The 53,762-nt window shown below is 68.9% G+C and carries 62 protein-coding genes and 4 tRNA genes (2 of these 66 running past the window's edge); 36 read left to right on the top strand and 30 right to left on the bottom strand.

The genetic code is table 11. The annotated features are described in order from the left end of the window. Positions 1-906: the start of a tetratricopeptide repeat protein gene (locus HS048_RS02610; RefSeq protein WP_196466043.1), read on the bottom strand. It extends 2,622 nt beyond the left edge of the window; 906 of the gene's 3,528 nt are visible here — the first part of the coding sequence; it begins with the start codon at positions 904-906; its stop codon lies beyond the left edge, outside the window. Between the two features lie 373 nt (positions 907-1,279). On the opposite strand from HS048_RS02610, the gene HS048_RS02605 reads away from it, so the two are divergent. Beyond that, positions 1,280-2,290, top strand: coding sequence for a GlxA family transcriptional regulator (locus HS048_RS02605; RefSeq protein ID WP_196466042.1), 1,011 nt, complete (start codon positions 1,280-1,282; stop codon positions 2,288-2,290). Here HS048_RS02605 and HS048_RS02600 read toward each other — a convergent pair. Then, positions 2,253-3,167, bottom strand: coding sequence for an alpha/beta fold hydrolase (locus HS048_RS02600; RefSeq protein WP_196466041.1), 915 nt, complete (start codon positions 3,165-3,167; stop codon positions 2,253-2,255). The genes HS048_RS02605 and HS048_RS02600 overlap by 38 nt on opposite strands. 226 nt (positions 3,168-3,393) lie before the next feature. On the opposite strand from HS048_RS02600, the gene HS048_RS02595 reads away from it, so the two are divergent. From HS048_RS02595 to HS048_RS02550, 10 genes are all read left to right on the top strand, one after another. Continuing rightward, positions 3,394-4,545 (top strand): sensor histidine kinase, encoded by a 1,152-nt coding sequence (locus HS048_RS02595; protein WP_068902703.1) that lies wholly within the window; start codon positions 3,394-3,396, stop codon positions 4,543-4,545. Next, positions 4,542-5,201, top strand: a complete 660-nt coding sequence (locus HS048_RS02590; RefSeq protein ID WP_068902705.1) for a response regulator transcription factor — start codon at positions 4,542-4,544, stop codon at positions 5,199-5,201. Before HS048_RS02595 ends, HS048_RS02590 begins: the two co-directional genes overlap by 4 nt. A gap of 159 nt (positions 5,202-5,360) precedes the next feature. Next, the gene (locus HS048_RS02585; RefSeq protein WP_196466040.1) at positions 5,361-5,825 is read left to right on the top strand and encodes a MarR family winged helix-turn-helix transcriptional regulator; all 465 of its coding nucleotides are present in this window, start codon (positions 5,361-5,363) and stop codon (positions 5,823-5,825) included. Positions 5,826-6,069: 244 nt separating this feature from the next. Beyond that, on the top strand, positions 6,070-6,975 hold the full coding sequence (locus HS048_RS02580; RefSeq protein WP_068902709.1) for an LLM class flavin-dependent oxidoreductase: 906 nt from the start codon (positions 6,070-6,072) through the stop codon (positions 6,973-6,975). 72 nt (positions 6,976-7,047) lie between these two features. Then, entirely contained in the window at positions 7,048-8,136 is a 1,089-nt protein-coding gene (locus tag HS048_RS02575; RefSeq protein ID WP_196466039.1) for a sensor histidine kinase, read from the top strand. A 45-nt stretch (positions 8,137-8,181) separates the two neighbouring features. Beyond that, on the top strand, positions 8,182-8,853 hold the full coding sequence (locus HS048_RS02570) for a response regulator transcription factor (RefSeq protein ID WP_196466038.1): 672 nt from the start codon (positions 8,182-8,184) through the stop codon (positions 8,851-8,853). 78 nt (positions 8,854-8,931) lie between these two features. Continuing rightward, entirely contained in the window at positions 8,932-9,648 is a 717-nt protein-coding gene (locus HS048_RS02565; RefSeq protein ID WP_196466037.1) for an ABC transporter ATP-binding protein, read from the top strand. Further along, positions 9,642-10,448 carry an ABC transporter permease gene (locus HS048_RS02560; protein WP_196466036.1) on the top strand — a complete coding sequence of 269 codons (807 nt, stop codon included), beginning with the start codon at positions 9,642-9,644 and terminating at the stop codon, positions 10,446-10,448. The genes HS048_RS02565 and HS048_RS02560 overlap by 7 nt, the downstream gene beginning before the upstream one ends. After that, positions 10,445-11,212 carry a hypothetical protein gene (locus HS048_RS02555; protein WP_196466035.1) on the top strand — a complete coding sequence of 256 codons (768 nt, stop codon included), beginning with the start codon at positions 10,445-10,447 and terminating at the stop codon, positions 11,210-11,212. Before HS048_RS02560 ends, HS048_RS02555 begins: the two co-directional genes overlap by 4 nt. A 39-nt stretch (positions 11,213-11,251) precedes the next feature. Continuing rightward, positions 11,252-11,986, top strand: a complete 735-nt coding sequence (locus HS048_RS02550; protein ID WP_196466034.1) for a hypothetical protein — start codon at positions 11,252-11,254, stop codon at positions 11,984-11,986. 146 nt (positions 11,987-12,132) lie between these two features. Here the strand turns inward: HS048_RS02550 and HS048_RS02545 are convergent, their stop codons facing one another. After that, positions 12,133-13,221, bottom strand: coding sequence for a hypothetical protein (locus tag HS048_RS02545; protein WP_196466033.1), 1,089 nt, complete (start codon positions 13,219-13,221; stop codon positions 12,133-12,135). 443 nt (positions 13,222-13,664) lie between these two features. On the opposite strand from HS048_RS02545, the gene HS048_RS02540 reads away from it, so the two are divergent. Next, on the top strand, positions 13,665-14,342 hold the full coding sequence (locus HS048_RS02540; protein WP_196466032.1) for a sensor domain-containing protein: 678 nt from the start codon (positions 13,665-13,667) through the stop codon (positions 14,340-14,342). A 3-nt stretch (positions 14,343-14,345) separates the two neighbouring features. On the opposite strand, the gene HS048_RS02535 is transcribed toward HS048_RS02540, so the two are convergent. Genes HS048_RS02535 through HS048_RS02525 form a run of 3 tightly spaced genes read right to left on the bottom strand, consistent with a single transcriptional unit; the run spans position 14,346 to position 16,611 of the window. Further along, on the bottom strand, positions 14,346-15,344 hold the full coding sequence (locus HS048_RS02535) for a saccharopine dehydrogenase family protein (protein ID WP_196466031.1): 999 nt from the start codon (positions 15,342-15,344) through the stop codon (positions 14,346-14,348). Next, entirely contained in the window at positions 15,341-15,829 is a 489-nt protein-coding gene (locus tag HS048_RS02530) for an MFS transporter (protein WP_196466030.1), read from the bottom strand. Before HS048_RS02530 ends, HS048_RS02535 begins: the two co-directional genes overlap by 4 nt. Next, positions 15,823-16,611: an MFS transporter gene (locus tag HS048_RS02525; RefSeq protein WP_196466029.1), complete on the bottom strand. Its 789-nt coding sequence runs from the start codon at positions 16,609-16,611 to the stop codon at positions 15,823-15,825. The genes HS048_RS02530 and HS048_RS02525 overlap by 7 nt, the downstream gene beginning before the upstream one ends. Before the next feature lie 39 nt (positions 16,612-16,650). Here HS048_RS02525 and HS048_RS02520 point away from each other — a divergent pair, with 39 nt between their 5' ends. Beyond that, a complete protein-coding gene (locus HS048_RS02520; RefSeq protein ID WP_196466028.1) occupies positions 16,651-17,322 on the top strand; it encodes a TetR/AcrR family transcriptional regulator in 672 nt (223 codons plus the stop codon). A 102-nt stretch (positions 17,323-17,424) separates the two neighbouring features. Here the strand turns inward: HS048_RS02520 and HS048_RS02515 are convergent, their stop codons facing one another. From HS048_RS02515 to HS048_RS02500, 4 genes are all read right to left on the bottom strand, one after another. Next, the gene (locus HS048_RS02515; RefSeq protein ID WP_196466027.1) at positions 17,425-17,985 is read right to left on the bottom strand and encodes a kinase; all 561 of its coding nucleotides are present in this window, start codon (positions 17,983-17,985) and stop codon (positions 17,425-17,427) included. 425 nt (positions 17,986-18,410) lie between these two features. After that, positions 18,411-18,761 (bottom strand): hypothetical protein, encoded by a 351-nt coding sequence (locus HS048_RS02510; protein ID WP_196466026.1) that lies wholly within the window; start codon positions 18,759-18,761, stop codon positions 18,411-18,413. 421 nt (positions 18,762-19,182) lie between these two features. Then, positions 19,183-19,746: a DUF6461 domain-containing protein gene (locus HS048_RS02505; RefSeq protein WP_196466025.1), complete on the bottom strand. Its 564-nt coding sequence runs from the start codon at positions 19,744-19,746 to the stop codon at positions 19,183-19,185. 570 nt (positions 19,747-20,316) lie between these two features. Then, positions 20,317-20,559 (bottom strand): hypothetical protein, encoded by a 243-nt coding sequence (locus tag HS048_RS02500; protein ID WP_196466024.1) that lies wholly within the window; start codon positions 20,557-20,559, stop codon positions 20,317-20,319. A 60-nt stretch (positions 20,560-20,619) separates the two neighbouring features. Here HS048_RS02500 and HS048_RS36695 point away from each other — a divergent pair, with 60 nt between their 5' ends. Further along, positions 20,620-20,907, top strand: a complete 288-nt coding sequence (locus tag HS048_RS36695; RefSeq protein ID WP_230880698.1) for a hypothetical protein — start codon at positions 20,620-20,622, stop codon at positions 20,905-20,907. 627 nt (positions 20,908-21,534) lie between these two features. On the opposite strand, the gene HS048_RS36690 is transcribed toward HS048_RS36695, so the two are convergent. Then, positions 21,535-21,978: an STAS domain-containing protein gene (locus HS048_RS36690; protein ID WP_196466023.1), complete on the bottom strand. Its 444-nt coding sequence runs from the start codon at positions 21,976-21,978 to the stop codon at positions 21,535-21,537. A 202-nt stretch (positions 21,979-22,180) separates the two neighbouring features. On the opposite strand from HS048_RS36690, the gene HS048_RS02485 reads away from it, so the two are divergent. The 3 genes from HS048_RS02485 (at position 22,181) to HS048_RS02475 (ending at position 23,776) form a co-directional block, all read left to right on the top strand. Further along, entirely contained in the window at positions 22,181-22,933 is a 753-nt protein-coding gene (locus HS048_RS02485) for a GAF and ANTAR domain-containing protein (protein WP_196466022.1), read from the top strand. Between the two features lie 176 nt (positions 22,934-23,109). Then, positions 23,110-23,469, top strand: coding sequence for an STAS domain-containing protein (locus tag HS048_RS02480; RefSeq protein WP_068902747.1), 360 nt, complete (start codon positions 23,110-23,112; stop codon positions 23,467-23,469). A gap of 106 nt (positions 23,470-23,575) precedes the next feature. Beyond that, positions 23,576-23,776: a hypothetical protein gene (locus HS048_RS02475; protein ID WP_196466021.1), complete on the top strand. Its 201-nt coding sequence runs from the start codon at positions 23,576-23,578 to the stop codon at positions 23,774-23,776. Positions 23,777-23,898: 122 nt separating this feature from the next. On the opposite strand, the gene HS048_RS02470 is transcribed toward HS048_RS02475, so the two are convergent. Beyond that, on the bottom strand, positions 23,899-24,291 hold the full coding sequence (locus HS048_RS02470) for a DUF6766 family protein (RefSeq protein WP_196466020.1): 393 nt from the start codon (positions 24,289-24,291) through the stop codon (positions 23,899-23,901). 178 nt (positions 24,292-24,469) lie between these two features. Here HS048_RS02470 and HS048_RS02465 point away from each other — a divergent pair, with 178 nt between their 5' ends. Both HS048_RS02465 and HS048_RS02460 read left to right on the top strand, forming a co-directional pair. After that, on the top strand, positions 24,470-24,706 hold the full coding sequence (locus HS048_RS02465; protein ID WP_068902751.1) for a DUF2945 domain-containing protein: 237 nt from the start codon (positions 24,470-24,472) through the stop codon (positions 24,704-24,706). Further along, entirely contained in the window at positions 24,699-25,025 is a 327-nt protein-coding gene (locus HS048_RS02460) for a DUF3140 domain-containing protein (protein WP_068902753.1), read from the top strand. The genes HS048_RS02465 and HS048_RS02460 overlap by 8 nt, the downstream gene beginning before the upstream one ends. A gap of 442 nt (positions 25,026-25,467) precedes the next feature. On the opposite strand, the gene HS048_RS02455 is transcribed toward HS048_RS02460, so the two are convergent. Continuing rightward, the gene (locus HS048_RS02455; protein WP_196466019.1) at positions 25,468-25,731 is read right to left on the bottom strand and encodes a DUF2795 domain-containing protein; all 264 of its coding nucleotides are present in this window, start codon (positions 25,729-25,731) and stop codon (positions 25,468-25,470) included. Between the two features lie 305 nt (positions 25,732-26,036). On the opposite strand from HS048_RS02455, the gene HS048_RS02450 reads away from it, so the two are divergent. Both HS048_RS02450 and HS048_RS02445 read left to right on the top strand, forming a co-directional pair. Then, entirely contained in the window at positions 26,037-27,881 is a 1,845-nt protein-coding gene (locus HS048_RS02450) for a molybdopterin-dependent oxidoreductase (protein ID WP_196466018.1), read from the top strand. Between the two features lie 204 nt (positions 27,882-28,085). Then, positions 28,086-28,310 (top strand): hypothetical protein, encoded by a 225-nt coding sequence (locus tag HS048_RS02445; RefSeq protein ID WP_374058749.1) that lies wholly within the window; start codon positions 28,086-28,088, stop codon positions 28,308-28,310. Positions 28,311-28,568: 258 nt separating this feature from the next. Here the strand turns inward: HS048_RS02445 and HS048_RS02440 are convergent. Beyond that, positions 28,569-28,644 (bottom strand) — tRNA-Lys (locus HS048_RS02440). Positions 28,645-28,795: 151 nt separating this feature from the next. Between HS048_RS02440 and HS048_RS02435 the strand changes: the two genes are divergently transcribed. Further along, entirely contained in the window at positions 28,796-29,419 is a 624-nt protein-coding gene (locus HS048_RS02435; protein WP_196466016.1) for a 3'-5' exonuclease, read from the top strand. A gap of 79 nt (positions 29,420-29,498) precedes the next feature. Here the strand turns inward: HS048_RS02435 and HS048_RS02430 are convergent, their stop codons facing one another. Further along, entirely contained in the window at positions 29,499-30,656 is a 1,158-nt protein-coding gene (locus HS048_RS02430) for an acyl-CoA dehydrogenase family protein (protein ID WP_196466015.1), read from the bottom strand. Positions 30,657-30,766: 110 nt separating this feature from the next. Between HS048_RS02430 and HS048_RS02425 the strand changes: the two genes are divergently transcribed. After that, positions 30,767-31,255, top strand: coding sequence for a PspC domain-containing protein (locus HS048_RS02425; protein WP_068902766.1), 489 nt, complete (start codon positions 30,767-30,769; stop codon positions 31,253-31,255). 1 nt (position 31,256) lies between these two features. Here the strand turns inward: HS048_RS02425 and HS048_RS02420 are convergent, their stop codons facing one another. After that, positions 31,257-32,552, bottom strand: a complete 1,296-nt coding sequence (locus tag HS048_RS02420; RefSeq protein WP_196466014.1) for an MFS transporter — start codon at positions 32,550-32,552, stop codon at positions 31,257-31,259. 258 nt (positions 32,553-32,810) lie between these two features. Then, a complete protein-coding gene (locus HS048_RS02415) occupies positions 32,811-33,161 on the bottom strand; it encodes a metallopeptidase family protein (protein ID WP_196466013.1) in 351 nt (116 codons plus the stop codon). Positions 33,162-33,219: 58 nt separating this feature from the next. Here HS048_RS02415 and HS048_RS02410 point away from each other — a divergent pair, with 58 nt between their 5' ends. From HS048_RS02410 to HS048_RS02395, 4 genes are all read left to right on the top strand, one after another. Continuing rightward, complete coding sequence (locus HS048_RS02410) at positions 33,220-34,731, top strand: metallophosphoesterase (protein ID WP_196466012.1); 1,512 nt, start codon at positions 33,220-33,222, stop codon at positions 34,729-34,731. Positions 34,732-34,835: 104 nt separating this feature from the next. Beyond that, positions 34,836-34,908: transfer RNA gene (locus tag HS048_RS02405), tRNA-Glu, on the top strand. A 107-nt stretch (positions 34,909-35,015) separates the two neighbouring features. Further along, positions 35,016-35,090 (top strand) — tRNA-Asp (locus HS048_RS02400). Between the two features lie 28 nt (positions 35,091-35,118). After that, positions 35,119-35,192, top strand: a tRNA-Phe gene (locus tag HS048_RS02395). Between the two features lie 769 nt (positions 35,193-35,961). On the opposite strand, the gene HS048_RS02390 is transcribed toward HS048_RS02395, so the two are convergent. The 8 genes from HS048_RS02390 to HS048_RS02355 all read right to left on the bottom strand — a co-directional run bounded on the left by HS048_RS02390 (position 35,962) and on the right by HS048_RS02355 (position 41,663). After that, on the bottom strand, positions 35,962-37,233 hold the full coding sequence (locus HS048_RS02390) for a site-specific integrase (protein WP_196466011.1): 1,272 nt from the start codon (positions 37,231-37,233) through the stop codon (positions 35,962-35,964). Continuing rightward, a complete protein-coding gene (locus HS048_RS02385) occupies positions 37,233-37,412 on the bottom strand; it encodes a helix-turn-helix domain-containing protein (RefSeq protein ID WP_196466010.1) in 180 nt (59 codons plus the stop codon). Before HS048_RS02385 ends, HS048_RS02390 begins: the two co-directional genes overlap by 1 nt. Then, positions 37,405-38,787, bottom strand: coding sequence for a replication initiator (locus HS048_RS02380; RefSeq protein WP_230880697.1), 1,383 nt, complete (start codon positions 38,785-38,787; stop codon positions 37,405-37,407). The genes HS048_RS02385 and HS048_RS02380 overlap by 8 nt, the downstream gene beginning before the upstream one ends. A 103-nt stretch (positions 38,788-38,890) precedes the next feature. After that, complete coding sequence (locus HS048_RS02375) at positions 38,891-39,028, bottom strand: hypothetical protein (RefSeq protein ID WP_196466009.1); 138 nt, start codon at positions 39,026-39,028, stop codon at positions 38,891-38,893. Continuing rightward, positions 39,025-39,201 carry a hypothetical protein gene (locus tag HS048_RS02370; RefSeq protein WP_196466008.1) on the bottom strand — a complete coding sequence of 59 codons (177 nt, stop codon included), beginning with the start codon at positions 39,199-39,201 and terminating at the stop codon, positions 39,025-39,027. Before HS048_RS02370 ends, HS048_RS02375 begins: the two co-directional genes overlap by 4 nt. Positions 39,202-39,220: 19 nt before the next feature. Continuing rightward, entirely contained in the window at positions 39,221-39,922 is a 702-nt protein-coding gene (locus HS048_RS02365) for a DUF2637 domain-containing protein (RefSeq protein WP_196466007.1), read from the bottom strand. 32 nt (positions 39,923-39,954) lie between these two features. Next, positions 39,955-41,328, bottom strand: a complete 1,374-nt coding sequence (locus HS048_RS02360) for an FtsK/SpoIIIE domain-containing protein (RefSeq protein ID WP_196466006.1) — start codon at positions 41,326-41,328, stop codon at positions 39,955-39,957. Beyond that, entirely contained in the window at positions 41,325-41,663 is a 339-nt protein-coding gene (locus HS048_RS02355; RefSeq protein WP_189238722.1) for a hypothetical protein, read from the bottom strand. Before HS048_RS02355 ends, HS048_RS02360 begins: the two co-directional genes overlap by 4 nt. A gap of 132 nt (positions 41,664-41,795) precedes the next feature. Here HS048_RS02355 and HS048_RS02350 point away from each other — a divergent pair, with 132 nt between their 5' ends. From HS048_RS02350 to HS048_RS02340, 3 genes are all read left to right on the top strand, one after another. Next, positions 41,796-42,191 carry a winged helix-turn-helix domain-containing protein gene (locus HS048_RS02350; RefSeq protein ID WP_230880696.1) on the top strand — a complete coding sequence of 132 codons (396 nt, stop codon included), beginning with the start codon at positions 41,796-41,798 and terminating at the stop codon, positions 42,189-42,191. Positions 42,192-42,778: 587 nt separating this feature from the next. After that, positions 42,779-43,519, top strand: a complete 741-nt coding sequence (locus HS048_RS02345; protein WP_229798567.1) for an AAA family ATPase — start codon at positions 42,779-42,781, stop codon at positions 43,517-43,519. Then, entirely contained in the window at positions 43,516-44,109 is a 594-nt protein-coding gene (locus tag HS048_RS02340) for a guanylate kinase (RefSeq protein WP_196466004.1), read from the top strand. The genes HS048_RS02345 and HS048_RS02340 overlap by 4 nt, the downstream gene beginning before the upstream one ends. Here HS048_RS02340 and HS048_RS02335 read toward each other — a convergent pair. Both HS048_RS02335 and HS048_RS02330 read right to left on the bottom strand, forming a co-directional pair. Further along, complete coding sequence (locus HS048_RS02335; protein WP_196466003.1) at positions 44,045-44,599, bottom strand: hypothetical protein; 555 nt, start codon at positions 44,597-44,599, stop codon at positions 44,045-44,047. The two genes, HS048_RS02340 and HS048_RS02335, sit on opposite strands and share 65 nt — an antisense overlap. A 37-nt stretch (positions 44,600-44,636) precedes the next feature. Continuing rightward, positions 44,637-44,915 (bottom strand): hypothetical protein, encoded by a 279-nt coding sequence (locus HS048_RS02330; RefSeq protein ID WP_196466002.1) that lies wholly within the window; start codon positions 44,913-44,915, stop codon positions 44,637-44,639. 217 nt (positions 44,916-45,132) lie between these two features. Here HS048_RS02330 and HS048_RS02325 point away from each other — a divergent pair, with 217 nt between their 5' ends. From HS048_RS02325 to HS048_RS02315, 3 genes are all read left to right on the top strand, one after another. Beyond that, positions 45,133-45,399 (top strand): winged helix-turn-helix domain-containing protein, encoded by a 267-nt coding sequence (locus tag HS048_RS02325; RefSeq protein WP_196466001.1) that lies wholly within the window; start codon positions 45,133-45,135, stop codon positions 45,397-45,399. A gap of 311 nt (positions 45,400-45,710) precedes the next feature. After that, complete coding sequence (locus HS048_RS02320) at positions 45,711-46,325, top strand: DUF4352 domain-containing protein (protein ID WP_196466000.1); 615 nt, start codon at positions 45,711-45,713, stop codon at positions 46,323-46,325. A 511-nt stretch (positions 46,326-46,836) separates the two neighbouring features. Beyond that, positions 46,837-47,823, top strand: a complete 987-nt coding sequence (locus HS048_RS02315) for a hypothetical protein (protein WP_196465999.1) — start codon at positions 46,837-46,839, stop codon at positions 47,821-47,823. A gap of 261 nt (positions 47,824-48,084) precedes the next feature. Here HS048_RS02315 and HS048_RS02310 read toward each other — a convergent pair whose 3' ends face one another. Both HS048_RS02310 and HS048_RS02305 read right to left on the bottom strand, forming a co-directional pair. Next, on the bottom strand, positions 48,085-49,239 hold the full coding sequence (locus HS048_RS02310; RefSeq protein WP_196465998.1) for a DUF6119 family protein: 1,155 nt from the start codon (positions 49,237-49,239) through the stop codon (positions 48,085-48,087). A gap of 787 nt (positions 49,240-50,026) precedes the next feature. Continuing rightward, on the bottom strand, positions 50,027-51,208 hold the full coding sequence (locus HS048_RS02305; RefSeq protein ID WP_255529562.1) for a DUF4062 domain-containing protein: 1,182 nt from the start codon (positions 51,206-51,208) through the stop codon (positions 50,027-50,029). Positions 51,209-51,238: 30 nt separating this feature from the next. Between HS048_RS02305 and HS048_RS02300 the strand changes: the two genes are divergently transcribed. The 3 genes from HS048_RS02300 (at position 51,239) to HS048_RS02290 (ending at position 53,147) form a co-directional block, all read left to right on the top strand. Beyond that, positions 51,239-51,691 carry a hypothetical protein gene (locus HS048_RS02300; protein WP_196465996.1) on the top strand — a complete coding sequence of 151 codons (453 nt, stop codon included), beginning with the start codon at positions 51,239-51,241 and terminating at the stop codon, positions 51,689-51,691. Positions 51,692-51,940: 249 nt separating this feature from the next. After that, entirely contained in the window at positions 51,941-52,591 is a 651-nt protein-coding gene (locus HS048_RS02295) for an HAD family hydrolase (protein ID WP_196465995.1), read from the top strand. A 184-nt stretch (positions 52,592-52,775) separates the two neighbouring features. Beyond that, positions 52,776-53,147, top strand: coding sequence for a hypothetical protein (locus tag HS048_RS02290; protein ID WP_196465994.1), 372 nt, complete (start codon positions 52,776-52,778; stop codon positions 53,145-53,147). A gap of 146 nt (positions 53,148-53,293) precedes the next feature. Here HS048_RS02290 and HS048_RS02285 read toward each other — a convergent pair whose 3' ends face one another. Beyond that, positions 53,294-53,762, bottom strand: the 3' portion of a protein-coding gene (locus tag HS048_RS02285; protein ID WP_196465993.1) for a hypothetical protein. 434 nt of this gene lie beyond the right edge of the window; 469 of the gene's 903 nt are visible here — the last part of the coding sequence; its start codon lies beyond the right edge, outside the window — the gene reads right to left on this strand; the stop codon is at positions 53,294-53,296.

The raw sequence follows: 53,762 nt of genomic DNA, 5'->3' as shown, positions 1-53,762 counted from the left end.
CAGCGCCAGCACGATCCGCGCGTTCAGTCCCTCGTGCAGCGGTTCGGCGGGGAGGACCTCGCGGAGCCGCTCCAGCGCGGCCTGATGGTGCCCGTGCCCCAGGGCCAGATCGGCGTGGTCCAGGGCCGCGGCGAGGCGTTGCTGGGACACGGCGACGGCGACCGGGTGGTGGAGCGCGTGCGGGGCGAGGTCGGCCAGCGGCTGCCCCCGCCACAGCGACAGCGCCTCCTCGTAGGCTCGTTCGGCGTCCTCGGTCTCGCCCGCGTCGCGGTGGGCCGCCGCCCGCGCCACCAGGTCGGTGAAGTCCAGCAGATCGCTCTGACCGCTCGCCAGGGCGAGGCGGTAGCCCGCGCCGGTGCGGCTGATCAGCTCCTCGCCCGCGCCGGCGCCGCCGAGGAACCTCCGCAGGCGTGACACATGGGTGTGCACCAGATCCGGGTAGGTGGCGGGGATCTCCTCCCCCCAGAGGAAGTCGACGATCTCCGTATGGGTGACGACGCGATCGGCCTGGAGCGCGAGCAGGCCCAGGAGGCGGCGCTGCATCGGGGGCCTCAGGTCGGCGGCGCGCCCGAGCACGCGGACGGTCAGCGGTCCCAGGAGTTCGATCCGCAGCACCGGGTCCCCGGGGTGCGGCGGCAGGCTCTCGGCGGCCTCCTGGATCGGGCCGGGCCCGGGGGCCTCCCGGAGCGGGCCGGGCCCGGGGGCCTCCTGGAGCAGGTCGAGCTCGGCGGCGGACAGGCCGGCCGCCTCGATCAGCCTGCGCACGGAGCGGGCGTGCGGTCGCCGGACCGCGCCCTGTTCGATGTCGCGCAGCGTCCGGACGCCGACGCCGGCACGGCCGGCGAGCTCCCGCTGGGTGACGCCGGCTCTCCTCCGGTACGCGAGCAGCAGCTCACCCAACGTCATGGTGCCTCCCCTGACACATGATCCCCGTCGATTCGACAAGCTACTGCGTCACCGCCGGTGAGGTCTTCCGGTTTCTGCCGGTAGTGGCGAGTTCTGCCGGTACACCCCCGATTGAGCGGCATCAGCGCAGGTGACGCCGTCCGGACGACGTCCAGCCTCCGGCCATCCGGCCCTCGTACGCTCGGCGCATCGAAAGGCTGTGGCCCACGGCATCAGTCCACGGCAGCAGCGGAGACTCCGCTCCATTCGGAAGGAACGACCCGTGACCGCAACCGCGCGAAGAGGGCGGTCTGGCTCAGGCCGATGCCGGCTGGAGAAAGGCCGTCACGCACCGAACCACCCGTCCGTCCATCCGGTCACCCCTTTCCGGTCCGTGGCCGCCTTCGCCACCGACGGGGTGAGCTCGTTCGGGGTGAGCGCGGTGAGCAACGTGTTCGCCGACCGCTCCCACCTGGGACTGCCCTCCTTCGGCCTCACCGTCTGCGCCGGCGGACGCGGTGCCCTCCGCACCGATCTCGGTCACCTCATGGAGGTGGGGCACGGGCCCGAGGCCATGAGCACCGCCGATCTGGTCATCATGCTGCCCACCGACGGCAGACCGCTCACCCTGCGCGAACCGGTCGCCGACGCGATCCGTGACGCCCACAGGCGGGGGGCGATCATCGCCGCCTACGGCACGGGATCGTTCCTGCTGGCCGGGACCGGTCTGCTCGACGGCCGCCGCGCCACCACCGACTGGCGCCTGGTGGCCGACCTGGCCGGGCGGCACCCCCGGATCACGGTGGAACCGGAGGTCCTGTACGTCGACGAGGGACGCCTGGTGACCGGTGCCGGAGCGGCGGCGGGCATCGACATGTGCCTGCACCTCCTGCGTCGCGAGCACGGCACGGCCGTCGCGAACGCCGTCGCGAGGGAGGCGATGGTCGCGCCGCGCCGGGAGAGCGGAGAGGTGCACTACGTCCCCGCCGTCCCCGCCCCGCCGGACGCCCGGGCCGCGGGCGGGCCCCGGGCCGACGACGCGCGCATGGACGACGTCCTGCGCTGGTCACGGACCCGGCTCCATCAGGCCATGTCGGTGGACGACCTGGCCAGACACGCGCTGATGAGCCCGCGCACCTTCGCCCGCCGCTTCCGGGAGGTCACCGGGACCACGCCCCACGCCTGGCTGCGCGACCAGCGGCTCGACCGGGCCGAAGAACTGCTGGAGACCACCGACCTGCCGATCCAGGAGATCGCGGACCGCGTGGGCTTCCGCTCCGACGGCGTCCTGCGCGATCACTTCGTCAAACGGCACGGTGTCCCTCCCCGCGACTACCGGCGGGTCTTCGGCAGGCGCCGGGAACCGGTCACTCGTCACGCGCCTGACGGGCGGCTTCCGCGGTGACGCGCTCGATGGCCCGGACGGCGACATCGGGCTGGTCGAGGTAGATGTGGTGCCCGCTGGCGGCGGCCGTGCTCAGCCTGCTGCCGGGGGACAGCGCGAGCCACCTGCGCTGGCCCGCGGACCATGCCTTCTCCAGGCGCGGCCCGTACTCGGGGACGGCCGCGAGGTACTGCTCGCCGTGCTGGATCACCTCCACCGGGATGTTCCCGGCGGAACGGACCTCGCCGTCGGTGATGACGAGCTTCTCCGGGTTCTCGCCCCGGAAGAACGCGAGGTTCTGCGCGCGCAGCTCGGCCGCCGGGCCCTTGGCGGACTCGGGGATCGCCTTCGTGATGTCGGCGGCCATCGTGGACGGGGTGGCGTCCATCAGGACCAGCCCTCCGACCCTGTCCCGGTGGTCGGGGGCGTACCTGGCGGCGATCAGCCCGCCCAGCGAGTGGCCGGCCAGGACGACCGGGCCGTCACCGGCGACGCGGTCGAGCACCCCGGTCAGGATCTTCCCGGTGCCGTCGAAGTCCTGCGGGCCGTCCGGCCGGTCGCTGGCGCCCGCGCCGAGCCGGTCGTAGGAGCAGACCCGGTTCCGCTTCGCCAGCGTCTCCTGGAGGGCGGCCAGCTTGTCCAGCCCGTCGCCCGCCCCGTGCATCAGGACGATGACCGGCCCGCCTTCCGCCGGGTCGCCGGAACAGGACACGTTCACCGACCGGCCCGCGAGGTCGATCTTCTCGGTCCCGGAGACCGGGGCCGCATCGGCCGTCCGCGTGGCGGAGGCGAAGGGGTCCCAGTTCTCCACCGCGTCGCCGTTGCAGCCGGCGGCTCCCGCGCCGAGCACGGTGCAGCACAGCGCGGCCGCGACGGATGTCCTGATCCTGCGAAGCATGAGGTCCTGTCCTCCAGTGAGGGAGCCGGCACCGAGGCGGTGCGCACGGCGGCACAGCGGGAGAGCGGACGGAAACGTCCGCGGCCGCGTCGTAAAGCTACGCATCCGGCGGTCCGGGGTCGTCCCCGTACGGTGGACATTCACCGGTAGCTCGCACGGGGGACAGGCGCGTTCCGCGGGCGAGGGCCGTTCCGGCGTGGCGCGGTGCGGCCGCTACGCTCGCCCGATGATCGACCTGGGGCGGGTCACGGACCGGTGGCGGCGGTGCGGCGTCGTGGTCCGGGATCTGCCGTTCGGACTGCTGCTGGTCGCCGTGTCGCTCCTGCCGGCGCTGCACGGCAAGGGGACGCAGGTAGGCGACCTGCCGATCCGCTCCTTCGACGCGCTGGCGCTCGTGGCGATCGCCCTGGAGTCCCTTCCGCTCGCCGTACGCCGGAGGTGGCCGGCCGTCTGCCTCGTCCTGGTGTCGCTCGGCTTCGTCCTCGACCAGCTCCGCGCCTACCACGTGCTGGCGAGCAACGCGATGCCCATCGCGCTGATCAGCGCGGCCGCCCACCTGGAGCGCCACCGGCGCGTCACCGCGGTCCTCCTCTCCGCGGCGTACGTGCTGCTCGCCCTCGCGCTCGACCGGCTCGGCGCGGGTGAGAAGGTGGAGGGGTACGTGGTGTTCTACCTGGCCCTGGCCCTCGCGTGGGGCATCGGCGTCCGGTTGCGCTCCGCCCGCGCCGCCGAGGCCGAACGCCGCCGCCACGTCGCCGAGGCCACCCGCGCCGCCGAACGCACCCGGATCGCCCGCGAGCTCCACGACGTCGTGACCCACCACGTGACGGCGATGGTCGTGCAGGCCGAGGCCGCCCGCTACCTGACCGCCGCCCCCGACCGCCTCGACGCGACGCTGAGCGCCGTCACCGACACCGGCCGGCGGGCCATCACCGACCTGCGGCACATGCTCGACCTGCTCAAAGCCGATCACGACACCGACATCGGCGTACCGGCCGCCGGCGGGCTCCGCACGCTCGTGGAGCAGACCCGCCGGGCCGGGCAGCCGGTGGAGTTCACCGAGGAGGGCGGTCCGGCCGAATCGGCGGGCAGCGCCGAGTTCGTGGCCTATAGGGTCGTCCAGGAAGCCCTGACGAACGCCCTCAAACACGCCCACGGCAGCCCCACCGCGGTCCGGGTGCGCTACGGCGAGAAGGAGATCAGCGTGGAGGTCAGCACCGACGGACCCGGCTCCGGGACCGCTTCTCCCGGCGGGGGCGGACGGGGCCTGGCCGGGCTCCGCGAGCGGGTCGAAGCCGTCGGCGGCCGGTTCAGCGCCGACCGGCAGGCGGGCGGCTTCCTCGTACGGGCCCGCATCCCCGCGGGGAGCCGGTCGTGACGGCGCCGGTCCGGGTCCTGGTCTGCGACGACCAGGAGCTGATCCGCACCGGTTTCGCGACGATCATCGATGCGCAGCCGGACCTGGAGGTGGTGGGCGAGTGCGGCGACGGCCGTGCCGCGGTGGATCTCGCCCGCCGGTTGAGCCCCGACATCGTGGTGATGGACGTGCGGATGCCGGAGCTCGACGGCATCGAGGCGACCCGCCGGTTGGCCGGCGCCGGGGTGGCGGACCCGGTCAAGGTGCTCGTGGTGACGACGTTCAACCTGGACGAGTACGTCTACGAGGCGCTGCGGGCCGGTGCGAGCGGGTTCCTGCTCAAGGACGCCCCGCCGGCGCAGCTGCTGCACGGTATCCGCACCGTCGCGACCGGCGCCGCGCTGCTGGCGCCCGAGGTGACGCGGCAGCTCGTCGGCAGGTACGCGGCCCGCATCCGCCCCGCCCAGGCCGCACCGGGCGAGACCGCGCTGACCCCGCGCGAGCTGGAGGTGCTGCGCCTCATCGCCGACGGCCGGTCCAACAGCGAGATCGCCGCCGCCCTGGTGATCAGCCAGGAGACCGTCAAGACGTACGTGTCGCGCATCCTCACCAAGCTCGACCTGCGCGACCGCGTGCAAGCGGTGGTCTACGCCTACCGCAGGGGCCTGGTGACCTGAGGCGCACCGCCCGGGTGCGGTGGAGGTGACGCGGTGGCCGTCGCGGCGGTCGGCCCGCTCGCCGCCGCGCCCCATCGGGGCCCGGCGGCCGGTGCCGCCCGCATGCCCTCCGTTGGAAACGGAACAGTAGTTCGTTCTGCGAATTGTTACCCTTGGTCGATGAGCAAGCATGTCGACGGCCCGATCGGGGTGGTGGCCGGGCTGGTGCGGTCCGCTTTCCTGGTGGACGCCGTGTACGCGGAATCCGCCCGCGAGTACGGCCTGACCCAGCAGCAGGGCCAGTTGTTGTGCGTCCTGATGCCGCGGGCGTACGGCATGAGCGAGCTGGGCGCGGTGCTGGGCCTGGCCAAGTCGAGCCTGACCGGCCTGGTCGACCGCAGCGAACGCAACGGCCTGGTCCGGCGCAATCCCGATCCGCACGACTCCCGCGCGGTGCGGGTGGCGCTCACCGGGCGGGGGGCCAGGCTGGCCGACGAGTTCTACACCGAGACCTGCCGCCGCATCGAGGAGCTGACCGCCGGGTTCGCGCCCGAGGAGCGTGACACGCTCGCGGCCCTGCTCGGCCGCGTCGTGGAGGACAACAAGGTGCCCAGCGTGTTCATGGAGCCGGACCACCCGCACTGACCGCAAAAGGGGTTGAAGTTCGCGTCACGAACCAATATTGTTCGTGGCACGAACTAGAACTCCTTTTCCGGCCGAGACGGTCTCGGCCTGCAAGGGGGCCGACCTGTTCACCGGCCGCTTCACCGAGCGGTTCGGCGCGGCCTGAGCAGGTGCCCTGCTTCGGCTCGTCCGACTTCGCCGGCCGGCCTCCGGCTCGGGCGCCGGAAGCACCCGCCCGGTGAACACTTCTTCGAGAGGTTGCGCGATGTCCGCACATGACGCCGTCTTCGGGTTCGGCACCCATTCCGGCATCGACGACATCCCCCGGCTGCTGCGCATGACCCGGCAGGCCGACCGGGACGGGCTCGACGTCTTCTCGCTGTCGGACCATCCCTACATCGGCGGGCGCGTGGACGCCTACGCCGCCCTCGGTTTCATCCTCGGGCGCACGGAGCGCATCGCGGGCTTCGCCAACGTCACCAACCTGCCGACCCGGCCCGCGCCCATGCTGGCGCGGACGGTGACGTCGCTGTCGGCGCTGTCGGGCGGCCGGATCGTGCTCGGCATGGGAGCGGGCGGGCTGTGGGACCGGATCTCCGACATGGGAGTGCCGCGGCTGACGCCCGGTGACGCCGTGGACGCCTTCGAGGAGGCGATCGTCCTGGTCAAGCGGCTGTCGGGCGGAGGGCAGCCGGTCACCTTCCAGGGCCGGCACTACCGGGTGCACCGGATCGAACCCGCTCCGGTGGCCGCCCCGCCCGTGTGGACCGGCTCGGTCGGGCGGAAATCCCTGGCCGCCACCGGCCGGGTGGCCGACGGCTGGATCCCCGGCCACGCGGCGGACTGGCTCAGCGAGCGGTACCGCACGTCGCGGCCGGTCATCGACGAGGCGGCGGCGGCCGCGGGCCGCGACCCGGGCGAGATCCGCACCGTCTTCAACCTCCCCGGGAACATCACCGACCGGCCGCTGCCCGCCACCCGCGACCGCGACGGCCGCTGGCTCGGCGGCTCCGTGGAGCAGTGGGTGGAGGAGCTGACCGGGGCGGTGCTGGAGCACGGCGCGTCGGGATTCGTGCTCTTCGCGGCCGGACACGGCGCCCCGGACCTCACCGCCCTGGCCCGCTGGGCCCGGGAGATCGCTCCGGCCGTACGGGAGGCCATCGCGAAATGACGCGCCGGTCGGCGGAGGAGCGGGCAGAGGCGAGTATGGCTGATTCGCAGTCGTTCGCCTACGGTGCTCGGCATGCGGGGGACGATGCGGCTGTTGACGGACGGCGGTGCGGCGGCCGGCGTCGTGGGGGTCTTCTGGGTGTGGCCGATGATCGGGACCGGCACGTGGCCGTCGGCGGCGATGGCGTCGGTGCCGGCCGGGGTCACGGCCGCGGCGATGGTGCTGCGATGGCGGCTGCCGTCCGCGGCGACGCTGACCGCCGGGACCGCCACGGTCGTCGGCACGGTGCTGGGCGTCTGCCAGGATCCCATGCTGGCCACGGCCTGGTGCCTGTACCCGCTCGCGGTCGAGCGGGCGCGGCGCACCAGGGTCGTGGTCGGGGTGCCGGCCGGACTGCTCGCGGGGCTGGCGATGGTCACCGCGGTGCCGGAGGGGGACGCGGCCGGGCTGGGACGGCAGGCGGTGTTCGCGGTGGCCGCGCTGAGCGTGGCCTGGCTGCTCGGCACCGTCACCGGTGAGCAGATCGCGACCGCGCGGGAGGGCGAGCGCATGCGGGTGCAGCTGGAGGTGGCGCGGGACGTCCACGATGTGGTCGGGCACGCGCTCGGGGTGATCATCGCGCAGTCGGGGGTGGTCCTCAGCTTGCCGGACGTCCGGGAGGAGGAACTGCGGGACACGTTGTCAGAGGTGGAGACGCACGCCCGCAGGGCGCTGGAGGATGCGCAGGCCCTGGTGCGCACGCTGCGCGCCCCGGACGGCGGGCCATGGCCCGGTCTGGACGGGGTCGCGGAGATCGTCGAGGCGACCCGGGCCGCCGGTGTCGACGTGGACGCCCGCGTCGACGTGGGTGGAGCGATCGACGACGGGTCGGGCGTGGTGGTGTTCCGGATCGTGCAGGAGGCGTTGAGCAACGCGGTACGACACGCCCCGGGCGCGCGGTGCACGGTGCGAGTACGCCGGGAGGGTGACGTGCTGGTGGTGCGGGTCCGGGACGGCGGCGCCCGGGGTGCGGGTGGCCGGGCATCGACTGCCGGATCGGGGACCGGACTGCAGGGCATGCGGGAACGGGCTCGACTGGTGGGCGGAACGGTGGTGTGGGGCGCCCGGCCCGGGGGCGGCTTCGAAGTGGAGGCCCGACTGCCCGTCAAAAGCGCCCCATGACAGCATCGGCGGTCGAGACGATCGGGCGTTCCCCGGAGGTGGTTGATGAGCGAGTCGCGGTCTGAGTCGATCTCCGTCTTCCTCGCCGACGACGACGCGCGCCTGCGAGCGGCGTACCGGAAGCTGTTCGAGCGCACGCCGGGGTTCCGGTTCGCCGGGGAGGCGGCCGACGGCGCGGAGGCGGTCCGGCTGGTCACGGCGTTGAGACCGGCTGTGGCGCTGCTGGACGTGCAGATGCCGGGAACCGGCGGGCTGGAGGCGGGCCGGCGGATCCTGGCCGGGACGGGCACCCGGGTCGTCATGCTCACCACCTTCGACCTGGACGAGTACGTGCACGAGGCGCTCACGGCCGGCGCGTCGGGTTTCCTGCTGAAGAACGCCTCCCCGGCGGAGGTGCTGCACGCCGTCCGCGCGGTGCACGCGGGCAACGCGATGCTCGCCCCGGAGGTGACCGCGCGGCTGCTGGACCGCTTCCACCCGCGCCGCCCGGACGAACGGCACGCGTTCACCCGGCAGGTGCTGTCGGAGCGGGAACTGCAGGTCATCCGGCTGGTCGCCCGCGGCCGCTCCAACCAGGAGATCGCGGACGAGCTGTGCCTGAGCCTGGAGACGGTCCGCACCTACCTGCGCCGCACGTTCGCCAAGCTGGACGTCAGGGACCGGACCCAGCTGGCCGTGCTCGCCCACCAGGCGGGCCTGCTGCACGATCCGCGGTAGCCGTCTACTTTCAGGTGACGCGCCCGCCTGCCGTCCCGTCCCATGCTGGTGTCCCGACGACGAGACACGGGGCGGGAAATGATCGAGGTTTCACGACTCAGCAAGCGGTACGGCAAGAAGCCGGCGGTGGACGACGTCAGCTTCACCGTCGAACCGGGCCGGGTCACCGGCTTCCTCGGCCCGAACGGGGCGGGCAAGTCGACGACGCTGCGCCTGCTGCTCGGCCTGGACCGCCCGGACGGCGGCACCGCGCTGATCGCCGGACAGCGCTACCGCGACCTGCGCCATCCGCTCCGCACGGTCGGGGCGCTGCTCGACGGGGCGGGGCCGGTACCCGAGCGGCGCGGCATCGACCATCTGGCCTGGATCGCGCAGAGCAACCGGATACCGCGCCGCCGGGTGCACGAGGCGCTCGACCTGGTGGGCCTGACCGACGCGGCCCGGCAGCGGGTCAAGGGCTACTCACTCGGCATGGGGCAGCGGCTCGGGATCGCCGCGGCGCTGCTCGGTGACCCGGAGATCCTGGTGCTGGACGAGCCGGTCAACGGACTGGACCCGGAGGGCATCCGCTGGGTGCGGAACCTCCTGCGGGAGTACGCCGCCTCCGGCCGTACCGTGCTGCTCTCCAGCCATCTGATGGCGGAGACGGCCGGCACCGCCGACGACGCGATCGTGATCGCCGATGGCCGGATCGTCGCGCACGGCTCGCTGGACGAGATCAGCGCGGGACACGAGTCGCTGGAGTCGGCGTTCTTCGCGCTCACCGGGGGCCGGGGAGGGCGGGGAGGATGGTGAGGGACGTGGCGGCCGCGGTCCGGGCGGAACTGACGAAGATCCTCACGCTCCGCGCGGTACGGCTCATCACCGGCGTCATCCTCGCCCTGCATGTGCTCGTGCAGGCGCAGAACGTGAAAGCCGAGACGGAGGCGGTGAGCAGGATCACCGCGGACGGGATGATCGAGCGGTTCCCGGGCGTCGTGCGGCCCGCCCAGGAGACGCTCGTCGAGTACCTGGCCACGTCGTCGTTCCAGCTGTGCCTGTTCCTGCCCTTCGTCGCCGCCGTCATCGCGGGCCAGGAGTTCCGCGCCGGCCAACTCGGGACGTCCCTGCTCGCGGTCCCGCGGCGCGGGCTGCTGATCGGCGCGAAGACGCTCGCCACCGGAGGTTTCCTGCTGTCCGTCGCCGCCGTCATCGCAGCGATCAGCACGGCGTTCATGTACGCCACGATCAAGGACTGGAATCCCGGCCTGCTGGTGGGCTCGGACGCGTGGACCGCCCAGGCGAAGTTCCTCGCCCACGCGGTCCTGAGCGGCCTCATCACCTTCGCCGTCACCCTGATCGCCCGCAGCACCCTGGCCGGCGTCCTGGTCACGGTAATGCTGACCGCGCTGACCATGAGCCAGGTCCTGGCCGTCCTCGCCCCCGCCCTGGACGCGCTGGTCCCGCTCAGCGCGGGCCGCAACCTGATCCTCGTTCCCGAGGAGGGTCTCAGGCTGTCCGCCGGTCCGGGACACGCCATGGTCGTGCTCGTCGTCTGGCCGCTGCTGACCACCGTCGCGGCCGTGATCTTCCTCAGCCGGAGGGACGCGCGATGACCGCCGCCCCGACCGGCCACGTGCCGGATCCGGACGGGATCAAGCTGACCGATCTCGTCCGCGCCGAGCTCACCAAGATCTGCACTCTGCCCGCGACGTGGATCGCACTCGCCCTCGCCCTGGTGGCCGACGCGGTGCTCGGCCTGCTGGCCGCCACGGACGCCGTCCGCCTCGCCGGATCGGACGGGCAGGCCTCGATCACGCACTCCGGCACCGTACTCCTCGCCCCGGTGTACGCCTTCGCGGCCGTGCCGGTCTTCGCGGCGGGCGGAGAGTACCGGGGCGGCCAGATGCGGGTGAGCCTGCTGGCGGTGCCGGACCGCGACCGGTTCTTCGCGGCGAAGCTCCTGGCGGTCCTGGGGGTGCTCGTGGTCGCGGCGCTCCCCGTCGTGCTGCCGGGCGGCGTCGCTCAGCACCTGCTCGGCGACGCGGGCGCGGGCGCGGCGGTGGACGGCCTGTTCACCAAGGCCGTGGCCTACTCGCTGCTCGGCCTGGTGGCGTACGGATTCGCCGTACTGGTGAGGACGGTCGCCGCCCCGCTGGCCGTGCTGGTCGTCCTGCCGGTTCTGGTGTCCCCGCTGCTGCGGGGCCTCAGCCCCGAGGTGACGCGACTGCTGCCGCACGAGGCGACGCTGAGCTTCCTCGGCACGCCCGAGGGCCCGGATCTCGCGCTGGACCGGCCGGTGGGGCTGTCGGTGGTCCTGGCCTGGGCGGTACTCACCGTCGGTGCCGCCTGGACGGTCACCGCCCGGCGGGACGGCTAGCGGTTCATGGACGGATGCCGCACCGGATCGGCCCGGCCGATGACGTCGAGCGCCTTCGGCCCTGTACCGCGGTGCGCGGGCCTGCTCGTCGCCGCGGTCCTTCTCCTCCTCGTCGCCGCCGCGGCGGCGACGGCGATCTGGTTTCCCGCGGTCGGAGCGACCACCTGTCCCGGCTGTTACGGCCTGGAGCGGATCAGCCCTGGCCTGTACGCCGAACCCGGCCTGACACCGGCACAACGCCGGCATGTGGCCGAGGTCGTCGAGCAGGCGGACAAGAGGGTGCGCGGTTTCTTCGGAGGACGGGAGAGCTCTCCGGACATCCTCGTGTGCCTGTCCGACGACTGCTACCGCAGGATCGGAGGGGGAGGGGAACGCGGCATCGCCGTACTGAACCGAGCGGTGATGCTGTCCCCGCGCGGTGTCGACTCCGTGATCGCCTCGCATGAGCTGACCCACGTGGAACTCCACGCGCGTCTCGCCGGCGCCGAGGTCCCGCAGTGGTTCGACGAAGGCCTCGCCGTCCTGGTCAGCGACGACCCCCGATATCTCGCACCGACCGGCGACCGCTGCCTGCTCGACCCCCGCCGCCCTCTTCCGGTCACGCTGGAGGAGTGGCTGCGCAGAGCGTCGGCGGATCCTCAGGTGTACGCGCAGGCCGCCTGCAGGGTGAGCCGCTGGGCGCAGGCGAACGGCGGGCAGGAATCGCTACAGGCTCTCATCGGACGGCTGTCAACAGGACATGCCTTCCCGGACATTCAGATACCTCCTCCGTAGTCCTGTACCGCTTCGCAGGTTTCCGCGAGGGCTGACGGACGGATCGAACACCGGAGGACACCCGACGAGCCGATCAACGAGTGTCGCCGGGCTACGCAGCCCTTTCGGAGAGTTCCCGGCCCACGTCCTGTACCGGACCACGTGATTCACGCCGGAACGCCCGCTCCGAGGGGTGCGCAGACCGGCCGGGTGCGGCGCAGGTAGGACCAGGCGGCCGCAGCCAGGGCGATGCCGTACACGGCGAAGGCGCCCAGCCCGATCCAGGTCACCAGCAGGGCGTCCCCCGGGGTGGGGAAGTCCCCTCGGGGGACGGTCACCGCCCCGAAGGTGCCCAGCGCGGCGTAGACGAGTCCGACCGCTCCGTAGGGCGCGAGCGTGGCGGCGCCGATCAGCGTGGGAGCCAGCGGCAGCCAGCGCGGCACCCGCCGGCCGCGCAGGACGAGCGTCCAGCGGGGAAAGGTCTGCCCCCACGGCCGGACCAGGCCGAAGATGAGGAACACCCCGAGCGCGGCCAGCAGTGCTGTGGCGTCGATGCCGCATCGCTCGAGAGTGAGCATCACCCCGGAGGCGCCGTTGCGCTCCATCGTCGCCAGCATCTGCGTTCCGCTGACGCCGGCGAAGGTCCCGCCCAGCGCCCAGATCGTCTTCATGGCCGCGTACGGCAGGAACGCCGCGGCGCCCGCATAGGCCATCACGCGCACGCGCGGCGGCGCGGGGGCGGGCTCCGGCCTGGTCCGTGCGGCAGGGGAGGTGTGGACGGCGCCGCACCGCATACAGGCGCCGGAGGAGCGGTGAGCGCGGACCGTGGCGATGAGCAGCACCACGCCGGTCGCGGCCAGGGCCCGGTTGGCGGTCGCCGTCCAGTTGTCGACACTCCGGGTGAAGGCCAACGTGACCACGTCCATCAGCAGGCCGAACGCGGCCGCGCCGGTCAGCACGCACAACCCGATCAGCGTGACGGAAACGACAGGCCGGGGAACGCGCCGGCCCCGGGACCGTACGGCGGCCACGACCGTCACCGCCGCCGAGGCGGCCACGACCACGATGATCCAGGCCAGAGCGGCCGGCAGCGGCTCATCGGCACGGTAGAACACCGCGGTTCCGGTCAGCGCCGCGATCAGGCCGAACCCGCCGTACAGCAGTGCCCAGCCGAGGGCCGCGTACCCCGCCCATGACGGCCATCGGCGCCACCGGCTGAGCACCGGCCCGTTCGCCGTACGCGCGGGTTCACTCATGATCCGGCCACTGGAGCGTTGCCGTGGTGCGCGGTGTGTTCGCCATGCTCCCGCACGCTATGCGGGAACCCCTGTGGCGAAGCTGAGACGGGCTGAGAGAGCGCACAGGAGCCTTCGCCCCCGGACCGGCCGCCGAGGAATCCCTCGCAAGTGCCCTGTCCGTTCGGGATACCGGGCGCGTACAGCGACGCCGGCCCTCCGGCCGACGAGTGCCCGAGCAGGCCCATCCGCTCGAACCCCGGACGCACACGCAGCGCCTCGACATCCGCGACCATGCGGTCCATCGCGTACGTGCCCGGATCGAGTGGCGCCGCGGACTCGCCGGTTTCCCAGACCCTTCCGGGACGGAGCCCGTCCCACCGGGGAGGATAGGGCTGGCCCTACCCCGAGAAGCCTGCCGACAGGATCGATCTCCCCTGACCCGGGCTCATAGCGTTGCCCCCATGAACCTCCTCGTGCGTCGCATCGGCACCGACACCCGCTACCTGCTCCTCGGTCTCCCCCTGGCGGTCGTCGCCTTCTGCCTGACGGTCACCGGTTTCTCCCTCGGCGTGGGAACGGTGGTCATCTGGGCCGGGGTGCCGATCCTGGGAGCGTCCCTGATGCTCGCCCGGGGCTTCGCCGATCTGGAACGCCGGATGCTGCCGGAGGTGCTCGGCCATGCGGTGGCCCGGCCGCACTACCGGCCCGCCCCGCAGGGCGCCGGGACGTTCCGCCGGCTGGTGAACCCGCTGACCAACGGCCAGTCCTGGATGGATCTGCTGTACGGCATCGTGAACCTCCCGGTCGCCGTCGTGACGTTCTGCCTCACGGTGACCTGGTGGGCCGGGGCGATCACCGGGCTGACCTACCCGGTCTACGGGTGGATCCTCGAAGGGATCCCGGACAACAGCGGCCTGGCCGAGTTGCTCGGCTTCGGTGACAGCGCCCTGATCGGCGTGGTCATGACCACCGCGATCGGTGTGCTGTTCGCCATCACGCTGCCGGCGGTGATCCGCGGCGCGGCGCTGGTGCAGGCCGGGCTCAGCCGGGCCATGCTGACCGGGGCCGCCGAGCCGCACGAGCACATCGGGGTGAGGACCCGTCCTCCGTCGTTTCCAGCCCCTCACGGCGCTCATTGACGGTCATGCGGGCGCACTCTGACGGCCGTCGCCGAGGTCGAGGTCGAATCCGTCGGCGGCCAGCTCGGTCAGGAAGGCGGCGGGATCCACGAGCTGCTCGACGTGGTGGGCGCCGGCCGGCAGGCCGGGCAGGCGGCCGACGAGCAGGGCGGCCATCCGCCCGGTGGCGCGGCTCTGCCGCCGTCCGCTGAAGGACGCCTGGACTTCGCCGCAGCGCACCGTCACGGCGAAGCCGTCATCACCGACACGGACCGCACCGAGCGAGGCCGGCAGCAGCCGGCGAACCCGGGGACGGCGCAGCAGGCGGGCGACGACCGGCCGCCCGGCCACCGACAGCAGCCGGGTGAGCAGGCGAGAGTCCAGGCACAATCCGGTACGGGCCGCGCCCACCCCGAGGGTGGCGGGCAGGGTGTACTGGTCGGAGAACGGGAAGCGGTGCACGGTGCGCTCGCCGTACGGCTCCGGAAACCGCATCGTCCACGAGCCGTTCAACCGCCCGAGCCCGTCCAGCGTCCAGGCGAGCGCGGCGGGCCCGTGCGCCTCACCCGAGCCGAGCAACGCGCCGATGAGCAGGCCGTCCGCCGCCGAGCGCTCGGCGCAGAAACGTGCCAGCAGGTTGGTGACACCGGGGATGAGGCCGACGCTGAGCGCGAGGGTGGCGCCGTGTTCCCTGGCCGCCCCGTCCAGCCGCTGCAGGCCGGTGAGCAGCGGGTGGGAGGCCGTCACATCCACGTAGCCGATGCCGCGCTCCACGCAGGCGCGGGCGACGCGGACGTTGTCGATCTCCGCGCACATGAGAACGGTGTCGGCTCCGTCCAACGCCCGGGACAGATCGGCCGGGTCGGCGGCGTCCACGCGCATCGTCGTGGTCCCGGGGACGGGCGCGGTCTTGCCCGGGTTGCGCCCGGCCACGATGACGTTCGTGCCGGGACGGCCGACGAGCGCGGCGGCGGCCTCGCGGCCGACCGCGCCGTAGCCGCCCAGGATGAGGACGGTGCTCATCGGCGGTGCGCTCCCTGCGGTTGCGGTGGGGTGGTGACCGGGTCGGCGTCGGGGCGGGTGAACATGACCAGGGCGCACACGGCCCCGAGGACCGCCAGGCCGGCGGCGATGGCGAAGCCGGCCCTGAGGCCGCCGGCGACGTCTCCTGACGAGCCGGTCCACGCGGCCGCGGCCAGCAGCACGCCGGTCAGGCCGAGCGCGGCGCCCACCCGCTGGGCGGTGTTGAGCAGGCCGGAGGCGGCCCCTTGCCGGTCGGCGGGCGCGGCGCGTACGGCGGAGGCGGTGGAGCCGACGAAGACGGCCGGCAGGCCCATGGCGAAGGCGATGCTGAAGGGCAGCACGACGGTGAGGAATCCGGCGCCGGAGTGCAGCAGGAGCGCGTATCCCGTCAGCCCGGCCGCGAGCAGGACCATGCCCGCCGCCAGCACCGGACGCGTCCCGAAACGTCCCACCGCCCAGGGCAGCACGGTCCTGGCGGTCACCATGTTGACCACCGCGATGGGCAGTACGGCGAACCCGGCGTGACCGCGAACACGCCGGCGAACGCCACGGTGACCGCGGTCGCAGCGAGGGTGAGGGCGTCCCAGCCGCGTACGGGGAGTTCGGAGGCGACGAACACCAGCGCCAGCAGGCATCCGGTGCCGGTGAGTGCGCCCACCGGATCCAGGCGCGGCAGGGTGGCCTGGCGGGGCGGGTCGGCGGGGAGCAGGCGCGGGCTCGCGATGAGCGCTCCCAGGCCGATGGGAATGTTGATCAGGAAGATCCACGGCCAGCCGAGCGTCTGGGTGAGGATCCCGCCCAGCGCCACGCCGGAGCCGGCGCCTGCGGCCGCCATGGCGCTCCACACCCCGAACGCCCGCCGGTAGGCCGCGGGCTCGGTGAAGATCGCGGCGAGCAGCGCCAGCTCGGCGGGGACCACGATCGCCGCGCCGACGCCCTGCGCCGCCCGGCCGGCCAGCAGTGTGCCGGCGTCGGGCGCGAGCCCGCACAGCAGCGACCCCACAGTGAACAGCACGATGCCGGCCTGGAACATCCGGCGCCGACCGAGCAGGTCGGCGGCTCGGCCGGCGACGAGCTGAAAACCGCCGAAAGTCAGCTGATAGGCGTTGACGACCCAGGCCAGGCCGGTTTCGGTGAACGCCAGCGCCACGCCCAGTGCCGGGAGCGCGACGTTGACGATCGACACCTCGAGGAACACCACGAGCTCGACCGAGGTCAGCAGCAGCAATGCCGCGAGCCCACCCGGACCCCATGTTTTTGTAGTCACGCTACAAGAATGTTTCTATAGTGACGCTATAGTCAAGTCGTGAGCGAAACACGACGACACCGAACCGGCCGCGCACCCGCGAAGGAGGACGGGCGCACGGCGCGAGCCCGATCCACCCGCGCCCGCATCACCGCCGCCGCCATCGACCTGTTCACCACGGCGGGCTACACCACCACGAGCATCGCGGCCATCGCCGACAAGGCCGGGGTGAGCGAGCAGACCGTCTACTACGCCTTCGGCACCAAACGGGCCATCCTCACCACGGCCCTCGACCTGGCCATCGCCGGCGACGACGAACCCATCCCCACTCTGGAACGCCCCTGGGTCCGCGACGCGCTCGCCGACCCCGACCCGCTCCGGCAGCTGCGCCGCCAGGTCGTCGGCGCCGGAGACATCTACCTGCGTGCCGCGCCCCTGCTCGACGTCGTGCGCAGCGCCGCCACCGCCGATCCAGACCTCGCCGAGGTCTGGGCCGTCAACCTCCGGCAACGGCTCACCGTCCAGCGCGTCTTCGCCGACGCCCTGGCCCGCAAGGCGGCCCTGCGCGACGGGCTCACCGCCGAGGCCGCCGCCGACATCGCCCTGGCGCTGCTCTCACCGGAGACCTACAACCTGCTCGTCAACGACCGCGGATGGACCCATCAGCGGTGGCACGACTGGGCCGCCGACGCGCTCGCGCGCCTGCTCGCCGCGCCGGACCTCCACGCCTGAATCCCACCCCGCCGGACCCGGGAAAGCCACGCCCCATGCCCGACGTACGTGTTCCTCCGAGGAAGGGGTCATGGAACTACCCCACTGGGATGGAATGCCAGGTCAAGCTTGGTGTGATGAGTTTCGGTGCGGTACGGGTGAGCTGCCGTTGGTGAGCCCGGTGTCGGCCAGCATGCGCTGGAGGGTTTCCTCCAGTGAGCTGTCCGGGCCGATGACCTGCTCGCAGCCGTCGTCGAGCAGGTCCAGTGGGCGGAACCATTCCCGCATCTCGGTCTCGCCGTAGGCGGAGGCCTGGGGCTTGGCAGCGTGCCGTCGCAGGGTCTCGGCGAAGGGCACATCCAGGTAATAGAAGTGACTGGAGCCCAGATGATCGGCGCGTAGCGTCTGCAACATCGCGCCGTACCGGTCGGCGTACAGGATGCCTTCCAGCACGACGTGGTAGCCACTGTCCAGCGCGTAGCGGACGACCACGTCGATCAATCCGATGTTGGTCGCCCCGGGCAGGTCCCGCTCCCTCAAGATGTCGCGGCGGATGACGTCCTGGCCGACCACGGCGAGGCCGCGCCCGTAGTGGGCGCGCAGCCGTGCCGCGATCGTGCTCTTGCCCGAGGCGGAGTTGCCCCGCAGCACGATCAGACGTGTGTGCTCAGATCCCAAGGCCATCGGCTGCAGCCTACGGGCTCATCGTCCACGCGGGTACGGATATCGCAAGGTAGCGCTGCCTGACGCTGCTTCGTGGAGATGAGTACCGTGCCGGTGGTGCAGCCCGTCGATGTCAGGCCGTCAAGATGTTCACGGCCGCGGCGGAAGGCCCAAGGGCTGAGAGCGTTCGGCGGACTCGGTGTTCCGTCAGAGCCATTGCACGCGGATGACATGGATTTCTCGCTGCGGCTCCGAGATCAGACAGATCACCGGCCCGCCCTCGCCGAACGGGATGATCCGCATGTCGCTCTCGGGCTCGGCGGGATCGGGCGGCCTGCCGGCCCGCGGTGCGGCCCCCAACAGGGCGAATACTTCGGCAGGGTATCGAGCGGCTTGTGGAGAACCTCATCTCCCGGCGACCTACAGGCAGATCCGATGCGACCGTCTCACGCCGGGCTGATCGTTTGCAGGAGGCCACGTGCCTCCTCGGCCGGGCGGCTGCGGCCCTTGCGCGCGGCCAGTTCGGCCAGCCCCGGGACATCGGCCCGCGCTCCGGCGAGGGCGGCGGCTTTGACCGCGACCGCAAGCAGATCGGCAAGACCGGTGGCGGGCCGGTCTCCGGCCGCGGGCAGCAGGGCCGGAAGCGCGCGGGCCAGCATCGCCCACGTTTCGGTGTGCGCGCCGGACAGCGTGAGTTCCTCCAGCGCCGGCGTGATCCGGTTGAGTTTCACGGCGTCCAGGCGGAACAGCTGCTCCAGCGCCCGTCCGAGATCGTCTGCGGGCAGTTCCCCCAACACCGACAAACCAGACCACGTCCGGCGAAGAGAGGTAAAGGTCTTCGGAGTGCTTCGGACTGGCTGGATTCTGGGCGGACCGCTCTGACGTACGTGGGAGGACTTCCGCTCGCCGTTCCTTGCGGAAGCAGCCGAGCGGACAGGCCGGGACCTGCTCACGGTCGACGTGCATGTGCTGCGCTGTCATGAACGTGCGCAGCGGGCCGAGTGCGCACGTGCCGACCGGTGCTGGGACGAAGCGGGATACGTCTTCACCCGCCACGACGGTGCTCCGGTGGCGCCGCTATCTCACCGCTCGGTTCCGGAGGCCGGCGGATGCCAGCGGGCTGCCGCCGGTTCGGCTGCACGATATTTCGACCCGGCGGTTGGCCGGATGCATCGGGAGCGTTCCGCATATGTTCCGGATCTTCATCCGAGCGGGTCCTCACCGATAGGGCTCAAGGTGGTCGGTGGACCCGATCAGGGCAGGGCCACCGTAACGGGCGGCAGACAGGTGAACACCCGTGGCGCGTTCGGCGAGGGCAAGAGCCCGTGAGATCGGGTCATCGGGAAATTCGAGCGGGTCGCCGTCGTTCAGGCCGAGGTTCTCAACCTCAGCGTGGAGCCGGTCAGGATCAGATCCCTCCCGGAGGGAGTAGGAGTACAGATCGAACGTGGTGACCAACCGACCATCGACACAGTAGGCGAAGTCCTCCCTCTTGACGGTCGCGATGACTGCGGCGGCGGATGTGCCCGCAGACAGCCGGCCGGCCATGTCGTAGATGATCCCCGCCCAGCCGCACTCGATCAGGACGGTCCCCCCACGAGCGGCATAGGCCGCGACGCCGAATCCGGAATCCTCCAGAGGACCGGGAGCGACGCCGATCCGTCGCAGTGCCTCTTGAGGGGACAAGCCCTGTACGAAAGTGGCGTAGAGCCAGGTCTCGTCAACGCCGTAGGTGAATTCCCGGTAGAGCCATTCGTAAGTCGCTGCCGTTGCGCCACTCATCCGCGCGCCTTCCCTGAAGCCGTATCGCAGCGATCATGACAGAGAGGACCGACGAATCCGCTCGTGGTTCCTACACGGTCAGCTCGGGAAGTCTCGAACGATCTTTATCGTTGAGCTGGGGAAACACTGACCTGCGAGGGAGTGCTTCGGTTCCCCTTGATTTCCCGTGAGCCCCCTTTGATCACTCTTCTGACGGGCACGCAACGGGCACGGAGGTAACCTCGTTGCGGGTGGTCTCCGGCATTGCGCCGCCCCTCCCCGCAGGGGTACGGCTCGGCGAGCTGAGTCGTAGGCGATCGGGCACGACGTCGGGGAGCTGGATAGCACCGGGGACCACTCTTCTACCCGCACGTTCCCGCCCGGACTGATCTTCCCGTCTGCCTCGTCCCACCCGAAGGGCAGCGGGCCGGCGACGGAGAGGCAAACCCGTCTTCGTGTGTCCCTCAGCCGGTAGCCGTTCCTCGATCATCGGATGCCAACGGTCACAGACGGGCTTGAGTCGGAGGAGCCGTTCTGCTGGGCTCCGCCTGGGATGAGGCAGATGGGACGATCAGGCCCCACCTCAGCCGCTTACAGCTCTACGGGCTCGTTCGGGTGATCATCCCGGAGCCGGGCGCCCCCGCCGGAGGCTGGGACTTTCCGCTGTTGATAGATGGTCAGGGCCGCGGCGGCGATGACGAAGCCGACGCCGACGATGGCCAAAGCCGCTAGCTGACCCGTGGCGAACGCGATGAAGCCCGATGTGACCAGGGTGAGAAGTCCCAGGCTCAGGAGCGCCAGGAAGCCGTAGGACATGTTCTCTGGATCACTCATGAGAGTGATCGTATGGGGCACCGTGTTGATGGCGGCAGAGTGCGATGAGGAATCGCATGGGTGGCCTGTTCGGCTGGCGCGGGGCTGGGCGGTGGCGCGGCCCCGGTGCAGCGGGTTGCAAGGGAGCGGTGGGCGCTGGGTGCGGTGCGCGGCCCGGAGTCCCGCGCCGTCCGGGACCGGCGCCCACGCCGCACGCCAGGACGGCTGGCGGGCGCCGGAGTCCACGTCCTGGAGGTCGCCGAGCGGGCCGGCCACGGGGTGGACGTGCTCCTTCGGGTCTATGCCAAGTGCATCGACGGGCAGCACGAGACGGCCAACAAGCGGATCATGGAAGCGCTCACGACGTGACAGCCGTGACAGCCGTGACGGCGGAACGCAGCGAAGGACCCCGGGAAGCTCTCGGGGTCCTTCGTCGTGTCGGCTCTCACACTCTCGGAACCGTTCCGGCGGCTTCCTGAATCCGGGTGCTGACCTGGCCGGACGGGAGTGGTCCCATTCCGCGTATGTTCCGCGACCAGTGGCAGGCAGTGGCATCCGGCTGCATCCGACTGCATGTGCCGGGGAAGGTGACCAGGAACGAAGGCCCAGGTCAGAGCCTAAGTTTCTGCTCACGACTGGTAGGGCGCCTGGGACTCGAACCCAGAACCTACGGATTAAAAGTCGACTTGATCAATGACGTCTACTGCCATGGTCTGCCACCCGATAATGGCCTGTCCATGGTCGTCCTTTTTGTCGTGTCGGGCTGTGTCATCGCGTGCCGTGCCGTACCGTGCAGGCGAGCAGCCACCGAGCAAACACAGGTCCTTGACCGTTTCCACCGGCGGTCGACGTCGACGAGCTGACAGCCACCCGCACCCGCCGGACCCGCGGCGAGACCATCCCGGCGATCGCCGAAGCCCTCGGGGCGGGCCGGTCGACGGCTGCATCGGGTCCTGCAACAGGATTGCTCCCGTTGCTCGGTCGATCGAAGAGCCCTCATGGACCTGAAGGCAGACGCGCACGTCTCTCGTGCGGGTCTGCCGGTGCCGTCGGGACTGCCGGGGCGGCGGAAAAGCGCTGCATCAGCCAGGTCAGCCGTCGCAGCGCGGGTGAGGGATCGGCGACGACCAGGCCGCCACCGGCGGCCGCCAGGGCGGCGTGCACCTCGGCCAGCGCCCGAAACCCCGTGGCGTCGCAGAACCGCAGGCCCTCGGCGGCTAGCAGCAGGTGGCGGATCCCGCGGCCGGGCAGCGGCGCCAGCACCGCCTCCAACAGCGCGACGGTGCTCAAGTCCAGTTCCCCGTCCACCTTCACCACGGCCAGGTCCCCGTCCACGGCGGCCAACCGCACCGACAGGTTCCCGCCCGGCCGCTCACCGTCCGGCCTCGGACCGGAGGGGTTCAACGGCTGGGTACGGGAGAACTCGATCGACGACGCCACAGGGGCTCACCTCCGCGGGCATGGCGAAAAGGCGGCCGCGTCTCTGGACCGCCCTCTGCTCTGCCCCGTCCCGGGCGGTCTAACCACTCTGTGGGGCGTGCGAGGCTGGAAGGGTCACCCGGGGACACCTCGCACCCGTCAGCCGGACGTCTCGTCACCGGTGGCCGCCGGGGGCGCACCCCCGGGAAATAGCAGGCGATCCATGTCCTCGCCGTCCTCGCCCCGCCTGACCCCGTCCGATCCGGCCTGGCCGGACGCGCTGCTGGCGCTGCTGCTGTCCACCGGCACCTTCGAGGCGTTCCTGCACGAGCTGACCCTGCTGACCGTGGCCGAACTCCCCGACGGCAGCCGATGCGGCATCACCGTCGTCCGGGATGCGCACGCGGCCACGATCGCCAGCAGCGACGACCTCACCCTGGTCGTCGACCAGATCCAGTACCGCACCGGCCAGGGCCCGTGCCTGGCGACCCTGGCCACCGGCCAGAGCCACCACATCACCGACACCTCCACCGAGGAGCGCTGGCCGGCGTTCTGCCCCGAGGCCTTCGTCCACGGGGTGCGCTCGTGCCTGTCGCTGCCCATGCACGGACCGGCCGGGCTGGTGGGCGGCTTCAACCTCTACAACACCCGCCCCGACGCCTTCGACGAACAGGCGCAGGCGCGCATGGGCGTCTTCGCCGGTACCGCGGCCGGCGCCGTGGCGCTGGGGCTGCGCCTGGCGGACCAGGCCCGCGCCAACGACGACCTGCACGCCACCCTGGCCTCGCGCAGCGTCATCGACCAGGCGATCGGCATCGTAATGGCCCAGCAGCGCTGCCCCGCCGACCAGGCGTTCACGATCCTGAGCCGGGCCTCGCAGAACCGCAACCTCAAAGTCCGCGACCTGGCCGCCGAGATCGTCACCGCGGTCGGCGGCCGGCCGCCCGACACCGGCCCCTTCGACCCTCCGCAGTGAGACCGGCGAGGTGTCCGCGGGTCCCGGAGTGACGGCGCGACGGCGGTGACCCGGGATCAACGACCGCACGTCACGGTGGCGGAGCACCCGGCGCGATGATCACGGGGTGGCGTAGGCTGAGGAGTGGTCCAGAGACGCGGCCGCCTGTTCGGCATACGCGAAGGACGAATGGCCCCGTGTCTTTGATCGAGGTGTTCCACCCGGGCAGTCAGTGGACGATCGTCCGCGGCCCCGACGAGATCGACGTCGCCACCAGCGCGGCGGTGGCGCACCAGCTGCGGCGGGTCCTCGACGGCGGCGCCCCCGGCCTCGTGGTCGATCTGCTGGGCACCCGGTTCTGCGACTGCAGCGGCATCCGCGCGCTGCTGGCGGCCCACCACCACGCCCGCGACCTCGGCGCCCACGTCGCGCTGGCGGCCTCCTGCCCGGTGCGCCGGCTGGTGACGCTGCTGCGCCTGGAGACCCTCCTGTCGGTCCACACCGATCTGGAGTCGGCCCTGGTCGACGCCGAACGCACCCCATGGGGAGGTGGTTGAACCGCTCGCGCGGGCCGGGCGGCGCACGCCGTGCACTGCGGCGTCTGCCCAAGGCCGCCCCCTACGGCACCGCGGGCAAGACCGCCACCTGCCCGTTCTTGCACCCTTGCAAGCCGCGCTGGAGGCGTGGCTGGTCCGGCGCGCAATCCCGGACCCGGACAGGGGCGGGAACCACGGCAGGCGGCGGGCGCTGTTCGCCACCCGGACCGGGCGGCGTCTGAGCGCCCGCTCGGCCGCCGGGATGCTGGATCTGCTGGCCGTCCGCGCCCTCTTGACCTGTGAGGGCCCGCTGGCCGATCGGCGTTGACCACACCGCCACGCGGCGCGGCCGCAATGCGGTAGTCGGCCGGATGCGTTGCGGTCGGCGGCCGCCCTGGCCTGCCCGGTCGCGTCGGCGCGCTCGTCCGTCGCCCACTGTGCGAGTCCGTGTCAGCGGCTCAGGTCCGCAGGGTCGATGCCGCGCTCGGCCAGCAGCGCGTCGAGTTTCGCCTCGATGCGCTCATCGCTCTCCTTCGACTGCGACGATCCCCAGTAGTACAGCGCGGCGAGCCCGGCGGCCTGCCAGATCAGCTGCAGGAACTCCGACTGCCAGTTCTCGAAGGTCGAGGCCAGGAACTGGGGAAGGTACTCCGCCCAGGCGAAGTCCTGACCGTGCTCGGACTGCTCGTTCTGAAACGAGATCAGCTGGAAGACGAACTGCCCGATCCAGGAGAAAACGAAGAAGGCCCCGGTCACCAGGGCGAAGGAGTAGGCCCGCGCGAACCGGGGCTTGCGGAACGGAGGACCGGACTCCTGCTTGCTACGGGGTGCGTCCTGCAACATGGCGCTCCTTTGCGTCGATGACGCCCTCGGCTTCCCCGCGGCCCGGGTCCGAAACAGCCGCCGCGACGACCTCGCACTGCCGCGTAGGCGCCCGGCGATGCGCGCGCGAGGCAGTCCACCTGCGGCGGCGTATCTCATCCGGGCTATCGACCGTTTCTGCGCGGGTAGAGGAAAGAGCATGACCGGTAAGCGTGAGAAGGACGAGCTTTCCGTGGGCGACGAGGTCACCTGGAAGAGCCACGGCTCGTCGGCCTCGGGAAAGGTCGAGAAGAAGATCACGAAACGGACCGAGGAGGCGGGGCGCACCGTGAACGCCTCGGCCGACGATCCGCAGTACCGCGTGCGCAGTGACAAGAGCGGCCGGACCGCCGTGCACAGGCCGTCGGCGCTGCACAGGGAAGGCCGCGATGACTGACGACGGGCGGATCGCCGCGGACTTCGACCAGGCGGTCAACATGACGGCCGCGGAGCTGGAGCGCTGGCTGGAAACGGAGGAGTCCGGGAGCGTGGGGGACAAGGCGGGCGGCGGCGAGTCGACGGGCCACGCCTCCGGCCGCCGGATCGTGGAGATCCTGCGGAAGAAGAAGGGCGACCTGACGGAGGACGACCACGCCCACATGCGGAAGGTGACCGGTTACGTCCACCGGCACCTGGCCCAGCGTCCGTCCGGGGACGTCCGGGAGACCGCCTGGCGGTACTCCCTCATGAACTGGGGACACGACCCGCTCAAGTAGGCGTCGCGAGGCGGTCGCCCCGGTGCACCAGGGTCTCGCCCCCGGCTGCGGGAACCCGGGTTCGCCGGCGGCGCCCGCGCGCTCGTCCCCGGGCTGGGCTGGAAGCCCTGGCATGGGCGACCCCGCCACTCATGCGGGCCCGGCACCGGGGGACCGGGCGGCCGTGCCACTCATGCGGGCCCGGCACCGGGGGACCGGGCGGCCGTCGCCCGGTGTTCCCGGTTCGTACCGCCCTCGGCGGTGACGAGGTGGTGACAGCCGTTCCTGCGGCACGGGGCGCTCAGGACGGGTCCGTTCACAGGTCCCGTGGAAGTCAGTGGTAGAGGTGCTCGCGGGCGAGCAGCTCTCGCCCTCGCACATCGGAGATGGGCTCGGGGCCGATGGTCTCGCCTTTCCGGAGCACGCTGACGGCGTCGACCCTCCGACCTCTCCGCAGCCGTCATCAGCTCTCCCGCGTCGTCCGCTGGTCGCCGGCGGACCGCTGCCCGGGAGAGGATTCCCCGCTTTGCTCGGGAACGTGCGGGATCGAATTCAGGATCTCGTCGATGTCGGCGTAGGTGGCGATCGGCAGATCGAACAAGGCGTCGACCACGGTCTCATCGGCACCGGCAGCGGTCGCCTGATCGACCACCGCCCGGTTGTCGGCGGGATAGTGCAGCCCCGCCAGTGCGCGACGGACGCGTTCGGGATCCGTCCCCGGAGTCATGCCCTCTCCCTCCTCCCCGCCCTCCCCGGCCGCCGCCGGGCGTGGCCGCCGAGGTGAGGGGATGGATGTGCCTCTTCGTGCTCTCTCGGTATCTACCCGGCTCGGCGAGGGTGAGACGCCCGCCGGGTGACCACCGCCACATCGCCGCTGATCGCGCCGCGGCAGGCGGGAGAGTCCGCGTTTTCCGGCGTGCCGACCGGTCCTCACGCCGGAGGAGCGCCGCGGTCGGGCGGAGTGTGAGGGGTGCCGGGCGGGGGACTGCGCCTGTCGTCGTTCTGGCCCCGCGCGGCCCTCCGGAAGGAGTCATGGGAATGGATGACCGGATCGCCGAGCCGTGGGGCCCGCGCACGCCGTACGGGCCCGGTCCTGCGATCGAGCGGTTCACCGCGTCCCTGCCCGGGTGGTTGCGGGACCTCCTGCCGGGTGAGCCGGGCAGGCGCAGCGCCTGGCCGGTCCGGGTGGACATGTTCCTGCAGGACGGCATCGCCGAGTCCGACGTCGAGGAGTGGGTGCAGGCCGCGTCGATCCTGCACTCCAACGGCGACGCCATGGACATCGCGGTGTCCGGCGGCCGGATCGTCGGCGTGCGCGGCCGGGCCGGCGACCGCGTCAACCACGGCCGCCTCGACCCCAAGGACCTGTACGGCTGGCAGGCCGACAGCAGCCCGGACCGGCTGACGCGCCCGCTGGTGCGGGAGGACGGGAAGCTGGTCGAGACCGACTGGGACACCGCGATGGGCCGGATCGTCGCCCGCTCGAAGGAACTGCTGGCCGAGCCCGGAGGTTGGGGGCGATTCGGCTTCTACACCAGCGGCCAGCTGTTCCTGGAGGAGTACTACACGCGCGGCGTGATCGGCAAGGCCGGCATCGGCACTCCGCACATGGACGGCAACACCCGGCTGTGCACGGCGACCGCCGCCGCCGCGCTCAAGGCGAGCTTCGGCACCGACGGCCAGCCCGGCTCCTACACCGACGTTGACCACTGCGACGCGATCGCGCTGTGGGGCCACAACGTCGCCGAGACGCAGGTCGTGCTGTGGGAGCGGATGCTGGACCGGCACCGCGGGCCGAGGCCGCCGGCGATGATCGCCGTCGACCCCCGTCAGACGCCGGTGGCGCGCGAGGCCGACGTGCATCTGGCCGTACGCCCCGGCACGAATCTGGCGCTGATGAACGCCCTGATCCACCGGTTGATCGAGCGCGGCTGGTACGACGAGCGGTACGTCCGCAGGCACACCTTGGGATTCGAGGAGCTGCGGCGGACCGTGGCGGAGTGCACCCCGCAGTGGGCGGCACGGATCTGCGACGTGCCGGTCCGCCTCATCGAGCAGGCCGCGGAGATCCTGGGCTCGTGCGACCGGCTGCTGTCGACCGTGCTGCAGGGCTTCTACCAGTCCAACCAGGCGACCGCGGCCGCCTGCCAGGTCAACAACATCCACCTGCTGCGGGGCATGCTGGGCCGCCCGGGCGCCGGGCTGTACCAGATGAACGGCCAGCCGACGGCGCAGAACACCCGGGAGACCGGCGCCGACGGCGACCTGCCGGGCATGCGCAACTGGGACAACCCCGAGCACGTCCGGCAGCTGGCGGAGCTGTGGAACGTGGACGCGTCGGTCATCCCGCACTGGGCGCCGCCGACGCACGCCCTGCAGATCTTCCGCCACGCGGAGCAGGGCTCGATCAAGCTGCTGTGGATCTCGGCCACCAATCCGGCGGTCTCCCTGCCGGATCTGGCGCGCATCCGCCGGATCCTCGGCAAGGAGGACCTGTTCACGGTCGTGCAGGACATCTTCCTCACCGAGACCGCCCGCCTGGCCGACGTGGTGCTCCCGGCGGCCACCTGGGGGGAGAAGCAGGGCACGTTCACCAGCGTCGACCGGACCGTGCACCTGTCCGACAGAGCCGTGGACCCGCCCGGCGAGGCCCGCTCCGACCTGGACATCTTCCTGGACTACGCCCGCCGGATGGGCTTCCGCGACCGTGCCGGCGCGCCGCTGGTCAAATGGCATGACCCGGAGTCGGCGTTCGAGGCGTGGAAGGCCTGCTCGGCGGGCCGGCCTGGTGTTCGGCAGGCGCGGGGATATGGAGCGTCTGTCGCCCAAGGTGTTCCTGCTGGCGCCTTACGGAATGATCGCGCGGTCCTCGGATGATGGCGAGGCCGAGTAGCTCGGCGGTGGCGCGGCCCCAGGGCGGCGAGTGGGGTTCAGTGCGGCGTTGGCGCGGTGCGGCGGGCGGCCCGAGTGCGGCCCCGGCCGTGACCGGCCCCCAGGCCGCATGCGCGGCCGGGGTCCGCGACGCTGGGCCGTGCGGCGGCGCGCCGCGCCGCCGCCTTGATGGTCTGGAAGCAAGCGCGCATGTACGCCTTCACCCCCGATCAGGTGGCCTCGCCGCTGGCGGGTCGACCGTACGACCTGCGGCACGCGGCGGTGTCCCTGTGGCTGAACGCCGGAGTCCACGCCCCGGAGGTCGCCGAGCGGGCCAGCCACGGGGTGGATGTGCTCCTTCGGGTCTACGCCAAGTGCATCGACGGGCAACACGAGACGGCCAACAAGCGGATCATGGAAGCGCTCACGACGTGACAGCCGTGACGGCGGAACGCAGCGAAGGACCCCGGGAAGCTCTCGGGGTCCTTCGCCGTGTCGGCTCCCACACTCCCGGAACCGTTCCGGCGGCTTCCGGAATCTGGGTGCTGACCCGGCCGGACGGTCCTGGTCCCATTCCGCGTATGTTCCGCGACCAGTGGCAGGCAGTGGCATCCGGCTGCATCCAACTGCATGTGCCGGGAGAGGTGACCAGGAACGAAGGCCCAGGTCAGAGCCTACGTTCCTGCTCACGACTGGTAGGGCGCCTGGGACTCGAACCCAGAACCTACGGATTAAAAGTCCGCAGCTCTAACCATTGAGCTAACGCCCCGCTGGAGACAGGGTACAGAGGATAGTGACCGTTGGTGTTCGTCGCCAGGCCTGCGGCAGGTCGCCTGTCCGCCGGAGAAGCCGGTCGTCCGCGAGGCCGTTCTTTCCGAGGAGTGGGCGAGCACGGCCGGTCTGTTCCTACAGTGGCATCTGTGACGAGATCAGGACCGGAGCTGGACCGCTCCCTCCGCCTGCCCGCGCGGGGCGGCTATGTCGTGGTGGACGTGGAGACCACGGGCTTCTCCCCGGCCAAGGGCGACCGGATCTGCGAGATCGCGCTGGTCTCCCTGGACGAGGACGGCGCCACCACCGACGAGTGGCACTCACTGGTCAACCCCCTCCGGAACACCGGCGCCTCGCACATCCACCGCATCACCGACGCGATGGTCGCCGACGCCCCGGTGATCGACGAGGTGTTGGACGAGGTCTGGCAGCGGATCGCCGGACGGGTCCTGGTCGCCCACAACGCCTCCTTCGACCTCCGCTTCCTCAAGGTGCTCCCCGGCAGCCACTGGGTGACGGAGACCCTGTGCACGCAGCGGCTCGCCCCCGGTTTCCTCCCGGACGGGAAATGGACGCTCGCCGCCTGCTGCGAGCGCGCGGGCATCCCGCTCCGGAACGCCCACTCCGCGCTGGCGGACGCCCGGGCGACCGCCGAGCTGTTCCGCCACTTCCTGAGCCGGGGCGCGGCCTGGGAGGAGCACCTGAGCCGGGCGGCGCAGGCCCCCGAGTGGAGGCCGTGCGGCCTGCCCCAGCGGGCCCCGCGCCGGCGGTAGGCCGGAACGGCCGCGCCGACGGTGGGTCGAAGGGGAGGGGCGGGCGAGGGGCCGGGCCGGAAGGCCCGGAGGGCACCGGTCAGCGGAAGGCGTCGATGCCGGTGAGCGCCTTGCCCAGCGTCAGCAGATGCACTTCCTGCGTCCCCTCGTAGGTCAGCACCGACTCCAGGTTGTTCATGTGCCGGATCACCGGATACTCCAGGGTGATCCCGTTGCCGCCGAGGATCGAGCGGGCCTGGCGGGCGATGTCCAGGGCGGCGCGGACGTTGGCCAGCTTGCCGAAGCTGACCTGCTGGGGGGTGATCTTCCCCTCGTCCTTCAGCCGGCCCAGGTGCAGGGCGGTCAGCTGCGACTGGCCGAGCCCGACGTACATCCAGGCGAGCTTCTCCTGGGTCAGCTGGAAGCCGCCGATGGGCCGGTCGAACTGGACGCGGCTCCCGGCGTAGTCGACGGCGGACTCCAGACAGGCGCGGGCCGCGCCGATGACGCCCCACAGGATGCCGAACCGGGCCTCCGACAGGCAGGACAGCGGGCCCTTCAGCCCGCGCACCTCCGGCAGTACGGCGGAGGCCGGCAGGCGGACGTCGTCGAGGTACAGGGACGAGGTCACCGAGGCGCGCAGGGACATCTTCTTGTGGATCTCGGGGGCGGAGAAGCCGGGCGTGCCGGTGGGCACCACGAAACCGCGGATGCCGTCCTCGGTCCGGGCCCAGACCACGGCGACGTCGGCCACGGAGCCGTTGGTGATCCACATCTTGGCGCCGTTGAGGATCCAGTCGCCGGAGGGGTCCTGCTTGGCGTGGGTGCGCATGCCCGCCGGGTCGGAGCCGTGGTCGGGCTCGGTCAGGCCGAAGCAGCCGATCGCCTCCCCGGCGGCCATCCGGGGCAGCCACTCCTCCTTCTGCTCCGCCGAGCCGTACTTCCAGATCGGGAACATGGCCAGGGACCCCTGGACCGACACGAACGAGCGCAGGCCGGAGTCGCCGGCCTCCAGCTCTCGGCAGGCCACCCCGTAGGAGACCGCGTCGAGTCCCGCGCAGCCGTACCCGTCCAGGTGCATGCCGAGCAGGCCGAGCCCGCCGAGTACGGGGGCCAGCTCGCGGGCCGGGAAGACGGCCTCCTCGAACCAGTCGCCGACGTGGGGGAGGATCCGGTCGCCGACGAACCCCTTCACGGTGTCGCGGATGAGGCGCTGCTCCTCGGAGAGCGTGTCGTCGGTGCGCAGGAGATCGTCCATGGGAGGTCCTCTCGTCCGTGATGACCCTGCCAGGGTATTGCGGGGAGTTCAGGGTCCGGCCAGGGGGAATCCCGATGTGACCGGGAAGGTCCAGCGGGCAGTCTGAAGACATGAACGAAAACGACTTCTCGGGCATCAAGCAGCTCCGCCGGACCAGGGACGGACGCATCGTCGCGGGAGTGGCCTCGGGCCTCGGCCGCTACGTCGGGATCGACCCGAACATCATCCGCGGGGTCCTCGCCGTCTCCTGCCTCTTCGGCGGTCTCGGCCTGGGCGTCTACGCGATCGGCTGGCTCCTCCTGCCCGACGAGGGCAAGGACACCTCGATCCTGCAGGACCTGGTGAACAACAACAAGGACAACCCGGTCTGGCAGGACGCCAGGGCCAAGGCGGAGCAGGGCTGGGCGAAGGCCGAGCAGAGCTGGAACGACAGGACCGGCCGGCACGAGCCGACCTACCCGGCCCCGCCGCAGGACTCCCAGGCCTCGCCGTACGCGGGCCAGCACCCGGCGCCGTATCCGACGCACCAGGACCCGGCGCAGCCGTACCCCGCCCCGGTGCCGCCGCGGAGCGACGACGAGACCAAGCCGCAGGCGTGAGTCAGGCGGGCGCCTCGGCGCGCACCCTCTCGATGATCTCCTTGCGGGAGTCGGTCCAGAGCATGGCCAGCGTGGCGGCGACGAGCAGTCCCGCCGCGCCGGCCAGTGCCACGACGGGCTCGGGCCCGAACTCGTCGGCGGCGGCGCCCCCGATGAGGATGCCGAGGCCCTGAGCGGCCAGCAGGCCCGACTGGACGAGCCCGAAGGCCTGGCCCCGCCGCTCGGCGGGCACGCACCGCACGAAGGCGGCGTTGGCGGCCAGCTGGTAGGCGCCGCCGACGCCGGAGACGAACCAGAGCACCAGCACCACGGCGAGCGGCGGACGCAGCGCGCAGAGGATCAGCGGCGCGCAGGTCAGCATCGCCATCCAGCCCATGGAGCGCAGCCGCCCGGAGGGGCTGACGTACCGGCTGAACAGGAACGCGCCGACGACCGTCCCGGTCGGGATGGAACCCATCAGCAGCCCGGCGACGAACGAGACCCGCTGCGGGTCGTCGGTGAGGACGGCGGCGTAGGGGGTCGCGATGCCCTCGGGGAGCACGTAGAACCCGCACAGCCAGGCGAAGAGCACCAGGGTCCGCAACCGGGGGTCGCCGAAGACCAGCCGGGCCCCGGCGCGCGTCATCTTCCACATCGAGGGCCGGCCGGAGCCGCTGCGAGCGGGGGCGGGGCGTCGCCGCACCCCCGAGACGAGGATGAGCGCGGAGGCCATGAACGTCGCCGCGTCCAGGGCCAGCGCGCGGTACGGTCCCATCCCCATGATCAGGGCGCCGCCGATGGCGAAGCCGAGCATCTGGGCGGCCTGGTTGGTCATGTTCTGCAGGGCCGAGCCCGCGACGTACCGGTCGCCTTCGAGGAGCTCGGGCAGGAGCGCCGCCCGGGCGGCCGAGAACGGCGCGCTGAGCAGCACCACGCAGAAGACCAGCACGCACAGGGCCGTGAACGAGGTGCCGGGGATCGCCATGAGCGCGACCAGGAGGGCCCGGAGCACGTCGCAGACGATCATGATGCGCCGCCGGGCGTAGTGGTCGGCGAGGCCCGACAGCAGCGGCCCGCCGACGATCGGCGGCAGGTAGGTGAGCGCGTAGACCGACGCGGTGGCCAGGGGCGACTCGGTCCGCTCGAAGACGAGCACGGACAGCGCCACCCGGGAGAGCTGGTCGCCGAGGAGGGAGAGCGCCTGCCCGGCCCAGAGCGCGCGGAACTCGCCGATGGCGAGGACCTCGCCGTAGGTGGCTTGACGTTCGGCTGGGCGACGGTGCCGACCGCCTGGCCGCCCGGGCTTGATGGCCGCCATGGGACTCCGGTGAGCTTGCAGGCGCATCTGACTGTTGGTGTTTGCTACGTGACCTACAGTGCCGGTTAGGAGTCGGCTTCGCAACCCGAAGCGACCAAGCGCATCCGGGGTGTGTCGGAAACTGTGAAATGTCGTCCATCGGCCGTCTGCCGGGACGACGGCGGTACGGCACCGCCGTATCACCCGGTTCCGGGCGTCACCCGCCGGGTTCGCGCAGGTTCCCGGCGTCATCGGCCGGGTTCGTACGGGTTCCGGACGTCACCAGCCGAGTTCGTGCAGCCTGTCGTCGTCGATGCCGAAATGGTGGGCGATCTCGTGGACGACGGTGATCTGGACCTCCTCCACCACGTCGTCCTCGGTCTCGCAGATCGCGCAGATGGGGTTCCGGTAGATCTCGATCCGGTCGGGCAGCACCCCGGCGTACCAGTCGCCGCGCTCGGTGAGGGGGATGCCCGTGTAGAGGCCGAGCAGATCCGGCTCCGGAGGGTCGTCCACGACCACCACCACGACGTTGTCCATGACTTTCGTCAGCTCCGGGGGGATCGTGTCCAGCGCCTCGGCCACGAGCTCCTCGAACTTCTCCCTCGAGACCTCGATCACACCCGTCATTCTGCCCTGCGTTTCCGGGTAACCGACTTGTCGGGACTTCGGGTAGACAGGAAGACGCATGGATCTCACGCGCTGGGCCCAGGGCATCCGCCGCGCCGCCACCGGGCGGACGGTGCGGTTGATCTCGCGTGCCGTGGCGGGCTCGGTGGTCGCCGTCGTCGGCGTCTGGCTGGGCATGGCCCTGGGCGGCCCCGTGCTGGCCACGGTGGGGCCGGTGGACGTCGGGATGTCCGCGGAGCTGTCCCTGCGGGGGGAGACCGTCGTCGACGCCCACCCGCTGGGCAGCCTGCTGTTCGACACCCACGACGCCCCGGTACGGCTGCGCATCACCCTGGAGAACATCGACTCCAACCAGGCGCGCGCCATGCTGGAGGACCCCCGCCTCTCCGACCGGCTCCCCGCGCTGCTGGAGAAGGAGCTGCGGGAGGGGGTGAGCGCCCTGGCGTTGCGCTCCATCGCCTGCGGCCTGGCCGGTGCCCTGATCTTCTCCCTCATCGTCTTCCGCGGCCTCAGGGCGGCGCTGGCGGGCCTGCTGGCCGGCGTCGTGATGATCGCCGGCATCGGCACGACCGCCCTGCTGACGTTCCGGCCGGGGTCCGTGGTCGAGCCGGAGTACACCGGCCTGCTCGCCGGCGCGCCGTCCCTGGTCGGCGACGCCGAGTCCATCGTGACCAGGTTCGAGTCCTACCGCGGGCAGCTCGTCAAGCTGGTCGACAACGTCTCCCAGCTCTACGACGCGGTCTCCTCCCTGCCGGTCTACGACGCCGACCCGACCTCGATCCGGATCCTGCACGTCTCCGACATCCACCTCAACCCCATCGCGTGGAACCTCGTCCGCTCGGTCACCGCCCAGTTCAAGGTCGACGCGGTGGTCGACACCGGCGACCTGACCGACCACGGCAGCGGCCCCGAGGACAACTTCGTCAAGGAGATCGGCCGGCTCGGCGTGCCGTATGTCTTCGTCCGAGGGAACCACGACTCCAAGGCCACCCAGCGGGCGGTGGCGAAGCAGAAGGGCGCGATCGTCCTCGACGACTCGGTCAAGGAGGTGGCGGGCCTGCGCATCTACGGCCTGGGCGACCCCCGGTTCACCCCCGACAAGTCCGTGCCGGTCGACTCCGACCTGGAGTCCCTCGCCGCCCTCGGCCGCGCCCACGCCGTACGGCTGGGGCAGGCGTTCGAGCCGGTGGACCTGGTGGCGGTGCACGACCCGACGATCGCCAAGGGGTTCTCCGGCTCGGTGCCCATGGTCCTGACGGGCCACTCCCACGCCCGCTCCACCGAGCTGCTGCCCTCGGGCACCCGGGTGCTGGTCCAGGGCTCCACCGGCGGCGCCGGGCTGCGCGCCCTGGAGCACGACGAGCCCACCCCGGTCATGGCCTCGGTTCTGTACTTCGACCGGGAGACGCACCGCCTGCGGGCCTGGGACGACATCACCCTCGGAGGGCTGGGCGAGCAGTCGGTGCAGATCCAGCGTCACGTCGAGAACGACCCGGGGCGTACAATTTCACCGGAGCCGACGATCGCCCCGTCCCCGACGGGTTCGACCGTCGGCACCGCGACACCGTGATGACGCCGTGATCCGGGAAGCCGCTTTGGCATCAGGGGCAAACGTCCCCTATGCTTCAGAGGTCTCCAGCGGAAGACGGCGACGGAACGGGATGAGAATCCTGAGCCCCCATCGTCTAGTGGCCTAGGACACCGCCCTTTCAAGGCGGCGACACGGGTTCGAATCCCGTTGGGGGCACGGTCGAGCGAAAGCTCACCAGGGAAACGGCAGGTCGAAGACCTCCGAAGAGCTGGTAAGCTAAGCGAGGCAGAAAGAACGGAAACGAAAGTCTCCGGTCAAAGCAAGGTCCTGTAGAGCAGTTTGGAGTGCTCGCCACCCTGTCAAGGTGGAGGTCGCGGGTTCAAGTCCCGTCAGGACCGCTCTGGTAGGTGTTCGATCCACCACCGAGGTCAGGTAGCTCAGTCGGTACGAGCGTCCGCCTGAAAAGCGGAAGGTCGGCGGTTCGACCCCGCCCCTGACCACATCAGCTGAGCAGCACGGAAGCCCCGAACGATCATCGTTCGGGGCTTTTTCGATCTCTAGTGACAGCAACGCTGACAGCAACGACCTCATGCTGTGGCATGAGGTCGGTTCTCCAAAGAGCGCTGTAGGTCTCATGCCGGGTGTGCTCGGTGGTCCGGGTAAGCGGACGTGCTTACCTAAAGTTCGAACTGGATGATCTCGGTCCGGCAGCGGTGCCTAGTCGCTGGAGATCGGATGTAGGACGAGATCAGCGCTGCCAGCGGCATGCGGTGCGGAAGCATCAAGATCTCAGAGTGATGCAGGTGTGCGCATGAATGCGTAAGCGCATTTGCTTACCTTGGATGCCGGGCTCAGGCCGACCCGCTGACAGCGGAGCCGAACTGGCCCGGGTGTCTGTCTGTCCCCGCTACCTGTACAGCGAGATCACCATTGTGATCAGAGTGGCTAGCCCCACGATCAAGGTGATGAACGCTGCGGCGTCGTTTAGGACAGAAGACATCCGCACCCACGCAAAGCGGGGTTTCCTCCGATGACGTCCAGCCATCGGTGTCACCTCCTCACCCCCGTCGATCTTCAGGTGACGGGTACCCGGACACCTGGAGGTGATGGAGGCGAAGCGGTCCACTTCGCGTGTGCTTGATCCCATGCTAATGAGCCGGCTGCTGTCTGGCGGCATATCGGATGGTTTCTGTTGAAGGAACTGCTGAAGGGCTTGGGAATGACGAGACGCCCCGGCCGGGGCCGAGGCGTCGAAGGATGGCTCTCGTTCTATGCGAGCGCGTCGCCAAGCTTGCGGAGAGCAGTGCGCTTGTCGTCGAGGGAGACGTGAGCGTAGATCGTCATGGTCACCTCGATATCGGAGTGGCCGACGATGTCGCGGACGACCTGGGGCGGCACGCCGAGGTTGAGCAGCAGCGTCACGCAGGTGTGCCGGAGATCGTGGAACCGCATGTCCCCGAGGCCGGCGGCCTTGCGGATCGCTCCCCAGCTCCGCCGGAGGTTGTCCGGTTCCATAGGGGTTCCGCGCCGGGACGGGAAGACGAGGCCGTGTTCCTCCCAGTCGCCCCACCGGTCGGAGCGCTCGGCGAACTGCCGCCTGCGGTGCTCTCGGAGCGCTTCCACGCAGATCGAGGGGAGTGGGATGGTTCGCGCGGAGTCGTTGGTCTTGGGCCGGACGAACTGGAGACGGCCCCCGACACGCTGGAGCGTCTGGATCACCTCCAGCTTCCCGCCGTCGAGGTCGACGTCTGCCCAGCGGAGCCCGAGCAGCTCCCCGCGCCGTAGGCCGAGGCAGAGTGCCAGGACGTACAGCGCGGAGAGCCGGTGCTCCTTGGCCGCCTTGAGGACCGCACGGGCCTGAGGCACCGTCAGCCCGCGGTTCACCTTGTACTTGGGCACCGGGACCTTGACGAGCTTGGCCGCGTTACGCGGGATGATCTCCTCTCGCACCGCGGATTCCAGAGCGTTCCGGAGTACGGCATGCACGGACTGAACCATGCGCGTCGACAGCCGGGACTCGCAGCACTCACCGCCCTTGAGCGCGCAGCAGACGGGAGTTTCTCGGGAGGCGTCCCACCCGTGCTTGCAGCACTGGCACTCGGTACGGGTCTGGGTGATGAACAGCCGGACGTCCTGGGCGTTGAGCTTGTTCAGCCGCCGCTTGCCCATGCCGGGGATGAGGTGGAGCCGGACGACGCTCTCGTAACCCTGGTAGGTCTTGGGCCGCCGCTCCTCCTTCACGATGTGCTTGAGCCAGTAGTTCAGATAGTCGCTGACGGTCCAGTTCTCGGAGGAGACCGGGATGCCCTCGTCCGCGTTCTTCAGAAGCTCTGTGAGCTTCTTTCTCGCCTCCTCCTGAGACCGAGCCGACCCTTGGACCCGCTTAATGGCTCCGCCAGTCGTGGGGACGAAGGCCGCGTAGCCGTACCGGCCATCCTTGCGAGGCCAGATGCTGCCCTCACCATTGGAGCGCTTCCGCATGCGGCGCCTGCTCTGCCGCTTCGGCTCCTCCTCGGGCGTGCCGAGCGCTGTCTTGGTCATCACGCCACCTCCATCAGGTTGTGGATGCACTCGGCCACCGCGTCGACCGGGATGAGACGGCGGCGACGGATCTTCACGCTTCGGAGTTCGTTGGAGCGGATCAGGCAATAGAGGGTCCACCGGCTGACCCGAAGGCGGGCGGCGGCTTCTTCGACGGTGAGGAGCTGTGAGTCATCCATCTGAGGCCTCCGGGTGAGTCGGAGGGGTGGAGAACCGGGTACCGGTCAACGCGGCGGCGAGGAGGGCGTCACCGAGGGAGTAGCCCTGTCCGGCGTAGTCCCATTCGGCGATGACGAGGACGGTGTCCTCGTCGAAGAGCGGAAGCCGGCCGGTGGTGACCTCTTCGTCTTGGACGAAGCGCTCTCTTGCTTCGCGGAGCGCCCCAAGGGTGGTGGAGTAGCGGCGGGACTTGGTGGAGAAGTGGCCCCGGAAGCCGAGCATGTGCGCCCACTGGGGCAGCCGGAGATCGGCCAGCTCTGCGAACGCCCCGAGGCGGAAGCACTCGGCGATGAGCCGCCGGGCGTGCTCGCGGATCGGCAGGGCCGCCAGGTCATCGAGAGGATTGATGCGCCGGTCGAGGGTGCCGACGCACTCGGCGGCCTTGGTGGCGTACTTGGCGATGTAGGCCGCCACCGCCTGTTCGGTCAGCTCCCCGCCCGTGGTGATGGGCCGGACGTCGAGCTGAGCTCCCCAGTGCAGGACCCGGGCCGGTTCGTCGGCGACGGCCGGAGCGGTGACGGACACGGCCGAGGCGGCATGCCGTACGGCGTCCGCCAGCGCGTCAGCGGTCGCCCAGGCCGGAGGCGGGGAGGTCGGCCCGTCAGGGCCGTCGAGGCGGATGACCGCGTGGAAGTGGACGACGCCGCGTCGCTGGTACTCGGTGACCTTGGCGAAGGACACCGTGACACGCTCGCGCAGCTCCCGCAGGGTCAGGCCCGCGGCCTTGGCCAGCCGCCGGCGCAGGGCCAGGGTGAAGCGCCGCCACAGCTCCGGGGACAGGGCGTTGAACAGCACGCTGCCCGCGTAGTCGTAGCAGTCCGGGCACAGCGGTTCGCCGAGGCACGTCTCATCGGAGCCGTGTCGGACGGTGCAGGACATGACCCGCCCGTGCGGACACATCGGCGCGTCGCGGCGGGCGTGACACGGGAGGACCTTCCCGTTCTTCTCCCGCCGGGTGTGGACGACGCCGAAGGACGGGGCGGTCAGGGTGACGAACAGGCACGGGTGAGCGGTCACCGTCTCCGGAACGCCCTTGCCACCGACCAGGCCCGCCCGGATGAGTTGGTAGGTGTCGGCCCGGTAGACCTCCGCGCAGGCCGGGCAGCGGGAGGCCCGCCGGGTCTTGCACGGCACCCGCAGGACGCCGCCCGGCTCGGTGCGGGTGCTGTAGCGGTGGAGGAGTTCCCCGGTGGCCTGGTCGATGTGATCGACACGGCCGCGTAGGTGGATCGGCTGTCGGCAGCCGCCTGTTCGGCGGACCTGGGAGGCCCAGCGGGCGTAATGGGGATCGTTGAGCCGGGAGATCATCCCGGCTACGGCGTGCGGGCTTGGCATGATGGGTTCCGTCCCTTCTGGACTGTGAGGTTCGGTGCGGGATGGCCCCCGACGTGGCGGACGTCTTGGCGGATGTGTGGTCACGCCGGGGGCGCTGAGAGGCTCAGCAGAAGCCGAGGCCCTCGCACAGTTCGCAGGTCTGGCCGAGGCTGTCGACGCCGGTCCCGCCGCAGTCGCAGCAGACCCAGCGCTTCGGGGCGAGCACGACGAGCGGGGCGCGGTCGCTGGAGTCGTCGGTCATGTGATCCACCTCCCTCCGTCGCGCTTGGGGGCGGTGTTGACGAACACGCGCCAGGTGTGGGGCCGTTCGTGGAGCGGGAAGATCGGCGAGATCGAGCCGACCGGCAGGATCGTGCGGATCTTGTTGAGGGCGTAGGCGAGTTCGGCGTAGGTGCCGTCGATGCGGATCTTCATCGGGTTCTCCTTCGGGGGTTCAGGCGGGTTCGGGGCTGCCGTGCAGGGCGCGCAGCAGGTCGGAGGCGAGCTGACTGGACACCCCGAGCCGGGCGCGCAGCGCGTCGCGGGTGATGGGCGTGCCATGTCGGGCGTGGTGTTCGTCGGCGACGCGGCGGGCGTAGTCGAGCAGCGCGCCCGCCGGACCGGCCGCGTTCCGGTCGTTCCGGTCATCGTTCTGAGCGGGTACGGCCGGGCCGGGCAGGGGGGTGAGCGCGGCGGGTTCGGGGACGGGTTGCGGTACGGCGTCCCCCACTGGGACGGGCACCGGGGACGGTTCGGGGCGGGGGCCGGAGGCGCGGCGTTCCAGCATGGAGACCGCGATGAGGAAGGCTCCGGCGGGGGTCGCGGCGGTGATCCAGCCCCATGCGGACGGTTCGGCCTGGGCAAGGTTCGCCGCCAGGGACAGCGTGATCCCGCCGATGAGGACGAGGGTGGGCCAGGAGACCGGGCCGTTGCGCCGGAGTCCGGTCTTCTTGTCGCGCTGGCGCTCGCGGGCGGCCATGACGCAGGTGAGGTCGACGCAGACGGCCACGGCCCACGCCATCGGCCCGGACTGGCCGTGCTCGGTGGCGGTGTCGCGGATGTGGGTGAAGCTGCCGGCCCCGGCGATGAGCGCCAGGATCAGCACGGGGGCCATGTCCGCCAGCCGTACGGCCAGGCGGGGAGCGTTCGCGGTCATCGTTGTTCCTCCCTTCTTCAGGGCGCGAGGGGTCAGGCGACGAGTTCGGGGCTGGACTCGTACGGCAGTTCGTGGCCCAGGCCGGAGGCGGCGACCTGAGCCCACGACGGCGTGACGTCGGCGAAGGCTTCGGCAGCCCGCTGGGCGGCATCGGTGGAGACGTAGCCGGAGCGCGCCCGGCACCAGCGCCCGTCCGAGCCGGTGACCACGGCCACGCCGGGCTGCTCCGGCGCGATGGAGCGGGCGGCCACCAGCGCGTCAGGGTCGAGGTCCCCCAGCGTCATCACCGCGGTTTCCGGATCGTTGACCCGGTGGCAGACCCGTCCGCCGATCTGGGCACGGAGCGCGGTCACGCCGGGGCCGAGGTCGGAGCCGATCCGCTGACCGGACAGCACCAGGTGCAGGCCGAGCGCACGGCCCAGCTGAGCGATCCGCAGCAGCGCGGTAGCCGTCCGGGTGACCTGGTCCTTTTCGGCCTTGTCGGCGGTCAGGAACAACTCGGCCAGCTCGTCCACCAGGACCACGATGGGGATGGGGCGCAAGGCGTCCGGGAGCTGCCAGATGTCGCGCACCCCGTAGCGGCGGCAGGCGAGCATGCGCGCCCCCATGACCGCGACCAGGTCACTCAATAGGTCGAGGCACTCGGCGCGGGTGGTGGCCAGCGCCGTCAGCCGCGCCTCATAGGCCGACAGCTCCATACCGCCCTTGAGGTCGAAGCCGATCAGCGCGACCGGCTGTGAAGCCAGGCCGACCAGGAGCGCGTTGATCAGGTTGGACTTGCCGGACTGGGTGGCGCCCGCGTTCATCCAGTGCGGGATGAGCCGGAAGTCCATCCGCCAGGCCGCGCCGTTCTCCAGCACCCCGACGACCGGCCGGAGCAGATCCTCGGTGCGCCAGCCGCCGGACGGCTCAGCCGGCGGAGCGGTGGGCGCGACGAGGGTCAAAGGGTCGTGGGTGATCCCCTGGAGGGTGACGCGGCCGGGCCGGGAGCCCACGACGCGGACCGCCTCGATCCGCCAGGCGTGCGCGAGCCGCTCGCAGACCTTGGCGTAGTCGTCGGGAACCTGGCCGTCGAGCAGGTGGAAGGTGATCCGGAAGCCGTTGCGGGTGGGCCGGGGCAGGCCCATCCACGGCTTGGTGTCGACCTCCACCCGCTGGAAGCGCCGCCGGACCTTCACCACGCCGGTCGAGGCGATCAGGCCGGGGACGGTGGTGAACCACCAGCGCAGCCGCTTCTTGGTCAGCCCGCACCCGGAGGCGACGTGCCGCCAGGTCCAGCGCAGCCGTACGGCCTTGCGGGGGAAGACGATCAGGTACCAGTAGGAGACCGGGGCCCAGCGCCGCCAACTGATGAGCACCAGCAGGGCGGCGAGGACCTTGAACAGGGGGTGGCTGAGGTCGATCATCGCTCCGCCCCCGTCCTGCCGGCACCGGCGGGGATGAAGGTCTGCGCCCGGTAGGAGATGCCCCACCGGCCGTTCTGCTCCCAGACGTAGCCGACCAGGCCGACCGGGACGACCTCCTCGCCCGCGATCACGGATGGTTCGGGCGAGGTGGAGACCTTGACCAGCTCCATGCGGTTGAACTCGTCCTCGATCAGGAGCGTGAGTTCGTACATGACGTTGCCGTCCTTGTCGCGCTTGATCTCGCCGGTGTCCTTGTTGACCAGGCGCGGCTTGGGCGGCTTGACGCAGGTGATGTTGAGCTTGGTGACGTCGACGGGGATGGGGATGGTGCGCATGATCGTTTCCTTTGATCGATGGGATGCTTAGGAGTCATGGAACACTTGGAATCCTAAGTTGTCAATGAGTGCTTTGGCTCCCTGGTTGGTTTCTTTACGGGGCTGTGCTGAACTGGAGGCGAGACACAGCGGATGAGACCCGACGAGACGAGACGAACGCCGATGGTGGAGAAGAGCGGCCGACCGGCCTACCTGCAGATCGTCGACGAGCTGAGCGAGCAGATCCGCACCGGCTCACTTCCGCCCGGTGCCGCCCTGCCGTCCATCGCCCAGTTGTGCGAGCGGTTCGACGTCTCCGCCAGCGTGGTCAAGTCCGCCATCAGCGTCCTGCGCACGCAAGGACTGGTCATCGGCCAGCAGGGCAAGGGCGTCTTCGTCCACCAGGCCCCCGCCGCACCCGCCGAGCCGCAGCCCGCCGGCGACACCGGCGAGATCCTCGGCCAGCTCGCCGCGATGCGCGAAAGCCTCAAGGATCTCGGGGATCGGCTCGCCGCTCTGGAGTCGGCGGTGTTCCAAGCGCGGAAGTGATCTCACCGATCCGGCAGGCCAACTCGTCCAGCTCCGCCCGGATCGCGTCGAGTTCCCAGATGATCCGCTGCGGGTCCGCTCTCATCATGCCCTCCCTGGCTGCGCGGTTCCTGTCGCCTTTCGGAATGACTCAAGTTCACCGTGAGCAGGGAAGTTTCGGTATCACGCCGATCTAGTTAAGCTTCTTCAGTCCGTTTCACTCCGTCTCAACGACCGTTTACACAAGCGTTTTCACATGCACGACCGCACACCGCGCACCACCCACCGCAGCGTGAAGGCGAAGGTATGCAATGAAGACGACCCAGCGCCCCGGCTGGACCCCCTCCCGCCTGCGGGAACACCGCGAAGCCCACGGCCTGACCCTGGAGGCCGCAGGCGAACGGCTCCGCCAGGCCGCCAGCCGGCACGGCCTGAGCGTCCCCGCGGCCAACTTCCAAACCCTCTGGGGACATGAACAGGGAACCGTGTTCCCCGGACCGCACTACCGGCGTGCTTACTGCCTGCTTTACCAGGCCACCGAGCCCGAACTCGGCTTTCGTCCTGCTTTGCCCGGCGAAACACAGAAAGCGGAAATTGTGATTTCCGATTTGCCTGCGCCCAGTGATCCCGCAGCCGACAACGCCGCCGCCCAGGTCATCGAGGAAGCGTTCACCAAGGTCTCCATCGGTGGCATCACCTCCGACGGCTCCCCGGAGGCGCTGCTCCGCAACCGCGTGGTCGATGCCTGGAGGCGACGCCACGGCGGCGGCAGCCCCAAGCCGATCCTGGTGCTCGTCGGCGGGTACGCCGGATCGGGCAAGACCGAGTTCTCCCGCTTCCTGTCCGACATCACCGGCTGGGCCTTCCTGGACAAGGACTCCCTGACCCGGTGCATCGTGGAGCGGCTGCTCGTCTCCCTCGGCGGCGACCCCAACGACCGGCACAGCGACCTGTATCTCAAGGAGGTCCGGCCGTTGGAGTACCGGTGCCTGATGGAGACCGCCTGGGACAATCTCAACATCGGCACCTCCACCATCCTGTCGGCGCCGTTCATCGCCGAGTTGAAGGACGAGGCGTGGTTCACCCGCCTGGAGAACCGGTGCGCCGCCAAGGGCATCGACGTGGCGGCGATCTGGGTCCGCTGCGATCCCGAGTCCATGCGCGAGTACATCGAGTTCCGCGGGGCCGCCCGGGACGCCTGGAAGCTGGACAACTGGGAGCAGTACGCCGAAGGTCTGGCCGTCGAGACCAGCCCGCCCACCGCACACGTCACCGTGGACAACCGGCTCGGCGCGGCGATCAGCCTTGCCGACCAGACCCGCGAAGCACTCAAGCGGATCCTGACGTGAGCCCGTACGGCATCGTCCTGTACGGCCCGCCGGCCAGCGGCAAGGACACCATCACCGCCGCCCTGCACCGCCTGGACCCGTGGTGCGTGCTGCTGCCCAAGCTCAAGGTCGGCACCGGCCGCGCGGACGGGTACGAGTTCGTCTCGGCCGAGCACCTGGACAAGCTCCGGCAGGCGGGGCGGTTGCTGGTCGAGACCCACCGGTACGGCAACGTCTACGCCGTCGACCGGCAGACCGTCGAGGACCGCCAGGCCGCCGGCTACGTCTCCGTCGTGCACATGGGCAACATCCCCGACCTGCGCACGCTCATGGGTCGGGAGCCGGATTCCTGGCTCCGGGTGCTGCTGTGGGTGCCGCGCGAGGTCACCGCCCAGCGCTCGGCCGAACGCGGCGACGTCGACACCGGCAAGCGCCTGACCGCCTGGGACGAGACCCTCGCCGACCTGGAGACGCACGCCGACGCCGGGTTCTTTCACCTGCGCATCCACACCGACCGCCTGAGCCCGGACGCGGCAGCGGGCGAGATCATGAACGCTTACGCTCGTCTGCGGACGGCCGGACGTCCTCACGAGGAGGAATGCCCCCGGTAAGCCGCTCCGCCACCGAGTACGGGATCAGGTCCAGCCGCCACCAGGTCCCACAGGCCCGGCAGCGCGCTCCGTCCGGCAAGGGTCGCTGATAGGTCCACTCGACGTCCTCGTGCCCGCAGGGGGCGTCAGGCTGGTAGCTGCGGGCGCAGCGCTCCGCCGTGACGGACGACTCGTCCACGGTCACGATCAGCGGTGCCTCTTCGGGACCGCGCCCGCAGTACGGGCAGGCCGGAGGCTGCGCCCGCAGTACGTCGGCGATCCGCCGCTGTTCCTCCGCCTGCCGCAGGAGTTCCCCCTCAGAGCGCGCAACCAGGTAACGCGAGAGCCCCGCCCGGACTTCATCGAGCGTCAGCACCCGATCTGGGATGCGGCGGGCGTAGTAGACGCCCCATGCGCTCAGCTCGACCTCCCACCCGTCGACCACGGGCATGTCAGCCGCCTCGGCCTGCGTCCACTCGGCCGGAAAGAGCTGGGACAACCATCGCGTCATCGGATTCCTCCGTTCTCCACCTGTACGAGGCAGGTGGTCATCGGACCTCACCGAGGAGGAGCCGCTTCCACAGCTGCTCGGCCTGAGCCGTCGGCATCCAGTCGCTTTCCTCGATGAGCACACCGCCGGATCGGTACGTCCGGCGGATGAACATCAACCCGCCGCCCTGGCACAACTCGTAGGAGAGCGTCCGGCAGTCGCAGGTGTGCTCGCGGATCCGGATCCGGTCGGCGCGGGGAGCCGCCGGCCACCATGCCACGCTCTCGTATCCGGCTTGCGGGGGAGCGACGTGGAGACTGTGATACCGATCGGACACGACTCCACCTCTCCCAGACTCACCGGTCGCGGACACGGCAGGTGATCACCGCTCAGCAGGACCGCCTCTCCGTTGCGGCCTGGGGCGGATAGTGGCGACCGGCTGCACGGCCCTTCACCACGTCCGCATCATAAGCTCGCAATACCGTAGTACACCATAGAACACCGCAGTATGTGCCGGTGGAGTGCCCTGCACTATCGGCTTCTAGCGTGTGCTCATGACCGAGCTGCGCGACGATCTGCCCAGGTGGCGACAGGTGCGAAACATCATCGTCGAGCGCATCGAGAGCGGCCAGTACGGTCCCGGTCAGCGCATCCCGTCGGTCATCGACCTGACCCAGGAGTTCGGCATCGCCACCCAGACCGCGCAGAAGGTCATGGTCGCCCTACGCAAGGATCGGTGGATCCGCACCGAGCGGGGGATGGGCAGCTTCGTCACCACGGAGGAAGAGCGCACAGCCGGAGCGAACGGGGCATCTGAGTAGGAGCATGCGCTACATCTGGCGTCGCGTACAGACGACGTGATCAAATTCGTGGCCGGATCCGGCCACGACGCCAACCGGACAGATGCCCCGGCCGTCACATACGCATCCCAGGCCAATCCGGAGATGCCGTGACCTATCCCCCACAGGGCCCGCAGCAGCCATACGGCCAGCAGCCCCCACACCAGCCCTACGGATCCCCGCACCAGCAGCCGCGTGGCTATGGACCGCAACACGGCTATCCCTATGGGTACGGCTACCAGCAACCCGCCCCGCCACCTCCAAAGAGCAGCGCCGGAGCAATCATCGCTCTCGTGGTCGGGCTGTCCCTCGCGCTGGTCGTGGCGGCTATAGGCACGATCATGGCTTTCGGGAGTGCGGAGCCGGTCTCCGACGACCGGTTGCGTACCGTCCCCGACCTGCCCCAGGTCGCCGGCACCGCCCTGCCCACAGCCGACGCCCAGCCGACCGTCGAACCCGCCGCGACCCAGACACCGCCTGCCAACCAGCAGGCACAGGTAGCGGGGATCGGCGAGACGATCACCGTCGAAGGGCTCCAGAACGGAGTGCATGTCGCCGTCACGGTCACCCGGGTCATCGACAACGCGACTCCGGCCAACCAGTACACCAAGCCGCAAACCGGCCACCGCTTCGCCGCGATCGAGATCACCTTGAAGAACGTCGGTAAGGCCGTCTACAACGATTTCCCCACCCACGACGGGACCCTCATCGACGCTGAGGGGCAGCAGTATCGATCGACGTATCCCGACATCACTGAGGGTGTTTCATTCGGAGGAGCGGTCACGATCGCCCAAGGAGACGAGCGCAAGGGCGTGATCGTGTTCGAGGTGCCAACTTCGGCGAAGCTCGCCAAACTGCAGTACGGTCCTGCGTTCGGTGCGCAGAAGGGCGAGTGGGCTCTGTCCTAGGTCCGTGCTCACAGAGTCGGGCGCTGTCGCTATCCATACTGTGCACATCCGAAGAGGTACCAAAGCCGTCCCGCCAGGCGTCAAGCATCACGCGGGACACATCCGCGAAGCACAGTCATGTTTGTCCAGTTCAGCGCTGCAAGCACCTGGCTGGATGAGAACTTTCTCTACGTCTTTAAAGGCGGTCCGCTCCGCGGCCCGCCGCGCGTTGGGCGGTCGCCGACCGCGCTGCGGCTCTTCGGCCGGTCGCGGCCGCGCCGCCCAACCGCAAACAGCACCAAGGCAGACCAGCTGTGATGGAGATGACTAGTCAAGCTGCCAAAGCTTGATCTGTGTGGAAACATCGAGCCCTTACGTACCGTCTCGGTCCCCCTTGGGATCATTTCGGGTGAAGGAGCACTCCCTGAGATAGATTAGGCCGGACTGTTCGACTGGCTCTCCCGGGGGTGCAGGAAAGTCGAGGCCGCCCTCCGCACGTGTCGTGCACGATGATTTCCTAGGGGAGGATTCCATGGAGTTCCACCGGAAGACGCTCGGCCAACTCGCAGATATGATCTGCGGAAATCCTCCAGAAGCCGGGGAAACCTACTTTTTGTACAGGAGCAGCTACTATATATCGGAGTTCTTCGAGGATATCGAGACGGACTTCCGGCATGATGGAACAACCCGTAAGTGGTGGGTTTCTGACACTCTTAAAGAGATACTTGCAGAACCGCGTACGGGGACAGACACGCTTCCAGACACCTTTGTGCGTCTGATTCGTCGCCTGATGGATCGCGAGGACGCCACTAACGAAGGGCCGGATCGCGCAAACGCACTCAAATCGTTGAACGCGGCCCTAGGCCGCGAAGGGTTCGAAGCGTTCTACGCGGATGATGGGCAATGCTATCTGCGTCACGTCGCAACCAATAAAGTAGCTGTTGCTCCTGTAAACCCGCACCGTCCGCTCTCGGCAGTGGAGCAGAAGCGTCGAGACCAGCTCACGACGTACCTTAACCAGTGCTCTGAAGATGAGCTCATCGAAGAGCTCTTGTTGCCACTATTTCGGCAGCTCGGATTTCACCGAATCACGGCCGCTGGCCATAGAGATAAGGCGTTAGAGTACGGAAAAGACGTCTGGATGAAATACACGCTTCCGACGCAGCACGTTCTGTATTTCGGTATTCAGGCGAAAAAGGGAAAGATAGACTCAGCGGGCGTGAGCGACGGCAATATCGCCGAGATACATAACCAAGTTTTGATGATGCTGGGGCACGAAATATTCGACCCGGAGATCGGTAAGCGTGTACTAGTAGATCACGCCTTCATTGTAGCAGGAGGGGATATAACCAAGGCCGCCCGTAATTGGCTAGGAAACAAACTGGATGCATCTAGGCGTAGTCAGATCCTCTTCATGGATAGGAAAGATATTCTCGATCTATTCGTTGTCACAAATCTTCCTCTACCGGCTGCGGTGCAGCACCAGAAGGATTTATTTTCGGATGATCCTCCTTTCTAATGCAGCAGTTCTGATTTAGGAGTCCCCGAATCCATCGGCAGTTCTCGTTCGGTTGTACTGTAAGAATAATCCTGTATTTGGGGTTGGTGGCTCTGTGGCTCGGAACCATTTTCCACTGAAGCACGAGGACTGATCGCCGATGGTTAGCCGAGCAGGATGTAATGGCGGAGGAGTGCAAACCTACTCGTCCGTATATCCGCCGGACACACGAGCGTCCACATTACAACGAGGGACATTTAGACGCGCCAAGTTGCACACGCATTAGCGCTCTTTGATTCCCGCGATCCGTAAAGCGATATTCCGCTCCTCAAGAGCTTCCGCTACTCTTACAAGAGTAAAGTGCGAGAAAGCGGGAATTCGCTGCGCGGAAACGATTTTACCGTCCTCTGATGGAAAGGCAAGTACAACCTCTCTAGGGTAAAAATCAGTCGGCAGCATGCGACCGTTCCCGCAATCTTCAACCGCTCGAATCAGAGCTTGGCGAGCATTCGCTGAGTCGAGCAAGATCTCGGTGGAAACCAATGCCTGATTGAACAGATGGCTAAATTTCGCACTGTTCCTAACGCGCGCAACATGGATTAGTTCACCACTTGGCCCCAGCAAATCACACGGCTCGAATCGACCGCGACTCGATGGAATTTCTAATAGTACTCGATCCAGTAGGGTGAACCTAGGATCAGTCATTGCGGTGTATGCTAGGTATTCCTGCTCACTCCATCTCTTGTCCCAATCTGGCAGGCCGGTAATTGCGGGATGGGCAAGTATCCGCTCAACCTCGGGCCGTATATCGGCAACTCGCGAGCGTGTGGAGCTAGCCGACCTAGCCAACTCGTTGCGAATTCCCAAGAACTCGTCGTCAGCCAGCTCCAACAGGCCAGCTAGCCGAGAAAATCGCCGCCTCACGGCGTCGGGTACTCCGGATGATGACTTATAGCCAATGTCATGTTCGATCTCTGCCCAGGCATGCTGCAATATGGAACGAATTTGCAGTTCGAATCGAATATCTTTATAGCTCCGATTCTCGGGCAGTGCAGCGCGTTCAGGTTTGAGCTGCAAAACATAATGAAGCGAGAGATAGCCAAAGCGGTCGGGATCAAGAATAGAACGTTTGTCCACAGAATTTTCTTGATCAACAGCAAATTCGCGCTCTATCAGTTTGGCGACCACATCAACTTCGTCCGGAAAATATGTGATTATGCGGACACCAAACATATCTGTGAGATCGTTGAGGTCTCTCCTTTTATCGGGACGCTGTAGCTTCTGTCGGACGCTCGATTTTGATTTTATCCTGCTGGTAACACTGTGGAATTGAATACCTTCTATCTCCAAAAGGGTCTGAATTAAAGAGTCCATGGAGACTTTGAAATTATCTAGCAGGCTCGCAATGGATTCGTACTCTCTGTCGAAATCGCTCATGCCTCAACTCATCTATTGTTAATAGAGGGCAGAAATGTGATCGAGTTATCGATATGCCGCCAGTATCTCGGGTTGGTTCTGTGTCCCTCAGGGTATCGGCTAGTTCACAGCCTTACCATTGGTTGTCCTTGATTCAGACGGTTGAACGTGCGCGAAGCGGGGGTCTCATGATCCCCACCCCTGCGGGCTGGAGTGCGTGCTAACGAGGTTGCTAGCAGCGAGGTCGGACAACCTCGGACGGACGGTGACGGATCAGGACGCTTCTGATCCTGCTAGGGATCAGAAGACGGTACGGTGGCTGAGGCTGTGACGATCGCGGGCTTCGGTACTCCTCGTACGGGCTGGGGCGATCGCCGGCAAGGCCCTCCTCCGTCGGGCCTTGCCACCGGGTGACCATGGCCGAGGTAACAGCAGCACTGACAGCAACGTCACCACGCGCCGACTCCTCCGCGCCACCGTCCACATGCCCCTGACCACGGTCACGATCAGCCGAGCAGAGTGATTGCTCTGCCTGCAAAGCGGAAGGTCATACTGCCATAGGACTTTCATTCCTAATTACGGTCACAGGCATGTCCCCCGATTCAGCCAGGTAGTCCGATATCTCGGCCCTGGTGTCCCGCAGTACGGATCCGATTGCCTCCATATAAAAATTCTCGGTGCATGAAGCGTGCTAACGCAGTTTCATAATCAGAGATGGTGAGCCTGCCTGAGTAGGCTGCTACTTGAGGAGTCCCGAGAACGAGGTTCTCCATGCGGAGCGGTCTGCCGGATCAAGGGGCTACAATCATTACGTCGATAGCTGATTAAACAGTGCTCGGGAAAGGTCGCTGCCGACTTCGTAAGCTCCATTATCCAAAGCTGCTAGACTAACGGCCTCGTCCGGTTCGGTACGGTAAACGCCAACCGAACGGCCAAAGCCCAACGGCTGGGCACGGGACCGCGAGCGATGCGGATCAAAGGTATCGACGCTGATGAGTCCGGCCGACGACACGCCGGCTGCCACGACGACATATCCCTGTTGGATGATGCCCAACGCTCCTGTCAAGCGCAGCATCTCAGCGAACTGCTTCGGTAGCGCCTCGGAATCCAAGATTGATCCCATCTGGTCCCTAGGGAGGGTTGCTCGGATGGAGATCTGCCCTGTCTTATACAGTCGAACTTCCCTGATTTTTCCGTTCTGAGGTTTGTCCCATGCATGACGTCGATCGTTCTCTATACTAACCGAAGCGTAATCCTGGAATTTGAAAAGATTGAGGGCCTGGTCGCTCTCGATGTATCCGGTCTCGCGAACCCGGTTCGCCAATGAATCAACGAATTTTCCCATTTCGCGAGTTGAATATCCAGGGTGATTCGTTGGTAGGACGTGTAGTTCGAGTGGAGAGTCGTGACTGCTACCGGATGAATGTACTCCGTCGTCATTTGAGATCCAGATGATGGGAGGCTTCTGGAGTAATCTTATGAATTCTAGTGAAGACGGTTTGGAATCCATCTCGCGCAAACCTTGGACGACCTTGGTCTGAAGTTCCACGCTGTTAGAGAAGGAGTCCCGAAACACGCCCGTTGCGTATGCTTCCACGATGCGCGCGAACTTGTGCTGGTCAGGGTCGAATCTCACCCCGTTCTTGCGGTAGACCAGCCGTGGCTTCCCCAGACGTTGCGCGTGCACCCATTCGTCATGTGTGGCCGACTGCCCTGTTTCCGGGAACACGTGACCGTAGTTGGGACCTAAGAGGAGCAGGTAGACATCTGCGGACTCCAGAGCGGCTAGGCATGCCTCTCTGCTCGGGGTGGCCTGAGCTGAGAAGTCTTCGAAGCGCACTGGCGTATGACCCAGGGCGGTGATCAATCCGGGGAGGGAGTCGCGTTCTTCCTCCAAGCCCTTCCGTACACTGCTTATGAAGACTCTCACGATATGGTGTCTCCACTGGTCGAGGTTCACTTGCGAACCAGGGCGGTCCGCACAGCACATGGTATCCGGATACAGGTGGGGCGGGAGTTAATGGCCGAGATCTCAGATGAGGCGATACGCGCCTACTGGAAGGAGCACCGGGAGCAGTTGCGCCAGTGTGAGACCCAGCGCTCGACGCTTAGCAACCTTCTGATCATCATCACGGCCGCGTTGAGCGCTCTGATCGTTCAGCAGCGCTTCTCGCTGTACGTCCTACCCTTGTGTGCCTTTATCTCGATGATTGGCCTGTATGGCGCTGTTGCTGTCTCGAAGTACTATGAGAGAGCTTCCTATCACCTGTCTCAGGCGCGTGCTTTGACCAAAGATCTCGCGGAGCGTGGGGTGCTGGGTACTGATGAGAGGTTGGTAAAAGCACGCACTGATCACTACAGCGCCTTCCCCCGGATACATCGCATCCGCCTTCATCGACTGTGGATGGTCCTGCACTTCGCCATCGGGCTCTACGGGCTGTCACTGCTGTTGGTATGTGTGGTCATGGCATGATCGAGTTGATCTCTGCCGTTCGGCTTCCGGCGCTTGGGGCGGGCTGGCCCTGTGCGGCAAGTCCACTCGACCTTTGAGGAGGCGATTTGCTGTACAGCAGAGAAGTGCAGCAACAGGACCGCACAGTGCCTCACTCTGACATCCGCCAGCGTATGCCTGAGCATGGAGGATGCCTCTACAGCTCGTCGCTGACTCCCGTTTGCAAGCAGGCGCTCATGCTGGTGACAACCTCCCGGTTAGGGTGTTGCCGTGCAACGGCTTGTGCTCTTTGACCTGGACAACACGCTCGTGGACCTGGATGAGGCGTTCCGGGTGTGGGTCGTGGAGTTCGTCAACGAGCACGGGCTTGGGAATGAGGCGGTTGACTGGCTGATCGCTCTCGACCAGGCGGGTTATCCGCATCGTGAGATCTTCTTCGGTAAGGTCCGTGAGCACTTCGTTCTTTCGGAGTCGGTTGAGGAGCTGTGGGGTCGCTACCGCGCACGCATGCCGTACTTGGTGCACTGCCGGCCCGAGGTGATGGACGGACTGGTGCGGCTCCGTGCGGCAGGGTGGAAGGTGGGCATCGTCACCAACGGGACGGCGGATAATCAGCTCGGTAAGCTCCAGCGAACGGGGCTGGCCGAGGCCGTCGACGCCTGCGCGCTCTCTGGACTCGAAGGCATCCGCAAGCCGGATGTCGGTCTGTTCGAGATCGCTGCCGGGCGGTGCGGTATGAGTCTGGCCGGTGGGGGGTGGATGGTCGGGGACCACCCCGTCAAGGACGTCGGTGGAGGACGGGCTGCCGGCCTCCGTACGGTCTGGGTCGACCGAGGGACGTCGCAGTACCAGGAACACGAGGCCGATCACGTTGTCACGGATGTGCTCCAAGCGATGGAGATCCTGCAAAGCGAGTGCTGACGGAAGACCGCGCTACAGCTCAGGGAGGTGCTGTAAAACAGCGCCGTACAGCAACACCGCCTTCGCACGCACACCCATCGACCCGCATCTACTGTCCGACCAGGGCGCGAGCCCGCCGACCTGGACACCGCCCCTTACCCGTAATGAAGGGCTCAGCGGTCTGCCGATGAAGGATGTTGGAGCTATGAGCGTGCCCATCAGCGACAGCGGACTACAGGAGATTGAGGACCGCGCCCAGGCTGCGACGCCTGGACCGTGGCATGCGCGCTTCCTTGACGACGTCCATGCTGCGAACCTGGTCGCTGTCAGCACGACGCCTGACGTGAAGCGGGGTTGCCGCTGGCCGGAGTGGGACGGCAGTGAGTTGGTGGCGGCGACCTTGGTGCAGTTCCCGGAGCCCTATGTCACCGGCCCTGACGATCGCTGGGACGCGAACGCGGTGTTCATCGCACACGCTCGGTCCGATGTTCCGCGACTGCTGGCGGAGGTGCGCCGCTTGCGCGCCTTGCTGGACGAGGCGCGCCACGGCGACGTCGGCAGCGATGGATCTTGCTAGCGTGGATGCTAACAACAGCTCTGGACGGACCTGGACGAGCGTGGAGTGAGAGACCCCATAGAGCTCCTCTGACCAGGCTCGGAGAACTGCGGTGGACGGTGGTGGACGATCCCGAACTAGCTCGTATGAAGACGTCGGTGTTGGCGCTACCGCAGGTGGGGCTCTTCGACCTGTCTGGTGGCGGCGTCCCTGTCTCGGTACGCGGCGGCCACGGTGAGGGCGGCCACGGCGAGCAGGTGCCATCGGATGAACATGGCCGCGACCGTGAGGTCGAAGTATTCGGCGGGCCAGAGGATGAGGGCCGCCACGAAGCCCTCGAAGGCGCCGAGGACGAGGAGCGCCGCCAACCCCAGGGCGACCCCGCGCCGGAGCCGTTTGGCCATGATCGTACCCGCCGCCGCGACCAGGGCGACGAGCACGACCAGCACGCCGTCCACGTCGGCCTTGCAGGACCACGCTCCCGGCTGCTTCCACATCAGCTCCGGCGGCATGTAGGCGAACCAGCCGAAGGAGGACGAGTCGGCTTGCGCGAGCGTGAGCCGGCCGACCGTCCAGGCGGCCACCGCGACCGCCGCCGCCCAGAGCAGGGCACCCCTGCGGACGGGCGGGGCGGGC

This window comes from Planomonospora sp. ID91781 (assembly GCF_015711595.1).
In the GTDB taxonomy this organism is placed as follows: Bacteria; Actinomycetota; Actinomycetes; order Streptosporangiales; family Streptosporangiaceae; genus Planomonospora; species Planomonospora parontospora.
Note: the sequence above shows the minus strand (reverse complement) of the source record. Positions and strands in the feature narration are given on the sequence as shown.

Excerpts from the sequence above, each read along its gene's own strand:
- HS048_RS02560 (WP_196466036.1), top strand. The coding sequence starts at position 9,642 with ATGGTGAGGGACGTGGCGGCCGCGGTCCGGGCGGAACTGACGAAGATC.
- HS048_RS02385 (WP_196466010.1), bottom strand. The coding sequence starts at position 37,412 with ATGGATGACTCACAGCTCCTCACCGTCGAAGAAGCCGCCGCCCGCCTT.
- HS048_RS02360 (WP_196466006.1), bottom strand. The coding sequence starts at position 41,328 with ATGATCGACCTCAGCCACCCCCTGTTCAAGGTCCTCGCCGCCCTGCTG.
- HS048_RS02550 (WP_196466034.1), top strand. The coding sequence starts at position 11,252 with ATGACGTCGAGCGCCTTCGGCCCTGTACCGCGGTGCGCGGGCCTGCTC.
- HS048_RS02540 (WP_196466032.1), top strand. The coding sequence starts at position 13,665 with ATGAACCTCCTCGTGCGTCGCATCGGCACCGACACCCGCTACCTGCTC.
- HS048_RS02570 (WP_196466038.1), top strand. The coding sequence starts at position 8,182 with ATGAGCGAGTCGCGGTCTGAGTCGATCTCCGTCTTCCTCGCCGACGAC.
- HS048_RS02425 (WP_068902766.1), top strand. The coding sequence starts at position 30,767 with ATGAACGAAAACGACTTCTCGGGCATCAAGCAGCTCCGCCGGACCAGG.
- HS048_RS02290 (WP_196465994.1), top strand. The coding sequence starts at position 52,776 with ATGAGCGTGCCCATCAGCGACAGCGGACTACAGGAGATTGAGGACCGC.
- HS048_RS02585 (WP_196466040.1), top strand. The coding sequence starts at position 5,361 with ATGAGCAAGCATGTCGACGGCCCGATCGGGGTGGTGGCCGGGCTGGTG.
- HS048_RS02465 (WP_068902751.1), top strand. The coding sequence starts at position 24,470 with ATGACCGGTAAGCGTGAGAAGGACGAGCTTTCCGTGGGCGACGAGGTC.
- HS048_RS02515 (WP_196466027.1), bottom strand. The coding sequence starts at position 17,985 with ATGGCCTTGGGATCTGAGCACACACGTCTGATCGTGCTGCGGGGCAAC.
- HS048_RS02365 (WP_196466007.1), bottom strand. The coding sequence starts at position 39,922 with ATGACCGCGAACGCTCCCCGCCTGGCCGTACGGCTGGCGGACATGGCC.
- HS048_RS02530 (WP_196466030.1), bottom strand. The coding sequence starts at position 15,829 with ATGGTGACCGCCAGGACCGTGCTGCCCTGGGCGGTGGGACGTTTCGGG.
- HS048_RS02535 (WP_196466031.1), bottom strand. The coding sequence starts at position 15,344 with ATGAGCACCGTCCTCATCCTGGGCGGCTACGGCGCGGTCGGCCGCGAG.
- HS048_RS02575 (WP_196466039.1), top strand. The coding sequence starts at position 7,048 with ATGCGGGGGACGATGCGGCTGTTGACGGACGGCGGTGCGGCGGCCGGC.
- HS048_RS02310 (WP_196465998.1), bottom strand. The coding sequence starts at position 49,239 with ATGAGCGATTTCGACAGAGAGTACGAATCCATTGCGAGCCTGCTAGAT.
- HS048_RS02565 (WP_196466037.1), top strand. The coding sequence starts at position 8,932 with ATGATCGAGGTTTCACGACTCAGCAAGCGGTACGGCAAGAAGCCGGCG.
- HS048_RS02500 (WP_196466024.1), bottom strand. The coding sequence starts at position 20,559 with ATGAGTGATCCAGAGAACATGTCCTACGGCTTCCTGGCGCTCCTGAGC.
- HS048_RS02370 (WP_196466008.1), bottom strand. The coding sequence starts at position 39,201 with ATGAAGATCCGCATCGACGGCACCTACGCCGAACTCGCCTACGCCCTC.
- HS048_RS02600 (WP_196466041.1), bottom strand. The coding sequence starts at position 3,167 with ATGCTTCGCAGGATCAGGACATCCGTCGCGGCCGCGCTGTGCTGCACC.
- HS048_RS02420 (WP_196466014.1), bottom strand. The coding sequence starts at position 32,552 with ATGGCGGCCATCAAGCCCGGGCGGCCAGGCGGTCGGCACCGTCGCCCA.
- HS048_RS02390 (WP_196466011.1), bottom strand. The coding sequence starts at position 37,233 with ATGACCAAGACAGCGCTCGGCACGCCCGAGGAGGAGCCGAAGCGGCAG.
- HS048_RS02325 (WP_196466001.1), top strand. The coding sequence starts at position 45,133 with ATGACCGAGCTGCGCGACGATCTGCCCAGGTGGCGACAGGTGCGAAAC.
- HS048_RS02445 (WP_374058749.1), top strand. The coding sequence starts at position 28,086 with ATGTACGCCTTCACCCCCGATCAGGTGGCCTCGCCGCTGGCGGGTCGA.
- HS048_RS02335 (WP_196466003.1), bottom strand. The coding sequence starts at position 44,599 with ATGACGCGATGGTTGTCCCAGCTCTTTCCGGCCGAGTGGACGCAGGCC.
- HS048_RS02305 (WP_255529562.1), bottom strand. The coding sequence starts at position 51,208 with ATGTGCTGTGCGGACCGCCCTGGTTCGCAAGTGAACCTCGACCAGTGG.
- HS048_RS02415 (WP_196466013.1), bottom strand. The coding sequence starts at position 33,161 with ATGACGGGTGTGATCGAGGTCTCGAGGGAGAAGTTCGAGGAGCTCGTG.
- HS048_RS02375 (WP_196466009.1), bottom strand. The coding sequence starts at position 39,028 with ATGACCGACGACTCCAGCGACCGCGCCCCGCTCGTCGTGCTCGCCCCG.
- HS048_RS02300 (WP_196465996.1), top strand. The coding sequence starts at position 51,239 with ATGGCCGAGATCTCAGATGAGGCGATACGCGCCTACTGGAAGGAGCAC.
- HS048_RS02555 (WP_196466035.1), top strand. The coding sequence starts at position 10,445 with ATGACCGCCGCCCCGACCGGCCACGTGCCGGATCCGGACGGGATCAAG.
- HS048_RS02450 (WP_196466018.1), top strand. The coding sequence starts at position 26,037 with ATGGGAATGGATGACCGGATCGCCGAGCCGTGGGGCCCGCGCACGCCG.
- HS048_RS02595 (WP_068902703.1), top strand. The coding sequence starts at position 3,394 with ATGATCGACCTGGGGCGGGTCACGGACCGGTGGCGGCGGTGCGGCGTC.
- HS048_RS02460 (WP_068902753.1), top strand. The coding sequence starts at position 24,699 with ATGACTGACGACGGGCGGATCGCCGCGGACTTCGACCAGGCGGTCAAC.
- HS048_RS02430 (WP_196466015.1), bottom strand. The coding sequence starts at position 30,656 with ATGGACGATCTCCTGCGCACCGACGACACGCTCTCCGAGGAGCAGCGC.
- HS048_RS02350 (WP_230880696.1), top strand. The coding sequence starts at position 41,796 with ATGAGACCCGACGAGACGAGACGAACGCCGATGGTGGAGAAGAGCGGC.
- HS048_RS02580 (WP_068902709.1), top strand. The coding sequence starts at position 6,070 with ATGTCCGCACATGACGCCGTCTTCGGGTTCGGCACCCATTCCGGCATC.
- HS048_RS02355 (WP_189238722.1), bottom strand. The coding sequence starts at position 41,663 with ATGCGCACCATCCCCATCCCCGTCGACGTCACCAAGCTCAACATCACC.
- HS048_RS02545 (WP_196466033.1), bottom strand. The coding sequence starts at position 13,221 with ATGAGTGAACCCGCGCGTACGGCGAACGGGCCGGTGCTCAGCCGGTGG.
- HS048_RS02470 (WP_196466020.1), bottom strand. The coding sequence starts at position 24,291 with ATGTTGCAGGACGCACCCCGTAGCAAGCAGGAGTCCGGTCCTCCGTTC.
- HS048_RS02410 (WP_196466012.1), top strand. The coding sequence starts at position 33,220 with ATGGATCTCACGCGCTGGGCCCAGGGCATCCGCCGCGCCGCCACCGGG.
- HS048_RS02315 (WP_196465999.1), top strand. The coding sequence starts at position 46,837 with ATGGAGTTCCACCGGAAGACGCTCGGCCAACTCGCAGATATGATCTGC.
- HS048_RS02505 (WP_196466025.1), bottom strand. The coding sequence starts at position 19,746 with ATGAGTGGCGCAACGGCAGCGACTTACGAATGGCTCTACCGGGAATTC.
- HS048_RS02485 (WP_196466022.1), top strand. The coding sequence starts at position 22,181 with ATGTCCTCGCCGTCCTCGCCCCGCCTGACCCCGTCCGATCCGGCCTGG.
- HS048_RS02380 (WP_230880697.1), bottom strand. The coding sequence starts at position 38,787 with ATGCCAAGCCCGCACGCCGTAGCCGGGATGATCTCCCGGCTCAACGAT.
- HS048_RS02455 (WP_196466019.1), bottom strand. The coding sequence starts at position 25,731 with ATGACTCCGGGGACGGATCCCGAACGCGTCCGTCGCGCACTGGCGGGG.